A 53,846-nucleotide genomic window follows, 5' to 3' on the forward strand; every position below is an offset into this window, starting at 1 on the left:
CCGCTGGATGACCCGGCGGGGCATGCCGGCCCGGTCGGCGCGGGCCGCGTTGCGCGCGGCGCAGACCTCTTCCGGCATGTCCAGGACGATGGCGACGGGCAGCACGTCGTGCTTCCTGGCCAGCTCGACCAGCTGCCGCCGGCTGTCCTGCTGCACGCTGGTGGCGTCCACGACGGTGCGGCGGCCGGCGGCGAGCCGCTTGCCGGCGATGTAGTGCAGCACGTCGAAGGCGTCCCCGGTGGCGCTCTGGTCGTTCTCGTCGTCGGAGACGAGACCCCGGCAGAAGTCGGAGGAGATCACCTCGGTGGGCTTGAAGTGCCTGCGCGCGAACGTCGACTTGCCGGAGCCGGAGGCGCCGACGAGGACGACGAGGCAGAGGTCGGTGACGGGGAGGACCCGTCCCGTGCGCGTGCCGGTCATGCCGCCTTCGCCTCCTTCACGGTGCTGCTCTCGAACACGGCCATCTGGGTGGGCGGCCCCACCTCCGGGTCCTCGGGTCCCACGGGCCGGAACGCGACCTCGTAGCCGTGCCGTGCGGCGACCGCGCCCGCCCAGGCGCGGAACTCCTCACGGGTCCACTCGAAGCGGTGGTCGCCGTGCCGGACGTGCCCGGCGGGCAGGGTCTCCCAGCGGACGTTGTACTCGACGTTCGGGGTGGTCACGACGACCGTGCGCGGGCGGGCGTGCCCGAACACGGCGTACTCCAGGGCGGGCAGGCGAGGCGGGTCGACGTGCTCGATCACCTCGCTGAGCACGGCGGCGTCGTAGCCCCCCAGCCGCTTGTCGGTGTAGGCGAGCGAGCCCTGGACGAGCCGCACGCGGGCCGCCTGGCGTTCGCCCATGCGGTCCAGCCCGAGCCGGCGGGCCGCGACGGTGAGCGCCCGCATCGAGACGTCGACGCCCACGATCTCCGTGAACCGCGCCTCCTTGAGCAGGGCCTGCACCAACTGCCCCTGTCCGCATCCGAGATCGAGCACTCGGGCGGCGCCGGACGCGCGGAGGACGGCGAGGATCGCCTCCCTGCGCTGCACGGCGAGCGGCGCAGGCTTCTCCTCCGGCTCCCCGGTCTCCTCCTCCACCGCGTTGTCGATCTCCTCGACCCGGCTGTCGTCGGCCTCCGCCAGCCGCACCAGCTCCAGCCGCTCCCGCGCCTCGCGGGTCAGCGACCGGCGCCGGGACAGGTACCGGCTGGTGATGAGCTGCTGCTCCGGGTGGCCGGCCAGCCAGCCCTCGCCGGCCCGCAGCAGCTTGTCGACCTCCTCAGAGGAGACCCAGTAGTGCTTGGCGTCGTCGAGCACCGGCAGCAGGACGTACAGGTGGCGCAGCGCCTCGGCGAGGGTGAGGGTCTCCGACTCCAGCACCAGGCGGACGTACCGGGAGTCCCCCCACTCCGGGAACGCGGTGTCGAGCGGCACGGGGTCGGCGGTCACGGTCCAGCCGAGCGGTGCGAAGAGGCGGCGTACGAGGGCGGCGCCGCCGCGGGCCGGCAGCGCCGGCACCTCGATGCGCAGCGGCAGCGGCGTCGCCGCCCGCAGGGGGCGGGCGGCGCACACCCCCCGCAGGGCGCTGGAGAACACGCTGCTGAGCGCGACCGCGAGCAGTGAGGAGGCGGCGTAGGGGCGGTCGTTGACGTACTGCGCGAGGGCGGCGTCGGGCGCGCCGCCGCGGCCCTTGCCCTTGCCGCGCCGGGCCAGCGCGACGGGGTCGATCTCCAGCAGGAGCGCGGCCGTGCAGCGCCGGGCGTCCGCCTCGGGGTAGAACACGTGGGCCGTGCCGTACGAGGTGGAGAACGCCTGTGCCCGATCCGGGTGCTTGTGCAGCAGGTACCCCAGGTCGGTGGCCGGGTCACCGGCCGTGCCGGTGGTGGAGATCGTCACGAACATGCGGTCGAGTCTCCCGGTCCGCGACCGCGCCGACCACCGGTTTTCCGGGGCCGCGCGCGGGTCCGGCCGGTCCGCGCCGGGCCGGCCGCGGCGCTCGCGGCCGGTGGTCCGCCGGACCGTCCGTCCTTCGGCGGCCCGGACGCGCCGCGCGGAGGCCGCCCCGCGCCGCCTCGCGCCCTCCCGCGCCGTCCCGTGCCGTCTCGTGCCGGGCGGCGTGCCGGTGCGCCGGCCGGGCGCGCGCTGCCGGGGGCGCCGTCCGGGTCGGGACACGGGTGGCGCTCATGCTGCGTACGGCCGGCCGGGCGCGGTCGCTGCGCGGCACGGGCGGGCGGTCGCCGCGAGGCACGGGCAGGCTCCCGCGGGCAGGCGTTCCCGGCGGGCCTTCAGCACGCGGGAGCCCCCCCCCCCCGCTCACGCGGGCCCGGAGACGTCGGTCGGCCCGGGCTCCGTGGACGGCGCGTGCGGCTCCGGCCGGCCCTCGGACACGGTGCCCGACATCACCCCGCAGGCCACCGCGGCCAGGACCAGTCCGACCACGAGCGTGTTGATCCAGAAGTAGGCGGGACTGCTCGGCACGGTGCTGCCGTCGTCGAGGACGCAGTCGAAGCGCAGCGGCACCCAGGAGGCCGTCTGGCCGACGAGCCGGCCTGCCGGGACGTCGTCGCGGCACTCGTAGGCCGGGGTCGAGTCCGCACCGGAGGAGGCCTCGTGCACGGAAAACGCGACCGTTCCGGCGCCCAGCAGGTAGACGATGACCGCGGCCGAACCGGCCATCCAGGCACCCCAGCGCAGCAGGTCCTGCGGCCAGTCCGGGCGCCGGCCGGGCAGGGCCACGGACACGGCCTTGACGACGACCGCGATCACCCAGACGGGGACCGCCAGCAAGACTCCGGGGATGAGCAGAGCGAACAAGGCACCGAGCGGGGATTCGTCGTCCATCCGGCGATCCGACCAGGGCCGCCCCGCCGGGGCAGTGACGGACGCCACAGTTCCGGCCACAGCCCTGTCACATCGCGCTCCCCGCCCGGCGCGCCGGGCGGGGAGCGGGCCGCGCGGGGCGTGTCACGGCAGCTGCGGCTTGACCTGCGTGGCGATCAGCTCCAGGTGGTCGAGGTCGTCCAGGTCGAGGATCTGCAGGTAGATCCGCTGGGAACCGATCTCCGCGTAGCGGCCGATCTTGTCGACGACCTCGGCCGGGGAGCCGGCCAGCCCGTTGGCCTTGAGCTCGTCGACCTCGCGGCCGATCGCGGCGGCGCGGCGGGCGACCTCCTGGTCGTCCCGGCCGACGCAGACCACCAGCGCGTTGGAGTACGTCAGGTCGTCCGCGCGGCGGCCGGCCTCCTCCGCGGCGGCGCGCACCCGGCCGAACTGCCGCTCGCTGTCCTCGATCGAGGCGAACGGGATGTTGAACTCGTCGGCGTACCGGGCGGCCAGCCGCGGGGTGCGGGTGGCGCCGTGACCGCCGATCAGCACCGGAACCTTCTTCTGGGCGGGCTTGGGCAGGGCCGGCGACTCGGTGAGGTCGTAGTACGTGCCGTGGAAGTCGAAGGTCTTGCCGACCTCGGTCGCCCAGAGCCCGGTGACGATCGCGAGCTGCTCCTCCAGCCGCGCGAACTTCTCCTTCGGGAACGGAATGCCGTACGCCTTGTGCTCCTCCTCGAACCAGCCTGCGCCGAGGCCCAGTTCCACCCGGCCGCCGGACATCTGGTCGACCTGGGCGACCTGGATGGCGAGCACGCCGGGCAGGCGGAAGGTGCCGGCCGTCATCAGGGTGCCGAGGCGGATCCGCTGGGTCTCGCGGGCCAGGCCGGCCAGGGTGATCCAGGCGTCCGTGGGGCCGGGCAGGCCGTCCACGTTGCCCATGCGGAGATAGTGGTCCGAGCGGAAGAAGGCGTCGAAGCCGAGGTCCTCGGTGGCCTTCGCCACGGTGAGCAAGGTGTCGTACGTGGCCCCCTGCTGGGGCTCGGTGAAGATTCGAAGGTCCATACACCTATCCTGCACGCCGCGCGCCCCGTCCTCCCCCTCGGTGGGCCGGGCACGGCCGTCCCCGGTCGGGTGAATCGTCCGCCCGGCGCGGGCCTCGGCACCGGCCGGTGAGCGGTGCCGGCGATGGCCGCCGGGCCTGCCGGAGCCGGACTGCGGGGAGCGGGAGGCGCGGGATGCGGGGCCTGCGGGATGCGGGTGCGGGGGCGGGGTGCGGGGCCTGCGTGGTGCGGGCTCGGTCCGGGAGACTGACTTGGCCGGTGGACCGAACCGGTCCGGAGAACCGGCTCAGGCCGCAACGGCGGCTCGGGCCGGGCGGCCGGTGCGGGACGCGCGCCTCCCCCGCACCATGCGGCCGGCCGGGGCCTCACACGGCGCCCGACGGGCTGCTCTCGCTGCCGCTTCCCGGCAGGACCTCCTCGCGGGCCGCCAGCTTGCGCAGCATCTCCCGGACGCGGTCGCGGGACTCGTCGGCCGCGTCGATGGCCTCCATGCACTGCCAGTACGTCGTCTCGTCGGCGGCGCCGCTGGCCATGCCGACGAGGGCCATGCCGACCTCGCCGAGCAGGCCGCCGAGGCGGAGCAGGGTCTCCCGGGCGTCGTCCAGCTCGGTGAGCTGAGCGGCGCGCAGGTCGCCCGGATCGAGTTCGGGCGGATCGAGGACCCCGCAGCCCCGGCCCGCCAGCTCGGTCAGCCCCAGCGCCTCGCCGCGCAGCTCCGGCGGGCCGGAGACCGCGAGGCGGCTCCCGATCGCCTGCGCCAGGGCCTGGGCCTGCCAGACCTCCGCCATCATCTCCGCCGTGTCGGTGCCGCCCGCCAGCGCACGCCTGCTCATGAGGATGAGCCGAACCGCGTCCATGCGGTGCCCCCCGTCCGTCTCCTCCGTGCGCTGCCGCACGTCTGCTTGAACTCCCTTGTTCACTACCCAGCGTGAGGGTGCTTGGTGCGAAAAGCTAGAGGAAGACCGAAATCTGTGGACAACAATTCTGATTCGGCACGCAATTCAACTACGGACAGTGATAACGGATCTCAGCAGTCCGGTTGTTGGCCGTCCGGCTCGGGTACCGGGAACCGGTGTTCGTTGCGCTCGATCTTGGCGGCCAGAGCGGCCAGCGGGTCGATGCCGAGCACCTCGCAGAGCTGCAGCAGATAGGCCAGCACATCGGCGACCTCGTCGGTCACCCGGTGCGCGGCGCCGGGGTCCTCCATCACCCGGGCCGACTCCTCCGGGGTCAGCCACTGGAAGATCTCGAGCAGTTCGGACGCCTCCACCGACAGGGCGGAGACGAGGTTCTTGGGGGTGTGGTACGGCTGCCAGTTCCGCGCGGCGGCGAACTCCGCCAGTCTGCGCTGGAGTCCGGCCAGGTCAGGGTGTTCAGTCACGCGTTCATGTGTACCACCGTGACGTCCGGGGTCCCGGCGGCCCATGAGGCGTCGCTGACCGCGGCCACACAGCGGATGTGGCCGCGCCCGCCCATCCGGGCGGCCAGCCGCAGCAGTTCCCCGCGCTGCGACGGGTCCAGGCCGCGGTCGAAGCCGTCGGCGAGGACCGTGAGGGTGCGCAGGGCGTCCGGCACCTCGCCCGGGGCGTCCATGTCCAGGACGCCGGGGCCGGTCAGCAGCACCAGCGTCAGCGCGAGGTAGCGCAGCTCGCCGTCGCCGAGCCGGGCCACCGCGGTGCGCAGGCCGTCACCGCGGTCGAGCAGCGCCCGTACCGTGCCGCCGGCCAGCGGCTCGGCGACCAGGTCGGCCACCGGGCCCGCGCAGCCCGCGCGCAGCGCCTCCACCAGCAGGCCGTGCCGGCGGCCGCATTCCGTGCGCGTGCGCCACAGCACGGCGGCGAGGTTGTCGCAGCCGGGCAGCAGCCGGCCGGAGCCCAGGGGGGCCGGGACGCGCATGCGGTCGGGGCGCGGGTCGCAGGGGAACACGGACCGCAGGGCGACGACCATCTGCTCGGCCGCGGCCAGCACACGGCGCTGTCCGTCGGTCTTGCCGGCCACGCGCAACGGCAGCAGGGCGGTGCCGAGGAGGTCGTCGGGGAAGGGGGCGCGGGTCACCGGCGCGGAGCCCGCGGTGTGCCAGGCGGCCTGGACGGTACGGCGGCCGGGGTCGCGCAGGGCGGTCTCCAGCAGGACGACGCCCCGGGCGGTCAGCCGCTCCCCCACGATCCGCAGCTCCGGTTCGGCCTGCACCGCGATGTCGAGCCGGACCGGGCCGTCCGCGCCGTCGGCCGTGCAGCCGATGCGGAAGCCCCGCCGTCCCCCCGCGTCCGGCCGTGCGCGTTCCGGCACACGGGCGGACGGATCCGGGAACGCCTCGGCGAGGGTGGCGCCGCCGCCGAGCCGGGCCAGCGCCTCGTACGCGGCGAGCGCGGTCGTCTTCCCCGACCCGCTCGGTCCCGCGAACACCGTCACCGGCCCCAGCGGGAACGCGGCCCGGCGGTGCCCGGCGAACGCCGACAACCGCAGCTCCGTGATCCGGGCGCGGACGTCGAGGGGCGAGCGGGACGGCGCGGGAACGGTCCCGGCGGACACGTCGGCCGCGGGGGGTTCGGCGGACACGGAGGGCACGGCCATATGCGGACCGTAGGCTCCGCCGGCCTGCGGAACCGTTTCGCTGCGGCAGCGTTCCCACGATCGGGGGACCCGCCCCTCGCGGCCGGCCCGCGCCGCCGCCTCGCGCGGGGCGCGGCCCACGGCGGGCGGAAGGGCAGCGCTGTGCCACCGCGGGTGGCGCGCAGCGCGGTCCCACGGCCGCCGGGCGGCCGGCACGGCTGCCCGGCGCCCCCGCGCGGCACGGTCTCCGAGCGGCCGGGACCGGCCGCCGGGCCGGCCGGCGCGCGGCACGCGCCCCGCGGCGGCTGCCACCGGTCACGCGCGAGTTGCCGCCGACCGCTCGGCGCGACAGCGGCCGACGGCCCGGACGGACGAAGAACCGCCGGCCCCCGCGCAGCCCGGAGCCGGCGGGGGCCGGGCCGGTGGCTCAGCCGCCCGAGACGCCGGCGCCTTCCATCAGGCCGCTGACCTCCGTGCCGGGCGGGGTCAGGAGGAACACGTTGCGGTCCACGCGGTGCATCCCGCTGCCGAGCCCGAAGACGACGCCCGTGCTGAAGTCGAGGACGCGCTTGGCGACGTCGCCCTCCGCGCCCGACAGGTCGAGCAGCACCGGCGCGCCGGCCATCAGCGTCTCGGCGACTTCCCTGGCGTCCGCGAACACGTTGACGCGCAGGACCACGAACCGGCGCCGGGTCTCGGTCTCGGCATCGGGCAGCGAGCGGTGGTCCACGGCGGACGGCCAGGCGTCCCGGCCCCGCAGCGGCACGACCTGGGCGAGCCCTTCCCACTGTTCATCGGTGACGTCGTAGCGGCTCACCGGCTCCCCCCGACCTGACTCGCACTCAATCGTTGCACCCGCCAATTCTTACGCCAAGTCACCCGTTCGGCCCAACAGCGACACGGTCCGCGACCGTCCCGACCCGCACCTCCGGCACCTTTCTGCCCCGCATGCCCCGGTATGCCTCACTTTCCGGGGAGTGCGGTTCGCACTCCCCCGGCCGGGGCGCGACCCCGTGCGCGCCGGCGCCGGACCCGGCAGGGGCCGTGCGGAACGGGGGAGGCGCGGCTCGCCCCCGCAAGAGGAGAAACCTCACAGCCCGCGCTCTGCACTCACCTGAGCGCGCTGCCCTAGCATCCGAGCCATGACGGTCCTGCCTGACGACGGGCTCTCACTGGCCGCCGAGTTCCCTGACGCGACACATGAGCAGTGGCAACGCCTGATCGAGGGCGTGCTGCGCAAGTCGGGCAAGGAAGTCTCGGGCGCGGCAGCTGAGGACGCCCTGTCCACGACGCTGGAGGACGGGCTGCGCACGCGGCCCCTGTACACCGCGCGCGACGGTGCGCCCGACCCCGGACTGCCCGGCTTCCCCCCGTTCGTGCGGGGCTCCCGTCCCGAGGGCGGCATCGCGGGCGGCTGGGACGTGCGGCAGCGGCACACCGCGCTCGCCGACGGCGCCGTACTGGCCGACCTGGAGAACGGCGCCACCTCCCTGTGGCTGGTCCTGGGCGAGGGCGGCATCCCCGTCGCCGAGCTGGGCCGGGCCCTGGAGGGCGTCCACCTGGACCTCGCCCCCGTCGTCCTGGACGCCGGACGGGACACCGCGGAGGCCGCCGGGGCGCTGCTGCGGCTGTACGAGGAGAAGGGCGTCGACGCGAAGGCCGCGCGCGGCAACCTGGGCGCCGACCCGCTCGGGTACGAGGCCCGTACCGGCGCCGCACTGGACTTCGCGCCGTACGCATCGCTGGCCGCGCGCTGCGCCGAGACCTACCCGGGCCTGCGCGCGCTGACCGTGGACGCGCTGCCCTACCACGAGGCGGGCGGCTCGGCCGCGCAGGAGCTGGGCGCCTCCCTGGCCACCGGTGTGGCGTATCTGCGGGAGCTTTCCGAGGCGAGGCTGACGGTCGAACAGGCCGCCGGACAGCTGGAGTTCCGGTACGCGGCCACCGCCGACCAGTTCCTGACCATCGCCAAGCTGCGCGCGGCGCGCCGGCTGTGGGCGCGGGTCGCCGAGGTGTGCGGGGCGCCGCGGGCCGGCGCGCAGGCGCAGCACGTCGTGACCTCGCCGGTGATGATGACCCGCCGCGACCCGTGGGTGAACATGCTCCGCACGACGGTCGCGACGCTCGCCGCGGGAGTGGGCGGCGCCGACTCCGTGACCGTCCTGCCGTTCGACCACGCGCTCGGGCTGCCGGACGCGTTCGCCCGCCGGATCGCCCGCAACACCTCCTCCATCCTGATCGAGGAGTCCCACCTGGCGCGGGTCGTCGACCCCGCGGGCGGATCCTGGTACGTGGAGCGGCTGACGGACGAACTCGCCCAGGCGGCTTGGCGGTTCTTCCGCTCGATCGAACGCGACGGCGGCCAGGCGGCCGTGCTGCGCTCCGGACGGATCCGCACCGACCTGGCCACGACCTGGGCGGAGCGCTCCAAGAGGCTCGCCAGGCGGCGCGAACCCATCACCGGCGTCAGCGAGTTCCCGCTGCTGTCGGAGAAGCCGGTGGAGCGTGCGCCCGCGCCCGAGCCGCCCTCGGGCGGGCTGCCGCGCGTGCGCCGCGACGAGGCGTTCGAGGAACTGCGCGCCCGCTCCGACGCCCATCTGGCGGCGACCGGCGCCCGGCCCCGGATCTTCCTGGCCACCCTCGGCTCGCCGGCCGAGCACACCGCCCGCGCGGCCTTCGCGGCCAACCTGTTCCAGGCGGGCGGCATCGAACCGGTCACCGGGGGCCGCTTCGAGGACAGCGGAGCGGCCGAGGCCGTCCTCTGCTCGAGCGACGCCCGCTACGCCGAGCAGGCCGAGGAGACCGCCCGGTCGCTGCGCGCGGCCGGGGCCCGCCACGTGTTCCTGGCGGGCCGGGGCGACTACTCCGGCATCGACTCGTACGTCTTCGCGGGCTGCGACGCGGTGGACGTGCTGTCCGCGACCCTCGACCGCATGGGAGTGTCCTGATGGGAATCCCCGACTTCTCCGGCATCGAGCTGGGGACCCCGGTCGCCGACGGCGGCGACGACGCGTGGCGCGCGGCCGTCGAGCGGGCCACGGGGGGCTCCGCGCCGCTGTGGGAGACCCCGGAGGGCATCGGGGTCAAGCCGCTGTACACCGGGCGCGACCTGGAGGGCCTGGACTTCCTGGGCACCTACCCCGGCATCGCGCCGTACCTGCGCGGCCCGTACCCGACGATGTACGTCAACCAGCCGTGGACGATCCGCCAGTACGCGGGCTTCTCCACCGCCGAGGAGTCCAACGCGTTCTACCGGCGCAACCTGGCGGCCGGCCAGAAGGGCCTGTCGGTGGCGTTCGACCTGCCCACGCACCGCGGGTACGACAGCGACCACCCGCGGGTGACCGGCGACGTCGGCATGGCGGGCGTGGCCATCGACTCGATCTACGACATGCGCCAGCTGTTCGACGGCATCCCGCTGGACAGGATGACGGTGTCGATGACGATGAACGGCGCCGTGCTGCCGGTGCTGGCGCTGTACATCGTGGCGGCGGAGGAACAGGGGGTGCCGCCGGAGAAGCTGGCGGGGACCATCCAGAACGACATCCTCAAGGAGTTCATGGTCCGCAACACCTACATCTATCCGCCGAAGCCGTCGATGCGGATCATCTCGGACATCTTCGCGTACACCTCGCAGCGGATGCCGCGCTACAACTCCATCTCCATCTCCGGCTACCACATCCAGGAGGCCGGCGCCACGGCCGACCTGGAGCTGGCGTACACCCTCGCGGACGGCGTCGAGTACATCCGCGCCGGGCGGGAGGCCGGCCTGGACGTGGACGCGTTCGCGCCCCGGCTGTCGTTCTTCTGGGCGATCGGCATGAACTTCTTCATGGAGGTCGCCAAACTGCGCGCGGCCCGCCTGCTGTGGGCGAAGCTGGTGAGGCAGTTCGACCCGAAGAACCCCAAGTCGCTGTCCCTGCGTACCCATGCGCAGACCTCGGGCTGGTCGCTGACCGCGCAGGACGTCTTCAACAACGTCACGCGCACATGCGTGGAGGCGATGGCGGCGACCCAGGGCCACACCCAGTCGCTGCACACCAACGCCCTGGACGAGGCGCTGGCCCTGCCCACCGACTTCTCGGCGCGGATCGCCCGCAACACCCAGCTGCTCCTCCAGCAGGAGTCCGGCACCACCCGCGTCATCGACCCGTGGGGCGGCAGCGCCTACGTGGAGCGGCTGACCTACGACCTCGCCCGCAAGGCCTGGGCGCACATCCAGGAGGTCGAGCGGGCGGGCGGCATGGCGCAGGCCATCGACGCCGGCATCCCCAAGCTGCGCGTGGAGGAGGCGGCCGCGCGGACGCAGGCCCGCATCGACTCCGGGCGCCAGCCGGTGATCGGCGTCAACAAGTACCGGGTGGACAGCGACGAGCAGATCGAGGTGCTGAAGGTCGACAACTCCTCCGTGCGCGCCCAGCAGATCGAGAAACTGCGCCGGCTGCGCGCGGAGCGGGACGAGCAGGCCTGCCGGGACGCCCTGGACGCGCTGACCCGGGCCGCCGACGGCAAGGAGAACCTGCTGGAACTGGCCGTGCGCGCGGCCCGCGCCAAGGCGACCGTCGGCGAGATCTCCGACGCCCTGGAGAAGGTGTACGGGCGGCACGCGAGCCAGATCCGTACGATCTCCGGCGTGTACCGCGACGAAGCAGGCCGGTCCCCGTCCGTGGACCGCACCCGTGCCCTGGTGGAAACCTTCGAGGAGGCCGAGGGGCGCCGGCCGCGCATCCTGGTCGCCAAGATGGGCCAGGACGGCCACGACCGCGGCCAGAAGGTGATCGCCACCGCCTTCGCCGACCTCGGCTTCGACGTCGACGTCGGCCCGCTGTTCCAGACGCCGGAGGAGGTCGCCCGGCAGGCGGTCGAGGCGGACGTGCACGTGGTCGGGGTCTCCTCGCTGGCCGCCGGTCACCTCACGCTCGTCCCGGCGCTGCGCGAGAAGCTCGCCGAGGAGGGCCGCGAGGACATCATGATCGTGGTCGGCGGGGTGATCCCGCCGCAGGACGTGCCGACCCTGCTGGCGACGGGCGCCACGGCCGTGTTCCCGCCGGGGACGGTGATCCCGGACGCGGCGTACGACCTGGTGAAACGGCTGTCCGCCGGCCTCGGCCACGAGCTGTAGCGCCCGATGGCACCGATCGATCTCGACACGTACGTGAAGGGTGTGCTCGACGGCAAGCGGGCCCTGGTGGCCCGCGCCATCACGCTCGTCGAGTCCACCCGTGCGCAGCACCGGGCGCTGGCGCAGCGGTTGCTGACCGAGCTGCTGCCGCACAGCGGCCGGGCGCGGCGGATCGGCGTGAGCGGGGTGCCCGGCGTCGGCAAGTCGACGTTCATCGACGCCTTCGGCACCCTGCTGACCTCGCTGGGCCACCGGGTCGCCGTCCTCGCCGTGGACCCCTCCTCCACCCGCACCGGGGGCTCCATCCTCGGCGACAAGACCCGGATGGAGCGCCTCGCCACCGACCCGAACGCCTTCGTCCGGCCCTCCCCCAGCGCGGGCACGCTGGGCGGGGTCGCGAAGGCCACCCGGGAGTCGATGGTGGTCATGGAGGCGGCGGGCTACGACGTGATCCTGGTGGAGACCGTCGGGGTGGGCCAGTCCGAGACGGCGGTCGCCGGCATGGTCGACTCCTTCCTGCTGCTGACCCTCGCCCGCACCGGCGACCAGTTGCAGGGCATCAAGAAGGGCGTCCTGGAGCTGGCCGACGTGATCGCCGTCAACAAGGCGGACGGCCCGCACGAGCGGGACGCGCGGGCGGCGGCACGGGAACTGGCGGGCGCGCTGCGCCTGATGCACGGCAGGGACGCGTTCTGGACACCGCCGGTGCTGCACTGCAGCGCCCGGGAGTCGACCGGGCTGGACGCCGTGTGGGAGCGGCTGGAGCAGCACCGGGCGCTGCTGGACTCCACGGGGCGGCTGGCCGCCAAGCGCCGGGACCAGCAGGTCGAGTGGACCTGGGCGATGGTCCGGGAGGAGCTGCTCGGCCGGCTGCGCGCCGACCCGGCGGTGCGCGCGCTGGCCCCGGATCTCGAGGACCAGGTCAGGGAGGGCCGGCTGACGGCCACCCTCGCGGCGGAACGCATCCTGGCGGCGTTCCAGGAGCGCCCCGCTCCCCCGCCGGGCGCCTGAGCGGCGGGTCCCGCGGCCGGCCCGACGGCCGGCGCCACCTCCCGACGCCGGCGCGGGCGCGGGCGCCGGCGCCCGCGCCCGCCTCGACGGTCAGGCCACCGCGCGCTCAGGCCACCGCGCGCTCAGGCCGCCGGCGCCGCGGGCCGGGCCCCGGCCGTCTCGGCGGCGCGGTCCGCTCCCCTGGCCCCGGGCCTGTTCCCTGCGGTCACACGTGTGGCGGCGGGCAGCGAGGCCGGCGGACGCGGGCAGGGCATGCCGTCGGATCCCGCGGCCCGCACCGGGCCGCTGGACGGCCCGCTCCCGGTCAGGTCGTCGCTCACGGCGCGGAACCCAGGGGGCGCGGGACGGCCCGGGCGCGCCCCGGAGCGCACGGCTGCCCCGCCGCGACCGCAGGCGGCGGGGCCGGCGGGCCGATGGCCGATGGGCCGATGGGCCGAAGGCCGATGGGCCGATGGGCCGAAGGCCGATGGGCCGTCCAGCGCACACCACAAGCCCCTGCCGTCTGCGGCCGCGCCCCACGGGTAGGCGACAGGGGTGACCATCCCCTCCACACAGGCGCCGGGCGGCCCGCCGCAGAGCGAGACCGCGCTCAAGAAGGCGCTGACCACACCACTGCTGTACTTCTTCATCCTCGGCGACGTGCTGGGCGCCGGCGTCTACGTCCTCGTCGGCCAGATCGCCGCCCGATCGGGCGGCGCCGTGTGGGTGCCCCTCCTCCTCGCCCTGCTGCTGTCGCTGCTGACCGCCGCCTCGTACGCCGAGCTCGCCACGAAGTACCCGAGGGCGGGCGGCGCCTCCCACTACGCCACCCTCGCCTACGGGCCGTTCACCGGCTTCCTCGCCGGGTTCTGCATGCTCGCCGCGGGCATCGTGTCCGTCGCCGCGCTGGCGCGGGGCTTCGCGGGCGACTACCTGACCGCCTTCGTCAGCCTGCCCGTCGTCCTGGTGGCCGCCCTCTTCCTGTGCGCCCTGGCCCTGCTGAACGCCCGGGGCATCAGCGAGTCCACCCGCGCCAACGTGGCGGCGACCGTCGTCGAGGTGGGCGGCCTCCTCCTCGTCGTCGGCCTCGGGGTCTGGCTGTTCCTGCGCGGGGACGGAGAAGCGGGCAGGCTCGTCCGCCTCGGCGCCCCCGGCGCGGGGGCCGCCGCCGGGGTCCTCGGCGGGACGGTGCTCGCGTACTACTCCTTCGTCGGTTTCGAGACCTCCGTCAACGTCGCCGAGGAGACCCGCGATCCGCGTCGCTCGTACCCGCGCGCCCTGTTCGGCGCTCTGACGACCGCGGGAGCCGTCTACGTCCTCGTGGGCGTCGTCGCCTCCGCCGCCGTCCCCACCGCGACACTGGCCCGCTCCAGCGGGCCGCTGCTCGAAGTGGTGAAGGAGGCGGGCGGGGTGCCGCCGAAGCTGTTCAGCGCCGTCGCCCTCGTCGCCGTCGCCAACGGCGCGCTGCTCACCGGCATCATGAGCTCCCGCCTGGCGTACGGCATGGCACGGGACGGCCTCCTGCCCCGCTTCCTGACCCGTGTGCTGCCCGGGCGCCGCACCCCGTGGGCCTCGATCGCGGCCACGACCACCCTGTCGTTCCTGCTGGCGCTCACCGGGGACGTGGCGAGCCTCGCCTCCACCCTCGTGCTGCTGCTCCTCGTGGTGTTCATGATCGTCAACACCGCCGTCCTCGTCCTGCGGCGCGACCGCGTGGAGCGGCCCCACTTCCGGGCGTACACCGCCGCCCCCGTCCTGGGCGCGCTCTCCTGCGTGGTGCTCGCCACGCAGGTGGAGGCGGAGGTGTGGACCCGCGGGCTGATCGTCATCGCGGTCGGCGCGGCCCTGGGGGCGTTCGCCGCCCTGCGGCGCCGCCGCGCGTCGACGGATTGAGCCGCGGACTGCCGGCTTCATCCGGTGTCCGCTTGTCGATGCACCTGCGGTGGGCTATAGGAAGAGCGACATCCGTCAGGAGGCCGCATCCGTTGAGGGCGGCCACGTCCAGGGAGGAAGGAAACAGGTGATGCTTGCCCGCACCGGCGCACTCGGGGATCTCGACCGGCTCGTGCAGCAGCTCGCACCCACCGCCACCGCGGCCGGCACCCTCGTCCCCGCGGATGCCTGGCGTGACGACGACGCGCTCTACCTGCAGTTCGACCTGCCCGGCATGGACCGCTCGAACATCGAGGTGACCACGGAGCGGGACACGCTGACCCTGACCGCCGTGCGGCCGTCCCCGGTCCCCGCCGGCGCCCAGCCCCTGCTCACCGAGCGCCCCACCGGCCGGTTCACCCGCCGCCTGACCCTGTCCGACGCCCTGGACACCGCGGCGACCGAGGCGGTCTACGACAACGGCGTCCTCACCCTGCGCATCCCGCTGGCCGCCCACGCCAAGCCCCGCAGGATCGCCATAGGGGGCGGCGCGTCCAGGCAGCTCACCGCGTGAGGACCCCTGCCCCGCGGCCCCCGTCCGACCCGACGACGAGGAGAATCCGGACGCCGGGCGCCCTGCTGCGGCCGCTCGTACCGACGGCCGCGGCCGCCACCACCGGCGGCTGCGGGCCGCCCTGCGCCGGCGAGGACTGCAGGACGGCCCGGCTCACGCCGTCGCGTCGATCAGCGGGCGGGGCTCCCCCGCCGGGGCTGCGGATCGGCAGTCGGCTTCTCCTCCCCCGGCGCCGCGGTCCGCGACGTGAGCATCCAGTGGCTGAACGCGGCGTAGTGCCGTGCGAACTCCCGCGGTGTGGGCGCGTGCTCCACCGCCGCCGACAGCTCCGCGACGCGGGCGTACCGCGGAATGCGGTCGGCCTCGTAGGCGGCCAGCGCGGCGGGCACGTCGCCGGCGGGGGTGAGCAGGCGACCGAGCAGCGCGGCGTCCTCGATGCCCAGCGTCGCGCCGGCGGTGATGTGCGGCGACATCGCGTGGGCCGCGTCCCCGGCCAGCGCGACGCGCGCGGAGACCCAGTGCGGCAGCGGCGGCACGAGCATGATCTGGTTGTGCAGGATCCGCTCCTCGGGGGTGGCGGCGATCAGCGCGCTGAGGACACGTCCGTGCTCCCCCTCTTCGAGGAAGGCCGCGCGCTCCAGGGCTTGCTGCTTGCGGGTGCCGGTCAGCGGAGGCGACCTGAACTGGTTCACCAGCCAGTACACCCCGCCGTCCTGGGTGCGGACGTACCCGCCGCGGCAGCCGTGGGTCCCCAGGATCAGCCGGTCCTCGGTCAGGGTGATGCCGGGGTCCGGGAGGACCGCGCGCCAGGCGTGGTGGCCGGGGTGTTCCTCCGCGGGAGTGCCCGGCACCAGTTGACCGCGCACGGCTGAATACGCGCCGTCCGCCCCGACGAGGACGTCGGCGTTCTCCACGCTGCCGTCGGTCAGCCGGACCGTGACGCGGTCCGGGTGCTCCTCGTACGCGGCGAACCCGGTGGCCAGCCGTATGGTGTGCCGTCCGACGGCGTCGGCGAGCAGGTCGTTCAGCTTCGCCCGGTGCACGAGCAGGAACTCGTGGTCCTCCGGGCCGAACTCCGGGGTGTCGAGCAGCCGTCCGGCCGCGTCGTGGAAGTACATCTCACCGGGTTTGCCGATGGCGCGCACCGCGTCCCCGACGCCCAGTTCGTCGAACACCGCCAGCGCGTTGGCCCAGAGCCCCAGTCCGGCCCCGGCGGCGCGGATCTCCGGCGCGCGTTCGCAGATCACCACGTCGATGCCCGCGCGGCGCAGCGCGAGCCCGCTCGTCAGGCCCACGATGCCACCGCCGATCACCACGGCCCGCATCAGAGGTCACCTCCGGCCGGGCTCGCGGCGTGGTGGCGGGGGGCGCGGTGCAGCGCCCGGCAACGCATGTTCACAACGGTTCTCCTGTGTGTCGTCCTGTGTCTCCGACGGTAGGGACGAAAGACGATTCACTCCAGTGCAACGTTGGTACGCAGTCTTTTCGCTGGTGATAATCGGCGGATGGACCACGACCTGAGGCTCATCGAGGCACTGGACGCCCTGCTCAGCGAGTGCAGCGTGACGAAGGCCGCGGCGCGGCTGCACACCTCGGCACCGGCGATGAGCCGTGCCCTGGCCCGCTTGCGGCGCGCCTTCGACGACCCGCTCCTGGTGCGGGCCGGACGTGATCTCGTGCCCACGCCCCGGGCGCTCGAACTGCGCGGCGAAGCACATGCGGTCGTCACCCGGGCACGAGCGCTGTTCGCACCGTCGGACTCGGCCGATCCCCGAACCGCGGTACGCATGTTCGACCTGCAGGTCGGTGACATGCTGTCGACGACGTTCGTCCCCTCCCTCATCGACGATCTGCGCCTCCAGGCGCCCGGCGTCTCACTGCGGCTGCGGCCGGAGAGTGTGGAGGACACCTCGGCCCTGCGGGAGGGACTGGTGGATCTGGAGATCGGCGTCGTCCGCCCCGGCGACCCGGAGATCCGCTCGGAGACGCTCCTCACCGAGACGCTGATCGGCGCGGTGCGGCCGGACCATCCTCTCGCCGGGCCCGGGGCCGTCACGCCGGAGCGGTTCGCCTCGGCCGACCACGTGGTGGTGTCACGGCGCGGGCGGGCGCACGGCCCGATCGACGAGCGGCTCGCCGACCTGGGCCTGCGCCGCCGCGTGCTCGCCGTGGTCCCCAGCTTCGCCGGCGCGCTGCACCTGGCGCGCGAAACCGACGTCGTCTGTGTCGCCCCGGCACGGCTGGGTCGTCCGATGCTGGACACCCTGGGGTTGCGCACGTTCCCGATCCCCCTGGCCCTGCCGCCCGTCGTCATCGCCATGGCGTGGCACCCGCGCAACCACCAAGACCGCACGCATGCGTTGCTGCGCGAGCGCACCCGTCACCTCATGACCGTCGCCGGCGGCGGCACCGAGGGCGGTGCCCGGGCCGGTGCAGGTGCCGGGGCCGGCGGCGGCACTGAGGGCGGGGCCGGGGCCGGGGGCTGATCCACCCGCCGGCCGGCCGGCCAGGCCCGCCGTCGGCTCGACCGACGGTCCCCGGCGCGCACCGCTCCAGCCGGCTCACCTCCCGGTCGCGTCCGGCCTGCGGCGACTGCGCGCGACGGCGAGCGGAGTCGGCAGGCAGCCATCCCGCACGCCCCTGACCCAACCGGGTGCTCTCCGTGCCGGGCGCCGTCCCGCCCGCACCCGCCGGGGCAAGGAGATAGCAGCCGCCGTTGCAGAAGGGACCGACCATGAGACCCGACTCCCATCCGGACCTGTCCGGCAGACACGCCGTTGTCACGGGGGCGGCACGGGGCCTGGGGGCCTCCATCGCCCGCCGCCTGGCCCAGGCCGGCGCGCGTGTGTGCCTCGCCGACGTACGCCGCGAAGACGGCGAGAAAACGTGCGCCGCTCTGGCCATGGACGGCCACGACACACGCTTCGTGCACCTCGACGTCCGCGACGCCGACGCCGTCGCCGCGGCGGTCGAGGACCTCGAACAGGACGGATGGCCGGTGGGCATCCTGGTGAACAACGCGGCCGTCGACGTCACCAAGCCCATCGAGCACCTGACCGCCGTGGAGGTCACCCGTGTGGTGACGACGAACCTCCTGGGCCCGATGTACATGTGCCTGGCCGTCTACCGGCGCATGGTCGCACGCGGTGACGGCCATATCGTCAACATCCTGTCCACCGCCTCCCGCCGGACCTGGACCGAGGCGGGCCCCTACGCCGCGAGCAAGACGGGCCTGCGCGCCTTCACCCACACGCTCTTCCAGGAAGCGCAGCGGGACTGCCCCGGCATCGGCATCACGGGCGTGATGGCCGGCGGAATGGAGACGCCGTTCATCACCGAGCGCTTCCCGGACGCCGACACATCGAAGCTGCAGCACCCCGACATCGTGGCCGACGCAGTGCTGTGCGCGCTGTCCGTTCCGCCCACCAGCGCCATGCCGGAAGTGGTGATCGTGCCCCGCAACGAACCCTCCTGGCCCTGAGGCGACCCGGCGGCAGGTCATTGCGCCAGGACTCGTCACCCGCCCGCACGAGGACCGCCGGCCTGCTCGCCGCCCGATCGCATGGGCCCGTTCGCCGCCCGGCCCCGCGCGGCCGGTCCACCGGGTGTCCTCGTCAGCCGTACGGCCGGCGACGTGCTGCGGCGGGGCGGCGGACTGCCGGCCGTGCGGGTCGTCGAGCCGGCCGAGGTGCTTGCGCCCGCACGGCCGGCCGCGTGACAGGTCAGCGCTGCAGGGTGAGGACGCCCGGCCGCCACGGCAGCTGGTCGTAGGGGCCGCTCGCGGTGGGGGACTTGCCCTGGTAGAGGAACTGCAGGTGGCAGGGGTCGATGGTCATGGTCTGGTCGGGGTTGTCGCGGACCAGGTCACCGTGGCTGATGTCGTTGGTCCACGTGGCACCGCTGTTGGCCTTGCCCGCGAAGGGGTTGCTCTCGGCGGCGGCCTGCGGGGTCCACGAACCGCTCAGGCTGGAGGCCGTGAACGAGCGGAAGTAGCGCCCGTTGGCGCCCATCGCCTCGACGATCATGAGGTACTGGTTCTGGCCCTGGACCTTGTAGACCTGCACCGCCTCGAACAGGTTGTTCGTCGTGTCGCTCATGACGGTCGTGTACGAGGTGCCGAAGTTCCCCGGGAAGTTCCCGATCGGCATGCTCGCCCGGTAGATCTTGCCGTTGTCACCGGCGAAGAACAGGTACATGTTCTGGCCGTCGGCGATCAGGGTCTGGTCGATCGGGCCGGTGCTGGAACCGGAGATGCTCCCGGTGAACAGCGGCTGCGGCGCGGACCAGCCGTTGGGGTTGGTGGGGTCGCTCGACGTGCGGTAGCTGAAGGGCGACGCACCCCACTGGTACGCCAGCACCCAGATGTTCTTGGGCGCGAAGTAGAACAGCGTGGGCGCCACCGCTGCCTGGCTCATCCCGGTCTGGCCGGCCGACGCCATGTCCGACCAGTTCGTGAAGGGGCTGAACATCATCGAGCCGTACGACGACCCCGACACGTTCGACGCGTAGACCAAGTGCTTGCCGTTGTGGGTGACGGTGGTGAAGTCCTTCACCGCGGCCCACCCGTGGGCCGGCTGCGCCAGCACACCGGTCGACGTCCACCGGTACGTCGACGGGAGAGGACACGAGTCGTCCGTCGGCGGTGTCCCGGACAGGCCGGTCCACTTCTGGTTGCTGCCGCCGTTGCACGTCCAGATCTCCACCGCCGTGCCGTTGGCCGTACCGGCGCCGGCGGCCTCCAGGCACAGCCCGGACTCCACGCCGACGACCGTGCCGTCGGAGGCGACCCGCCACTGCTGGTTCGCACCGCCGGTGCAGGTCCAGATCTGCACCCGGGTACCGGCCGTGGTGGCGTGCCCCGGAACGTCCAGGCACTTGGTGCCGTAGACCCTGAGCTCGCCCGCGTCGGTGTACGTCCACTGCTGGTTGGCCCCGCCCCAGCAGTCGTGGAGCTGCAGCAGCGTGCCGTCGGTCTGCCCGGCGCCCAGCACATCGAGACACCGGTTCGAACCCACACCCCGTAAGGCGCCGCTGGAAGCCGCCTGAGCCGGAGTGGCGACGAGCATCGCCGCCAGCGCGGCCAGGACCGCAACCGCGGCGGCGAGCACCGCGGACGGCTGCCCGCGGCTGAACCTTCCTCTGCGCATCGGCACTTCCTCCACTTGAGTGGGCGGTTCCGGTCGGCCTCGTCAGAGGTCGCCCGGACTGTCGGTGCGGTGCGGTGTGCAACGGCCGCGCGAGCCACTGCACGGTCTGAGTGTTCGAAATATCGAACTAAAGTCGAAGAGTCGAGCACCCCGAATGGTAAGGAGCCGCTGAACGGCGTCAATACCCCTCGCACGTGTCGCCACCAAAGTCGAAACATTCGTGGCTCCAGGGCTGTGGAATGTCGGACGCTCCGTCAATCCCTGGTCGAGTCGCACCACCCCCGACGTCGAAGCGGAAAGCCCAGAGCAGGGGCACCGAGGGCGACACCGGGGTTTCCACCCACTCCAACCGTCTTCGAAAGTTTCGGAAAAGAATCAGAAACTACTTCTGCCCGAAGTATTGACGATGCCTCGTCAAACTTCGATCATCCCTGTCTGAGGAACCGACCGCGACTCGGTGAAATACCTGCGCTGCCCCGCTTCACCGTTGTGAGATCCGCACCGAGATCCGCACCGGCGGGTCCTGCCCACGCTCCGGCCCGTCCCGCCCGTCCGTCTGCCGCATGGGGGCGGACGACGCAATCCCCTGCGCTCCAGTCCTTCCATGATTCCTACCTTGGAGGCACAGTCATGGGCTCGTATGCCCTTCCCAGACCCCCCGTCGCCCGCCGCACGGCCCGCCGCCTGCTGGGGGCACTGGCCGTCGGCGTCCTCGGTGTCGTCGCGCCACTGGTCGCGCCGCCGACCGCTCACGCCGCCGAGAGCACGCTCGGCGCCGCAGCGGCGCAGACCGGCCGCTACTACGGCACCGCCATCGCCTCGGGCAAGCTGGGCGACTCGACGTACACGTCGATCGCGGGCCGTGAGTTCAACATGGTGACGGCCGAGAACGAGATGAAGATCGACGCCACCGAACCGCAGCGCGGCCAGTTCAACTTCACCGCCGGTGACCGCGTCTACAACTGGGCGGTGCAGAACGGCAAGCAGGTGCGCGGCCACACCCTGGCCTGGCACTCCCAGCAGCCCGGCTGGATGCAGAGCCTGAGCGGCAGCCAGCTGCGCCAGGCGATGATCGACCACATCAACGGCGTGATGGCCCACTACAAGGGCAAGATCGCTCAGTGGGACGTCGTGAACGAGGCCTTCGCGGACGGCAGTTCCGGAGGCCGGCGGGACTCCAACCTGCAACGCACCGGCAACGACTGGATCGAGGTCGCCTTCCGGACCGCGCGCGCCGCCGACCCGGCGGCCAAGCTCTGTTACAACGACTACAACATCGAGGACTGGACCTGGGCGAAGACCCAGGGCGTGTACGCCATGGTCCGGGACTTCAAGCAGCGCGGCGTGCCGATCGACTGCGTCGGCTTCCAGTCGCACTTCAACAGCGGCAGCCCCTACAACAGCAACTTCCGCACCACCCTGCAGAACTTCGCCGCCCTCGGCGTCGACGTGGCCGTCACCGAACTCGACATCCAGGGCGCCTCGGCCTCGACCTACGCCAACGTGACCAACGACTGCCTCGCCGTCCCGCGCTGCCTCGGCATCACGGTCTGGGGCGTGCGCGACTCCGACTCCTGGCGGTCGCAGGACACGCCGCTTCTGTTCAACGGCGACGGCAGCAAGAAGCCCGCCTACACCGCCGTCCTCAACGCACTCAACGGCGGCTCCTCGACACCCCCCGCGGATTCCGGGCAGATCAAGGGCGTCGGTTCGGGCCGCTGCCTGGACGTGCCCAACGCCAGCACCAGCGACGGCACCCAGCTCCAGCTGTGGGACTGCCACAGCGACGCCAACCAGCAGTGGACGTACACCGACTCCGGCGAGCTCAGGGTCTACGGCACCAAGTGCCTGGACGCCGCCGGCACCGGCAACGGCTCCAAGGTCCAGATCTACAGCTGCTGGGGCGGCGACAACCAGAAATGGCGCCTCAACTCCGACGGATCGATCGTCGGCGTCCAGTCCGGCCTCTGCCTCGACGCCGTCGGAGCCGGCACCGCCAACGGCACGTTGATCCAGCTCTACTCCTGCTCGAACGGCAGCAACCAGCGCTGGACCCGCACCTGAGGGAACCTGCCGCGATCGGAACCGCGATGACGACCCTACGGGTGCGGCTGACCCGCCCCCCGCAGGACGACATCGCCGACGGCCCAGGGCCGCCGCCGTGAAGGCGGCGGCCCTCGGGCGTGCTCGGAGCGTCCGGGTGCGCGGCCGAGCCCGAACCGCTCGACGCCCCTGCGCCCCTGCGCCCCGCACAGGCCACGCCCGGTGTGGACCCGTGCGCGCAGCGGTACGGCTCAGGCGTCGATGATGACGGGGATGATGAGGGGCTTGCGGCGGTGGGTGCGGAACGCCCAGTTCGCCACGGCGCGGGCGATGAGCTGTTCGAGTTGGCGCGCGTCCCCGACGCCTTCCTCGGCCGCGGCGGCCAAGGTCTTCTCGATGACGGGGACGACCGGCTCGAAGGTGGTGTCGTCGTGGACGAAACCGCGGGCCAGGAAGTCGGGGGCCTCGGCGAGCGCACCGGTGTCCGCGTCGACGATCGCCACCACCGTGACCACGCCTTCGGCGGCGAGGGTGAGGCGGTCCTTGAGGGACGCTTCGGTGGCGCCGCCGACTTCCATGCCGTCCACGTAGACGTTGCCGGCGGGGACCTTGCCGGTGATGGACGCGCGCCCGTCGACGAGGTCGACGACGACGCCGTCCTCGGCGATGACGACCCGGTCGGGATCGACACCGGTGCGGATGGCGAGGTCGCCGTTGGCCCGCAGGTGGCGCCATTCGCCGTGCACGGGCATGACGTTGCGCGGCTTCACGATGTTGTAGCAGTAGACGAGTTCGCCGGCGCTGGCGTGCCCGGAGACGTGCACCTTGGCGTTGCCCTTGTGCACCACGTGGGCACCCCAGCGGGTGAGTCCGTTGATCACCCGGTAGATGGCGTTCTCGTTGCCGGGGATGAGGGAGCTGGCGAGCAGGACGGTGTCGCCCTTGCCGATGCGGATCACGTGGTCGCGGTTGGCCATCCGCGACAGCGCGGCCATCGGTTCGCCCTGGGAGCCGGTGCAGACCAGAGTGACCTTGTGGTCGGGGAGCTTCTCCAGCTCCTTGGTGCTCACGACCAGGCCGGACGGGACCTTCAGATAGCCCAGGTCACGGGCGATTCCCATGTTGCGCACCATCGACCGGCCGACGAAGGCGACCTTGCGGCCGTGCTGGTGCGCGGCGTCCAGGACCTGCTGGATGCGATGCACGTGGCTGGCGAAACTGGAGACGATGACCCGGCGCGGCGCGGTGCGCATCACCTGCTCGATCGCCGGATTCAGCTCGCGCTCGGACGTGGTGAAGCCGGGTACCTCGGCGTTGGTGGAGTCGGTGAGGAAGAGGTCCACGCCTTCCTCGCCGAGGCGGGCGAAGGCGCGCAGGTCGGTGATGCGGTCGTCGAGAGGGAACTGGTCCATCTTGAAGTCACCGGTGTGCAGCACCATCCCGGCGCCGGTGCGGATCGCGACCGCGAGGCTGTCGGGGATGGAGTGGTTGACCGCCACGAACTCGCAGTCGAAGGGCCCGAACCGGCGCCGGTCGCCCTCCCGTACCCGCACCGTGCGCGGCCGGATGCCGTGTTCCTTGAGTTTGGCCTCGAGGAACGCCAGCGTCAGCTTGGAGCCGACGAGGGGGATGTCGGACCGCTCGCGCAGCAGGTACGGCACGCCCCCGATGTGGTCCTCGTGGCCGTGGGTGAGGACGACGGCCACGATGTCGTCCAGGCGGTCCCGGATCGAGGTGAAGTCCGGCAGGATGACGTCCACGCCGGGCTGGGTCTCCTCGGGGAAGAGGACACCGCAGTCGACGACGAGCAGTTTGCCGGCGTACTCGAAGACGGTCATGTTGCGGCCGATCTCACCCAGGCCGCCCAGGGCGATGACCCGGAGCCCTCCTTCGGGCAGGGGCGGGGCGGCTTTCAATTCGGGGTGCGGATGACTCATACCTTGACGGTACCCGGAGAGCGGGGCGTGATGATCCATCGCCTGCGCGATCGCGTCTTCCGGGCCGAGCGGGGCACCCACATCTGCCGCCCCGGACACGATCGGCCGACGCCAGCGGCCGGGTCCCCCTGCCACCTGGCTCCTGCGCGGGCACCGGTGCGTTGCCTGCCCGACTCCCCCGCACCGGCGGAGCGGCCGTAGTCACCCTGGCATGGAGCGGCGGCAGCGCAGCCGGCCGGTCCGACATGACCGGCGGAAAGAACGCGACGCCGCGACAAGAAGTGGGAAGCTCGGCTACCGGGCATCGGTGGCGCAAGGGAAAGCGGATATGGCGGCCCGGCTTCCGAAGACGGCGAAACTGATCGCCTATCCGAGGTTGCACGCCCGCGTCCAGGAGAGGCTGTCCGGCCGGATCACCACATCGGGCGGTATGCCGATCGCGGGACCGGCGACGGGTTCGTCGGCGCAGTCGCCACCGGCAGATAGGTGCGAGGTTCTAATCCTGGTCTCAGGTTGATCGGCGACGATGAGCGGCAAAGGCATCGACTGGAAGGGGGGCGGGCCGGCGTGCGGATCATGATCGCGGATGACGAGGCGGCCATCCGTGAGTCGCTGGAGCGGGTGCTCCAGGTCGAGGGTTACGACACCAGCACCGTCGCCAACGGTTTCGCCGTGCTCGACGGGGTGGGCGGGGCCGACGGTGACACGCTGGATCTGCTGATCCTCGACGTGATGATGCCCCGCCTCGGCGGGTTGGAGACCTGCCGGCGGTTGCGGGCCGCGGGTCGGGACCTGCCGGTGCTGATGCTGACCGCCCGTGACCAGGTCTCCGACCGGGTCACGGGGCTGGACGCGGGCGCCGACGACTACCTGCCCAAGCCTTTCGCCACCGAGGAGTTGCTGGCCCGGGTGCGGGCCCTGCTGCGCCGGCGTACGCCGGCCGACGGGGAGTCGCAGGTCCTGTCGTTCGCCGACGTCCGCCTTGATCCCGACAGGTTCGAGGCGTGGCGGGGCGAGCGGCCGCTGCGCCTGACCCGGACCGAGTTCTCCCTCCTGCAGGTCCTCATGCGCAACGCGACCCGGGTCCTGACCCGCGACGCACTGTTCGAGGCGATCTGGGGCTTCGACATGAGCGCCACCGCCAACAACCTCCAGGTGTACGTGAGCTACCTGCGCCGCAAGATGGAGGCCGAGGGTGAGCCGCGACTGATCTACACGCTGCGCGGCCTGGGATACACGTTGCGGGAGACTCCTCCGTGAGCAGGCCCGCCGGCCGGGAAGCGCGCCGGCTGACCCGATGGTGGCGCCGGAGGTCACTGCGGACCAGGCTGACGGTGATCGCGGCGACGGCCATCGCGGTCAGCGTCTTCGTGGCCTTCCAGGTGGCCAGCGAGCTACTGGACTGGGAGCTGCGGGACACCGCCGAGAATCAGCTGCGCGCCGACTCCCGCGTCCTGGCGGCGAACGCGCAGCGCACCGGTCTGGCGCAGGTCCAGCTACCGCCGTATCCCGGATCCGGTCGGCTGGTGCGGGTCATCCTGCCCGATGGCTCGACCCGGACGCCGGCCGGCCAACCCGCGCTGCCCCCCGTCAGCGAGCGGGCCGGGCGCGTGGCGCAGGGCGCGTCGGCCGACCTGATGGAGTCGGACAACAGCGAAGAGGGCTACCTCGTCTACACGCTGCGGGCGGGCGACGGCGCGGTTCAGGTGGCCCGCGTCGCCGACGACAGCCCGGTCAACCGGTTCGGGTTCGGCATGCTGCTGATCGGGCTGTTCTGCGTGGCCGGCGGTGCCCTGGTCGGGCGGACCGTGGCGCGGACCGGGCTGGCACCGATCGACCGGCTGACCGCCGCCGCGGTACGTGTCGCGCGCACCCGGGATCTCGACGCCGACATCCCGGACGAGGGCGGTGGGGAGATCCGGCGGCTGATCCAGTCGATCAACGACATGCTAGCCGCGCTCCGGGACTCCCGGCGGGCCCAGCAGCTGCTCGCCGAGGACGCCGCCCACGAGCTCAGGACCCCGCTCACCAGCCTGCGCCTCAACGTCGAGCTGCTGATCCGGCTCGATCGGCGCGGCACCCTGGACAGCGCACTGCCGGCGGAGAGCCGGACCCGGCTGCTCAATGATCTCGGCGCACAGGTGGCCGAGTTGAGCACCCTTTCCGCCGAGCTGACCGACCTGGCGCGCGGTGACGTCAGCGACGAGAACACCGAGCTGCTCGACCTCGCCGACGTGGTGGTGGCCGCCGCGACCCGGGCGCGTTCCCGCGTGCCCGACATCGAGGTCGCGCTCGAAGTGGCCTCCGTGTGGGTGAGCGGGCGTCCCGCTGCGCTCCAGCGGGCGGTGCTCAACCTGATCGACAACGCCGGCAAGTGGTCCCCCGCGGACCAGCCGGTCCAGGTCCGGCTGCGTGCCGAGGGCGCGTCGGCGGTGATCGAGGTCGACGACGCCGGGCCGGGCATCGACGCCGCCGACGTACCGCGGGTGTTCGACCGGTTCTACCGTGCCGACAGCGCCCGGGCGTTGCCGGGATCCGGCCTGGGGCTGTCGATCGTGCAGCGGGTCGTCGACGCCCACGGCGGCCGGGCCACCGTCGCCCGCTCCGCACGCGGTGGCGCGCTGCTTCGGGTCGACCTTCCGGCCGCGGCCCCGCCCGGCCCGATCGCGCGGCTCACCGCCGGGGAGGACACCGCGGCGCGCTGACCCGCCCGGCGGCGCGGCGCAGCGTCACTGTTCCTTCGAGGTCGCCGGGCCGGCTGCCGGGCGCGAGCTGCGTTTGATCGGCAGCGAAGTACCGCCGAACGCGAGCACGCCGAGGCCCTCGGAGTGCAGTGCATCGATCACACGGCCGAGGACGTCGCCACCGCGGCACGCGAGCCGGCTCCGGACGGCTTCGACGGGATCGTCGACCTGGTCGGAGGCACCTCGCTGACGGTCACCCCGCTGGCCAGGGATTCCCGCCACGTCATTGCAGTGGGTGATACGTCTGTGCCCGATCTCGGTGGGCGTTTCGTCGAGCGTCGCCTCGACCGCGAGAACCTGGAACGGTCAGCCCGGCTGGCCCTCGACGGGCTTCTCGTTACCCGTCATCACCGCGGTCCATCCGCTCTCCGACGCTTCGGCCGCCCTCGCCACCGTGAAGAACGGTCACCTCGGGCAGGGTTGTCATCGAGGTGGCATGAGGAGTGCCCGGCTGTCCGACGCTGTCGACCGTCCCTCGCGGACTGACGGGAACCCGTGGTCAGCGCTTCATCAACTGAGCACGTTCACCTGTACGGGACGGGCACGTTCAGGCGTACGCCGACACCAGCCCCGGCCCGTGGCGCAGGACCGATGGGCGGCGAGCGTCGGGCCCATGAAAAAAGTCCGGGACGGGCCTCGGTGCCCGTCCCGGATCTCGTCCGTGCCGCCGCGCTCACCGTTGCAGCGCGGACTCCTCTTCGTCGGCGAGCGACTGTCGATCGTTCGGCAGCTCCGCCGCTGGACGGGACAGCCGGCTCGGCCACCACATCCGCCGGCCGATCAGCAGGGTGAGGGCGGGCACCAGGACCGACCGCACCAGCAGAGCGTCGAGCAGCACGCCGAAGGCGACCAGGAACCCGACTTCGATCAGCATCACCAGCGGAAGTGTCACGAGGACCGCGAACGTTGCCGCCAGCACCAGGCCTGCCGAGGTGATGACGCCACCGGTGGCGGAGAGGGCTTTGAGCATGCCCTCTCTGGTGCCGAGGCGTACGGTCTCCTCCCGGGCCCGGCTGGCCAGGAAGATGTTGTAGTCGACGCCGAGCGCCACCAGGAACAGGAATGCCAGCAGCGGCACCGAATAGTCGACGCCCTTGAATCCGAGGATCGTGTCGAAGACGAACACGCTGCCGCCGAAGGCCGCGGCGAATGAGACGATCACAGTGGCCATCAGGACCAGCGGGGCCAGGATCGCGCGCAGCAGCAGCCCGAGGACGATCAGGACGACCGCGAGTACCAGCGGGATCACCAGCTTCTCGTCACGCCTGGTGGTCACCTCGGTGTCGAGGTTCTCCGCGCTCGGCCCGCCGACGACCGCCTCCGCCCCGCTCACCGCGTGCACGGCGGTGCGCACCCGCTTGATCGTTTCGTACTCTGCAGCGGTGTCCGGCGCGTCCTCGGGGAACACGGAGATGGTGGCCCAGCCACCGCTGGTCTGCTCCGGGACGGCCAGGGCCACACCGCGAGTGTCCTTGACGAGGTCGAGCACCCGCTCCTGGTGCGCCGGCCGCGTGAAGATCGTCATCGGCTGGCCGCCGAGCTCCGGGAAGTGCTGGCGGAGAACGGTGAAGCCGGTGACCGACTCCGGCGCGGACAGGAACTGGTCCTGCTCCCGCAGAGCGCCGGTGTTGCCCGCCAGCCCGAGGGCGAGCACGCCGAGGATTCCCAGCGAGCCGAGCGTCGCCACCCACCGGCGGCGGCTGATGGCGGTGCCGAGCCGCCCCCACAGCCCCGGCTTCTCCTCCACAGCCGTGCTGAAGCGCGGGACGGCCGGCCAGAAGATCCGCCTGCCGAGCACCACGAGCACCGCCGGGAACAGCGTCAGCATGGCCACCAGCGCGCACAGGATGCCGGCCGCACCGATCGGGCCCAACCCGCTGGTGCTGTTCAGGTCCGCGACGAGCAGGCAGAGCAGGCCGGCGATCACGGTGGCCGCGGACGCGACGACGGCCGGCGCCGCGGAGCGCAGCGCGTGGACCATCGCGACCCGGACGTTCTCGTGGTGGTGCAGTGCCTCCCGATATCGAGCGATGAGCAACAGCGCGTAGTCCGTGCCGACGCCGAACACCAGGATCGTCAGCAGCGCCGAGTTCTGGTCGTTGACCACGATGCCGAAGCCCTTGACGAGCAGGTAGACGGTCCCCATCGAGGTCAGCGCGGCCGCGCCGACGGCCACCAGCGGGATGATCCACAGCACCGGACTGCGGTAGGTGAGGATGAGCAGGAGCGTGACGACGACGATGGTGGTGAGGAGGACCTGCACGTCGATGCCGTCGAAGACGGCGTCCATGTCGCCGTCGATCGCGCCGGGGCCGGTCACGTCGAGTTCCAGACCGGAGGGGCGGTCCTTCACGGCGTCACGCAACGGGCCGACGATGTCCTCCGGTGCGCCGTAGGTCGTGCTCACCTCGAGGGTGAACATCATCGCCTTGCCGTCGGCGGAGAGGCTCGTCGGTGCGCCCTCGCCGTCCTCGCCCACCGCCGCCGTCTCCTTCGGCAGGTACCGCTTGGCAAGGGTGTCGTAGTGGCGCTCGACCGTCGCGCGGTCGGCGTCGGTCAAGCCGCCGGCGCGGTGGTACACGAAGACGAACGTGTTGTCGTCACCGTCGGGGAGACTGTCCTCCAGTATCGCGACCTTGGTGGACTCGGCACCGGCCGGCAGGGTGTCCGCGGCGCTGTCGGTGGTGACCGAACTCAACTTTCCGCTCAGCGGCACCATGCCCGCCGCCAGCACCAACCACAGGCCAATCACTATCCACGGCACCCACCGGCCTGCCAACCGGCCGGTCGGCGCATCGCCGGACGGCGCTTCGTCGACTGCCATCACTAGCCTCCTACATACGGCTTACATCGCTTGTCCGATGGCCTCCTTCCTAGTGAGCGGACCTGAGACGAGCGTTAGAGCCTGTGACGTAGCCGGCGCCCGTCGTGGACGGTGATGTCGGTCATCGACGTCTTGTGGGGTGGGTGTGTCGCGGTGAATCGTCCGCGCCGCTGTCCGTCGGACACCTCGGACACCGAGTGGAAGCCCACCCCGCCGAACCGCCCGTCCCGGCCGGGCTCGGCGAACTGACCGCCCCGCAGCGCGCGCTCGCGGACTTCCTGCACGCGTGGACGACGACCCGCTGACCGTCGCGGCCCGGGCCAGTCCCGCAGCGCCCAGGAAACCGGCCGGGCCCAAGGCCGCTACGGGTGTCGCGACACCACGTTCCGGTCGGCCCCGCCGACGTGGTCGAGCGTCATATGAGCGTCAAGAGTGCGGACGACCGGCCGTCGCGCAGCCGCTCCCGTCCGTCACTCCAGCGCACATCCCGCAGGTGAGGCGGGCCCGGAGGGTTCGACCTCCTGGACACCGCGAAACAGGTCGAGACCCTGCTGAACCGCAGGTCAGCGGCTCTTCTCCGCGGGCTCCAGGATCGCCACGCACTCCACGTGGTGGGTCATCGGAAACAGATCACACGAGAGAGACTCGGAAAAATGCCAGGTCAGAAGGTGTCTCTCGGCCCTTCGAGAGGCTGGCAGATCCTCAGAGCGTCAAACGAGCGTCATGGCCACTGCATGCGCTGGCCTCTCCTTCCCACACCGGGTGATGTTGCAAGGGCGACGCCGGTCTGGCCGAGTGAGGCCTAGACACCTCAAGGACATCGTGATCATGCGCAAGGCCGTCACCGCCCTCGCCGACCGGCTCCCCACATCCCCGCCGGAACTACCCGAGCACTCGGACTACCCGCGCATCCTCGCTGTCTTCAACGAGACGATCGGCCCCCTGCGGGCCAAGGACGTCTGCCAGGCCCTCGACCACGAACTGCTTGCCGAAGAACGTCGAATGCACCCGGGCCACGCTGAAGCACCTGGTCAAACTCGGCATTCTCACCGAAGCCAACACCGGAAACTGCGGCCGGGTAGCCGAGGGTCGCTGCCTCCAGGGCGTGGCCGAGGGCATCGGGCAGGTAGCCGAGTGATGCCTCACCTTCCTTCGGGTCCAGCGAGTTGACGTCGGGGAAGAACTCCCACTTCTCGTTGGTAAAGAAGTCGAGGTAGTTGTCGATCGCGGCGCCGTCCTTGTCCTTGCCGAGATCGGCGGTGGCGCCGCGGTTGACCGTACCGTCCTCGTTGTACGCGGTCGGGGGGTCGGTGAAGAACTTCTTCGCCGCTTCCGGGCTATTGCCCAGCGCCTCCAACATGGCGGTGACCGGATCGTAGCCTGGGCCGTTCACTCCGGACGGGTTGTAGGGGTTCTTGATCCAGCTGTTCACCATCTTGGTCTCGGCGAACAGACCCGGGTTCTTCTGGTGCAGTTGCGCCACGTTTTCCGCGATCGGGTTGAGGAACTTCGCGTCATAGTTCCCGTACCGCATGATCCCGCCGAGCAGTTGGTATCCGAACGGCCCGCCGGAACTGTACTTGGACAACTCGATGTGCTCGGTACCCAACTTGCGGAGTTCCGGGCCCCATTTGTCGGTGAACTGCTTGTCGTGGGAGGCCGTGGCGAGGTTGAGGCCGAGGTTCTTCTGAAGCTCTTGGACGTCCTTGAGGCGCTCCTGGTCGACCTTGCCGTACTCCTGCGTGTCCATGGCCACCTGACCGAAGAAGGCGAGCGACTTCTCGGGGCCGAGCTTTTTATAGAATCCCGTGGCGAACTCCCGCGACGAACTGTTGTCCTTCAGCAGTTCGTTGAGCGGAGTTCCTTGTGTGTGAGGTCCTGGCCCTTGGCTGCCAGAGCGGCGGCGCGGGCGGCCTCCTCCTGGTCCAGGTTCGTGTACGTCGGAGCGCTGAAATTCTTGCGGTCAGTGACGTTGGTCTCGAGGGCATTCTTGAGGGCGAGGTCGGTGTCGTTGCAGTGGTCGACGATGGTGTCGATCCTTTTCTGCCACGACTCGATGTTCCGCTTCTCGTCCTGCAGAAGCTTGCTGTAGTCGGGGTCGTGCCGCGCCGTGCCGCTCTCGGACAACGGGTTCCGCGCCGTAACCTTGCCCTTGCCGTCCACACGGATACCGGCCGCAGGCCCCTCGTGATCCTGGAGGTTGACCAGTTCGTCCTTTGCCTTTTTGATGGCAGAATAACCCTCCTCCAAAATCTCCTTCACCCCCTTGGCCTCGGCTGCGGCATCCTTGAATTCCTTGGCCGCCTTACCAATGAACGCCTTGGTGACCCCTGCGTTGCATCCCTCCCAGGCCGCCCTGTCCGCTTTCGTCTTCATCCCGTCGGCGGCTTCTTCGGTGAGCTTTTCCAGCTTCTTCGCCATCTCCGACCAGTCGTCGACAGCGTCCTTAACTTCGCCACCGGGGCGTCGACTACGTCCTTGTACTTCAACATGCCAAGCGTTCCCTGGAGTCCTATTTCATGTATTCTGAAAGTACGGGAATACGCGTCAGATCTCCCTCAATCTTCGCATCATCCTTGGCGTGCTGGGCCTTGCTGTAATCGAGGTGATGCGAAATCTGCGCACAGGCATCCAGCAGCGTCCTCAGGTGCGTCTTCCTGAAGTCGTGCACCTTCAGCACGGCCGAACCGCTCACGAAGTTCCCGTTGGTCAGCGCCGTCGCCACTAGCTCTTCTCGTCGGCCATCCGGGAGCCGGAGCGTCGGACGAGCGTCAGCGGACCACCTGTCCGGCCGCCGGCGCGTGCGGGTCCCGGACGCACCGGCCTGCGGGAACTGTTTATCACCGGCTCGGCCCATCCGACCGAGACCCGCGCATCCGGTCACGCTGCCGCGATGACGGATGCGATGCTGCGGTGCCGGACGACGCCGTGCGCGGTAGGCGTGGGCGACTGCGTAGGCCGGCGCGTCGGCTCGGGGTTCCAGTCGCGGGACGCGGACATACGATTCCGGCACCGTCATGGGAGCGAGTGCGGTGGACGTTCCGCGGCCGCCCTCCAGGGTGAGCGGGCTGAGCTGCGGGTGGCCGATCGGGGCGGTGAGGACGAGGTCGCCCTCTGTGCCGTTGATCTCCCAGCGGAAGTTGGTTCCCCGGGACACGCCTCCGCGGTAGTGGAAGGCAACCACCGCTCCGCCCGGCAGCCGTCCTGAGGCCACCACCTGGTCCGCGGCGGTCATCGGCACGAGCTGTCCGCTCTCGGTGTCCACGGCCGACGTGCGCCTCGACACCAGGTGGATCTGCAGTTCCTCTGGCTCTCCCAGGATCGACGCGAGTCCGTCGAGAGCGTGGCTGAAGGGAATCGTCAGCAGTGTCGCCCCGTTCGCGGCGTCGAGCACATAGTGATCGCCGGGGCCGACGGTGGCCCCCCAAGCGCCGCCGGAGCCGACCACCGTCGTGGACAGCACCTCCCCCACACAGCCGTCGGCCACGAGATGCCGTGCGTAGGTGAGCGCCGGATGCGACCGCGCCTGGAGTCCGACGACGGTCGACACGGCGCGGCCGCGCGCCAACCGCGCCATGTCCTCGGCTTCCGCGAGCCCCTTGCCCAGCGGCCACTCGCACAGCACGCTCTTGCCGACGGCCAGCGCCGTCCGCACCAGTTCCCGGTGGTACGGCACCTTCACCGCCACCACCAGGTCCACCTCGTCACAGGCCACCAGTTCGGCAGCCGTCCCGAAGGCACGGGACACACCGTGCTTCCGTCCGGAGCGCTCCGCCGATTGTTCCGAACTCGCGCTCAGGGCCCTCAGCTCATAGCCCGGGACGGCGCGCAGGGCGGGCAAGTGGGAGCGCTCGGCCCAGCCACCGTGCGCCCCGAGTCCTATGATCCCTACTCCGATCGGCTTCCCGGCTTGGGCCAGCTCGGCAAGCAGCGACTCGGATGTGTTCATGATTCGTCACCTGTTCTTCGTGTGAACGGCACGGACGTCCCTCGCAATGGCCCATGGAGCAGATATGGAAGCGCCCCTTCACGTGCCCGGCTCATCAGAGGTGGGGCCGCGTGTCGAGCAGGTGCCGGTGCGGGAGATTCACGCCCGGTGGGTACGGGGGTCTGCGGGTGATGCCGTGGACGGACGTGCGGGATACGGTGCTGTCGTGGGTGCCGCGGAACTTCCGGTCCGGCTCACCGGACACGCTGACGGAGACCGTGCCGCCGGAAGGCCCGATGCCTGAAGCCGGCCCGGCCGTCGGCGGTCGATTCCCCGTGCGCGCAGAGGGCTTCGGACCGCGCTCGCTGTCCAGCAGAGCCATGAGGGGTGCGGCGTAACGGGTCCCGGCCACCGCCCCGGCCGGGACGGCCTCGTCCATCCCGTCGAGGTCGGCCTCGGTCAGCGTGACGTCGGCCGCCGCCAGAGCCTCCTCGATGCGGTGCGGTCGGCGGGCACCCAGGACGGCCACGATGGTGCCGCGCTCGCGGCCCCAGGCGACGACCCAGGCGGTGGCGAGCTGCGCGACGCTGATGCCGCGTGCGTCGGCGAGCGGTCGCAGCCGGTCGACCAGGGTGAGGTTCGTGGCGAGGTTGTCGGGGTGGAAGCGGGGCACCCAGTAGGTGCGCGGGTCACCTCCGGCGGGTTGCCGGTGGGTGCCGGTGAGCAGACCGTGCGCGAGGACCCCGCAAGCGGTGACGCCGATCCCCAGCTCGCGGCAGGTGTCCAGGATGGCGTTGGTCTCGGGGTCACGGCTGAACAGGGAGTATTCGATCTGTACGTCGCAGATCGGATGCACGGCGTCGGCACGGCGGATGGTCTGCGGCCCTACCTCGGAGAGTCCGATGTGGCGTACGAATCCGGCCTGGACCAGTTCGGAGATCGCGCCGATCGTGTCCTCGATCGGGGCGTCGGGGGCGAGCCGGGAAGGGCGGTAGATGTCGATGTGGTCGGTGTCGAGGCGACGCAGCGAGTAGGCGAGCGCGTTCTTCACGTGCGGGACGGCCCTCGATGCCGACGAAGTTCCTGTCGGGATCGCGCAGGCCGCCGAACTTGACACTCAGGAGCGCCCTCTCGCGGTCCCTGTCGCGGAGGGCGCGGCGGATGAGGTCCTCGTTGTGCCCCATGCCGTAAAAGTCGGCGGTGTCGAGAAGGGTGACGCCGGCCACGAGGGCCGCGTGGATCGTGGCGATGGCATCGGCCTCGTCAGCGGGCGCGGTGTGGTCGGACATACCGGCGCAGCCCAACGCGACAGGGGCGATTTGTAAGCCGCCGCTTCCAAGGGTTCGGGTGCGCATGCATCCTTCTGCGGGGTGGAGTGGTGAGCGCGACCGTCAGGGGCCGACGAAGCGGCAGACGCCTTCTAGTGTTGACATATCAACACAGGATGCCGGGACTTCCGAGCGGGACGAGGCACCGACCGAGGCCGCACTGGATCCCGTCGCCCTCTGGTCCGCCTTCAAGCGCGCCCACGAGATCGTCCGAGCCCGTGTGATCGCGGACGCCGCCGAGGCGGCGGGCCTGTCCGAGCCGGACCTGACGATCCTCGCCACCCTGAACAAAGCGGGGGGCTCCTTGCGCCAGAGCGAGCTCGCCGCGTCGCTCGGCTGGGACCGTACCCGCGTCTCCCACCAGCTCACCCGCATGGGCAAGCGCCGGCTCGTCGCCCGCGGACGCGCCGGCGGTGTCACCGTCACCCTCACCGACACCGGACAGCAGGCCGTCACCGCCGTGCATTCCGGCCTGGACGCCGCGGTGCGCCGCCATTTCACCGACAAGCTCTCCGCGCAGGAGATCGAAACACTCGACTCCGTGCTTCGCCGACTGTAACCGGCGGAGCACGGAGCCGACAAGCCGCACGGGGCCGCTGCCGACGGACACGGCCGCGTCCCTGGTACCTCCGAGATGCCGTCGCGGCCCTCGAGGAGCAATCTCCGGAATTCCCCGGGCGAGTCCGCCTCGCCGGCGAACCGGCGTCCCCTGCCGATGACCGCCACGGGTTCTCCGTTCCCGGACATGCGCTCGTGTTCCTCACCCGGACGGGGGCAGGGCGAAGCCGGTCTCCGCAGGCAGCCGGCACGGCGGAGCCGGGGAAGCGGGCCGACAGCGGGTCAGGTACCGAAGCCCGTCGTCACCGGCCCTCGAAGACCAGGGGAAGGGCCAGCGGCCCTCTGATCATCGCGCCGCGCTGCCATTCGATGGAGTCCGCCGGCACGGCGGGCGAGAAGTCCGGGAAGCGGGCCAGTACGGCGCGCAGCGCCGCGACCGTCTCCATCTTCGCCAGCTGCGCGCCCAGGCAGAAGTGGATCCCCCGCCCGAAGGAGAGGTGCCGGGCCGCTTCCGCCCTGCGCACGTCCAGGCGCCCCGGGTCGGGGAAGGTGTCCGGGTCCATGTTCGCCGCCGCCACCCCCACCATCACGCCCTCGCCCTCGCGGATGTCCGTACCGGCGAGCTCCAGGTGGTGGGCGGCGTACCGCCAGGGCGCGAGCTTGACCGGGGAGGTGTACCGCAGCAACTCCTCCGCGGCGTTGGGGAGCAGCTCGGGGTGGCCGGCCAGGTCTCGGCGCAGCTCCGGGTTCCGGGCCAGTTCGAGCAGCGACATGCTCAGCAGGTGGGCGGTCGACTCGTGCCCCGCGAGGATCAGCATGAAGAGCGTGCCGATGATCTCCTCCAGGCTCAGGCCGTCCTCCTCGCCCTGGGCCGCGACCATGGCGCTGGCCAGGTCGTCGCCGGGCTCGCGTCGTTTGAGGGCGACCAAGTCCTCCAGGTGTTCCATGGCCTCCTGGGCGCACTGGACGTACGCGTCGACGTCGGCGGCGTGGCCGGCGTTGAGCACCCGGGCCCAGCGCTGCACCCGCAGTCGGCTCTCCTCGCTGTCCGGCACACCGAGCAGGTCGCAGACGATGCGCAAGGGGTACGGGGAGCAGAACGCGCTCACGATGTCCACGGGCTCGCGCGAGGGCAGCGCGTCCACCATCGCGACCGCACGCCTCTCCACGTCCGCCAGCCTGCGGCCGATGCGGGCGGCGCTGAAGGGACGCGCCACCAGCCTTCGTACCCGGGTGTGCTCGGGCGGGTCCATCTCCAGGATGTTGCGGAACAACACCGTACGAAGCCGGTCGGGCAGTCGGGAGAGGATGCCGCGGGAGCGCTTGCCGAACCGGAGCGGGTCCTTGATCAGCGCAGGGTTCGCCAGTGCCGCCACGGCGTTCCCGTACCGCGTCACGAGCCATGCCTGCGATCCGCTCGGCAGCGTGATCCGGTGGATGGGGCCGTCGGCGTGCAGTTGCCGGTAGGTGGACCTGGGATCGCTCTCCCATTCCCGGGAGAACAGCGCGGAAACCTGTGCTGCCGTCACGTGCCTCATTCCTTCCGATTCACCGGAGTTCTTCGACTCCGAGAAGTTCCGGAGCCTCGCGCAGCACAGAAGCGATCGGGCCTCCCTCCTCGTTCCGGCCTTTGTCGATAAAAGCGAGATTGTGGTAGAAGTGAATTCCCTTGATCGATCGATCGGTCGGCTTGGGAACCCGCGTCTCGCTCTTGAGGAATTCTTCGTGATTGAGCCCGTCCACCATTTCCTTGAGGAATCCCACGGTGAACTGGGGAGCGTTCAAATCGTCTTCCGACCCCTCGAAGAGCTGCGGCCAGTACGATCCGTGAAGATCTTCGACGACATAGATGCCGTCGTCGGCGAGACAAGGGAAGAGCGTTTTGAAGGAGGTGATGACATGCGGGCTCATATGGCTGCCGTCGTCGATGACGATGTCGAAGGGGCCGTATTTCTCGGCCATCGAGCGGAGCGCTTCGGGGTCCGACTGGTCCGCCTGGATCGTGGTGATGCGGGGCCGGTCGAGCGCTCGCTTGTCGGCGATGTCCACGCCGTACACGAGCCCACGCGGAAAGAATTCCTTCCACATGCTCAGCGAGCCACCGCCCGCTTCGGTGTCGCCGTATCCGCCGACGCCGATCTCGCATATTTTCAGGCGACGGTCACGCAGGGGGCCGAAGTGGCGCTGGTAGTGCTGCGTGTACTGGTGCAGGAAACTCCATTTGTCCGTACCGTGCCGGACCGCGAGTTCCGTCAGACCGGCCGGCTCGTCGCGGTCGAGCACCTGCACGACGCGCTGCACCACCGCATGGAAAAGGCGGGGGACGGCCGGGCCGTTCACCAGTCGGGGAACCATCGTGCGCGGACTCGGCCAGCGGATCTCCCGGCTGGCCGAGGACACGCGCTCACGCGGCCCGTACAGGGCGAGCGCCGTCTCGCACATGTCCTGGACGATCACCGTCGGGGGAAGGCCGGCAGGACGGGCGGCCCTACCGATCTCCACGCCCCTGGGGCCCACGGAGACGAGTACGGACGTCTCCTGGCCACCGTGCGTCAGCGTGATGACGAGGGAACCTTCCCCGGCGCCCGCGGCCGCGGCGAGCTCGTCGAGGTGCGCGCGGAACAGCACCTCGTTGATCAGGGTCGCGGCCGCGGTGCGCAGGCCGGCCGCTTCCACCGTCGCGGCCACGTCGGCCCGGCCGCGATCCGCCGCTTCGATGAGGGCGTCTGTCATGTCGGTCATGCCGGCCTCCGCATCCCGGTGGTGAGCGACCCGGTCGTGAGCGTCCCGGCCCCCGGTGTCCCGGTCGGCAGCAACCCCTGCGCCCATGCCTCGGCGAGGGTGGGGGCGAAGCGGTCCTGATCGGACAGGACAGGTGCCAGGGGCCAGTCGATGCCCAGCCACGGATCGAGCGGATTGATGGCGCGCGCCCGCCCCGGGTCGTACTCGGTGGAGGACAGGTAGACGACGACGGCGTTGTCGCTGAGCGCCATGAACGCGTGGCCGAGGTCCTCGGACAGATGTACGGTCGCCGGGCTCTCGCTGTCCAGCCGCACCGCGTGCCACTGCCCGTACGTGGGAGAGCCGGTCCGGATGTCGACGGCCACGTCGAGCACCGCCCCGTGCACACACGCGACGCTCTTGGCCTGACCCGGGGCGGCGAAATGGATGCCCCGGACACTGCCGCGCCTGGACACCGTGCAATTCGCCTGGGCGACGGAAGGGGCATGCCCGGTCAACTCCCACACACGCGAGGCGCGGAACCATTCGTGGAGGCTGCCCCGGTGGTCCGGGTGGACGGAAGACCTCTCGATCCAGTGGCCCTCAATTCCTGATAGATTCACGCGTTCTTCCTTTCTGCGCATGGGCCTCCTGAAGGAGGGGGAAAGCGGCGTGCAATGCGCTCCGCCAGTGCCGCAGCGGAGCGATCCCTGCCTGGTCCCAGCGGCCGTGGCCCAGCGCGCTGTAGCCGGGGCGTGCGGCCGGGAGCCCGAATTCGCCGCTGGTGACGGGCAGCACCCGCGAGGGGTCCGCGCCCAGTAGCCGGAAGACCTCCTGGGCGAGACCGTGCCACGAGACCTCCCCGCCGCTGGTGCCGTGGTAGACGCCCGGCGGGGCGGTGCCGGCCTCGGCGGCCCCGGCGAGGCGGGTGAGGAGTCCGGCCAGGTCGTCGGCCCAGGTGGGCTGGCCCGTCTGGTCGTTGACGACCCGCACGCTCTCGCGCGTGCGCTCCAAGCCGATCATCGTGTCCACGAAGTTGCGGCCGCCGACGCCGTACAGCCAGGCCGAGCGCACCACGTACCCGGTGTCGGGAAGCGTGTCCAGCACCGCCCTCTCCGCGGCGGCCTTGGTGCGCCCGTACGTGTTGATCGGATCCGTCGGAGCGTCCTCGGGGTACGGGGTGCGGGAGAGACCGGAGAAGACGTAGTCGCTGGACAGATGCAGAAGGATCGCCCCGTTCCGGCGGCACGCCCGAGCGAGGTTGCGCGTGCCCGTCGCATTGACGCGCCACGCCGGGCCGGGGTCTTCCTCCGCGGCGTCGGTGGCCATCCAGGCCGCGCAGTTGATGACCACCCGGGGCCGGTGGTGCGCGATCGCCCCGTCCACCGCGTCCGCGTCGCTGATGTCCAGGTCCCGGCGGTCGAGTGCGACCACGTACTCGTTCCCGCAGTGGCGGACGATGTGCCGGCCCAGCATCCCGCCCGCCCCGGTCACCAGCCGGCTCACCGGGCGGCTGCTTCCGTGAGCGGCTTCCACCAGTGTGGGTGCTCGCGGTACCAGCGCACCGTCTCCTCCAGTGCGGTGGTGAGGTCCCTGGCCGTCCGGTAGCCCAGCTCGGCCCGGATCTTGCCGTAGTCGACGGCGTACCGCTGGTCGTGCCCCCTGCGGTCCGGCACCCGGTCGACCATCTCCCAGCCGTAGCCGCAGGACTCCAGAAGCCGCCCGGTGAGCTCCTTGTTGGTCAGGGCGGTACCGCCCCCGATGTTGTAGATCTCGCCGGGAGCACCTTGGGTACGCACCAGTTCGATGCCGCGGACGTGGTCATCGACGTGCAGCCAGTCCCGCACGTGGCTGCCGTCCCCGAAGAGCGGTACCGTGCGGCCGCTCAGCAGGCGTGTGACGAAACGGGGAATGAGCTTCTCGGGGTACTGGTGGGTGCCGTAGTTGTTGCTGCAGCGGGTGATGCGTACATCCAGCCCGTAGGTGCGGTGGTACGCGAGCGCCATCAGGTCGGACGCGGCCTTGGACGCGGCGTACGGGGACGAGGGCCGCAGCGGGGCGGTCTCGCTCGCGGTGCCCGACGGGAGGGAGCCGTACACCTCGTCGGTGGAGATGTGCACGAAGCGTTCCACCCCGTGGCGCCGCGCCGCGTCGAGCAGTGTCTGGGTGCCGACGACGTTGGTCTCGGTGAAGTCCCTGCCGTCGGCGATCGACCGGTCCACGTGCGACTCGGCCGCGAAGTGGACGATCTGGTCGCTCCCGGCCACCAGCCGGTCCACGGCGGCGACATCGCGTATGTCTCCGTGGACGAACCGGAACCCCTGGTGGGCGCCCGCCGGCTGGAGGTTGTCCCGGTTGCCCGCGTAGGTCAGCGCGTCCAGCACGGTGACGCGCGCAGCCGGGTCCCGCAGCAACGCGCGCGTGTAGTGGGAGCCGATGAAGCCGGCGCCCCCGGTCACCAGGATCCTGGGCGGCGTCATGACGGTATCTGCACTCTGCTGTTGTCGCCCAGGACGAGCCGGTGCGCCGCGGGCGTGCGCCGGGACATCCCGACCTCCACGTCCCGGCCGATCAGTGACTCCTCGATCCGCCGCACGCCCGTCACCAGGCAGCCCCGGAGCACGATGGAGCAACTGATCTCGCTGTCCTCGATGCGGCAGTCCTCGGAGACGGAGGTGTACGGGCCGATGCAGGAGCCGATGACCTCGGTTCCCGGTCCGATGACGGCGGGGCCGACGACCCGGCTGGCGATGACCTTGGCCCCGGCCTCGATCCGGACGCGGCCGATGACCGTGCTGGCCTCGTCCACGTATCCCTCCTGGACGGCGTCGACGGTCTCCAGGACGGAGCGGTTGGCCTCCAGCATGTCCGGCACGTTCCCGGTGTCCTTCCAGTAGCCGGAGATGACGGACGAGTGGACCCTCCCGCCGTGGTCGATGAGCCACTGGATGGCGTCGGTGATCTCCAGTTCTCCGCGCGCGGACGGCCGGATCGATTCCACGGCCTCGTGGATGAGCGGTGTGAAAAGGTAGATTCCTGCCAGCGCCAGCTCGCTCTTCGGATGCCGCGGTTTCTCCTCCAGCCCGATGACGCGGCCGGTCCCGTCCAGTTCGGCCACGCCGAAGGCGGTCGGATCGGCCACCCGGCTCAGCAGGATCTGCGCATCGCGGTTTCCGCACGTACGGAAGTCGTCGACGACCTCGGTGATGCCGCCGAGCAGGAAATTGTCGCCCAGGTACATCACGAAGTCGTCGTCGGCGAGGAAGTCCCTGGCCACGGCAACCGCGTGGGCCAGCCCCAGCGGACGGTCCTGCTGGATGTACGTGAAGTGCAGACCGAAGACGGATCCGTCGCCGATGGCGGCGCTGATGGCGGCGGCCGTGTCCCCGACGATCACACCGACATCGGTGATGCCGGCCGCGGCGATGGCTTCCAGCCCGTAGAACAGCACCGGTTTGCCGGCGACGGGGACGAGTTGTTTGGCGGACGTGTGCGTGATGGGGCGCATGCGGGTGCCGGATCCGCCTGCGAGGACAAGGGCCTTCACTGTGCCTCCTCAACCTGATGAGCCTCGATGAGGGCGTGGGCGGCCGCGGGGTCCGCGAGGGGTACCACGATGGTGGTGACCGGCCGCAGGACGCCCATGCGGGCGGGCACCTCGACCGGTTCACCGAGATGGAGTTCGAGGGCGCCCGACGCCCGGCCCGGTACGCGGAATCCGTCATCGGCCGGCCGGTGGTCGGACTGCTCCGCCGCCCAGACCCGGCTGACGGCCGTGAGGGGGACCCGCGTGCTGTGGTGCAGGCCCCACCGCAGGACGACATCGTCCCGGCCCAGGGTGTGCGGTCGCACCCTGCCCGCCACGGCGAAGGCAGCCGCCGCGGCGGCCGCGTACAGCAGGGCGGCGGTCCCGGCGATGGTGAGCGCGCTCACCCCTGCCAGGGTGAGCAGCGATACCCCGCCCGCCGCGAGCAGGACCGCCAGGGCACCGGACTGCCAGGCGAAGCCAACCCAGCCCAGGGGAGTGTCGCCGGGCCCGGCCTGGGTGCGGAAGGTGACGGCCCGGGCGAGAATTCCCCATACGGAGACCTCGTGGCGCACCATCTCCGCGATCGGCGGCGGCATCAGGGAGTAGAACGCCTCGCCGAAGGCGGCCCGCCGCCCGAGTCCGGTCCGCCGGAGCTTGCGGTACTGGCTGATGAACGCTACGCCGAAGACCAGGCCCAGCACGGACAGGGTGCCTTCGGTGACCACGAGGATGCCGGCGGCGATGCGCCAGTCCAGCAGCCCGGTCGTCACCAGCACGATCTCGATCAGCAGCACGAGGAGTCCGGCCCACCGCAGGCGGCGCAGCCACGTCGGCACCTGGCCGGGGGCCTTGGCCGGCGGCCGGGCGGGCTCCTGCTCCTTTGCTTGCTCGTTGCCCTCCAGTGCATTGCGGACCGAGGTCATGGCGGCGGCGGGGTCGGTCACGTGGATGCGGATCTCCCGCACCTCTCCGACGGTCTTGCCCGCTTCGAGCCGGGCGGGCTCGTGCAGTTTTAGCACCAGGTTGGTGGTGGACATGACCGGGACCGATAACACGCCCTGATTGATCGCGGCCGTCCGCTGCTGGTCGGAGACGGTGCGCCGCACGGCCACCTCCTCGATCAGGCTCAGCGGCACGTGCGCGTGGAAGGAGGCCCCGTAGGAAACCGTGAGCACCCCGCCCCCCACCCGGTGCGGGTAGGCCCTCAGCGCGACGGCGAAGCCCGTCATCAGGTAGGCGGCGGCGAGCCCGGCGACCAGCGCCACCACGCGGGCCCACAGGGCGGACAGCATCAGGTCGACCAGGACGAGTTCCACGGCGGACAGGAAGAGGATCACGCCCACGCCGACGGCGCTGTCATCTTGGCTGGGAATCGCCGTCCCACCCTCGCCCCTGCCCAGTGCCTTCCACGGCGCCCGTGCGGCCGCGCCGATGCTCGCCCCTCCCCCGGTGATCAGCTTCGTGTCGCTCATGGTGTTTCCTCCATCCGAGGCTCCGCCGCCACCCGGCATGCCGCAGTGATCTCCAGCAGGTCCCGCAGAGCTTCCGCGGGGCCCTCTGCCACGAGCACACAGGGGTTGAGCACCACCTCGTCGATGCCAACGGCCCAGTACCTGCCGACATTTGAAGCTATTTCGTCAGCAGTACCCACAAGTACCACACCGTGATCGACGAGCTTTTGGGCGATGTCCTGATCGTTTCCGGTCAGCGGCAGCCCCGCCGCAGCCAGTGCCCGCTGGTAATGAGGGCTGCTCAGATGGTTGCCGGTGGCCAGCCGGACGGCACGCGCCACGTCCCGGCCGGGGCGCCGTAGGACGACGTGGACGACACTGACCACACGGGGGCCCGGTTCCCCTCCGTCGAGCACCTGCAGCAGGGTGTCCCGTACGTACGACAGCGGGGTCATCCAGGTGAGCGCCACGTCCGCGTGCTCCGCGGCCAGCCGGGCCATCCCGGGCCGGAGCACGCCAAGACCCGTCTCCACCGCGGGGACGCTGGCCAGCGAGGGGTCGAGCCGGGTGGCGGCGGCGCCCGCTTCCCGCTCCTCCCCGGGCGCGCCCTTGAGCAGCCGGGAGACTGTGGTGAGGTACTCCCGCGCGGCCTTCAACGGGCTGTCGTAGGGCACGCCGTTCATCGCCCGCTGGAACGCCGGCGTGCCGGTGCCGAAGACCGCGGTGAGCGGTCTGCCCGACAGCGCCGCCAGCGACCGGGCCGCGACCGCCGCCTGGTAGGGGTGGGCCAGCGGCATGAGGGACAGGCCCACGCCGAGGGCCGGGCTGATGCCCTGCCCGAGCAGGTAGGCGAGCGTCTGGTGGGTGTCCAAGGTGAGGGACTGGCCCACCCAGAGCCGATCCGCGTGCTGGGCGGCGAGCCGGGCGAAGGGCGCGAGCTGCCGGGGGTCGCGCGGCTGGAGCGGGTAGTAGACGCCCACCCGCCCCCCGCGCGGCCGGTCGGCCGGGTCAGCCATGGGTCAGGGCCCCCGACTTCTTGCGCTCCTCCTCCGCCGCCTGGAGACGGAGCACGCGCATCCGGACGGCGTCGCCGCACAGGGCAAGGGTCTCGTCGCCCAGGTCGTCCTGCGGGGCCTGTTCGAGGACGAAGTGCCCGTGTGTATCCTCCCCCTGCACCAGCAGCGCCGAGTCCTGGCCGCGGCTGGGGCGCACCGAGGGCGCCAGGTAGTCGATGGCGAAGGCCACCCGGGTCTCGTCGGTCCTGTTCCGGCCGGATCCGTGCACCACCAGCATGTGGTGCAGCGAGCACTGTCCCGGCCTCAGCACGACGTCGTGCCGTTCGAACTCCGACTCGTCGAAGGCGGCTTCGTCGCCGCGCATCATGCCCTTGAGCCCGGGCGCCCTGCGGTGCGTGCGTATGCCGTCGCGGTGCGTTCCCGCGGCGAAGCGCAGGGTGCCGTTCTCCACCGACGTGGGTGTCAGGGCGAGCCAGACCCGGAAGGCCGCCAGCCGGCCGTCGGAGTCCAGGTCGTAGGTGAGCGCGTCCTGGTGCCAGGCGAGGTCGGTCGCGCCGCCGGGTTCCTTGAGGAAGATCTGGGTCCCCCACACCAGGATGTCGGGGCCGAGCATGCTCTCGGCGATCTCCAGCAGCGCCGGGTGCCGCACCAGGCGGTGCGCCCACCGCGCCAGCAGATGGACCTTCGGCCCGAAGGCGAGTGCGGCCCGCGCGCCGCCCAGGCGCCGGCAATCGGCCAAGTGCTGGAGCACGGTGTCCCGCAGCCCGGCGGCCTCACTCTCCGTGAGGGCTTCCACGGGAAAGGAGAAGCCGTTCTTCTCGAACCCCTCGATCTGTCGCTGTGCCAGCGTCGGCATCGCTTCTACCTTTCACCCATGGTGCGCAGCAGTTGTTCGGCGGCGCGGGCGGGGGCCGGCGCCGCGTCGTTCTCGTCCCGCAGGACAGCCGCCGACTTCGCGTACCGGGGGTCGCCGAGAACGTCCTCGACGGCCCGGACGAGCTCTCCGCCGCCCGCCAGGGCCGCGGGCACGGGGACCAGTCGCCCCGCCCCCAGCTCTTCGAGCCGCCGTGCGTTGTCCGTCTGGTCCAGGACCGAGGGGCAGACCACCTGCGGGACTCCGTGCGCCAGCGCAGCCATCGTGGTGCCCGATCCACCGTGGTGGACGATCAGGTCGCAGTGCTGCGCGGCCAGTCCGACGGGCAACCACCGCACCGCTCTCGCCCGCCGGGCGAGCTCCTGTGGCACCGTCCCCGGGCGGGCCGCCACCACCACCTCGACGTCCGGCCGCGCCGTCGCGTCGAGCGTCCGCTCCAGCAACTGGTGGGCCTCGGGCCCCTGCGACACGATGGTGCCCAGCGTGATCAGCACCCGCCGGGGCCGGCCCCGGTCCGTCAGCCAGGCCGGCACCGCCGAAGGCCCGTTGTACGGGACGTAGCGCGTGCGTATCCCGGACGGCGCCCCGGCGCTCTGGAACCCCGGCGGACACGGGTCGATCACCACGTCCGGCACCGATCCCATCCCCGGCCACGCCTCGTGCCGCGCGCCGAAGACATGCCGTGCGGCGCTCGTCCGGGGTTTTGTCGGCAGGAATCCGCCGATCCAGTGCTCCGCGTGGGCCAGCCCGTGTTCGGCCGCGGCGCACCGCCCGGTGAAGTCCATCGGGTCGGAGATCACCAGGTGCGGCCGCCACCCGTCGACGATTCTTTCGACGTCCCCCGCCATGGCGTTCGCGATGCGCGCGAGTCGCCGGTACGTGCCGGTCGTGTGGTCGTCGTCGATGTCGTCGCGCGCGTCGAGGGCCTCTTCCTCCGACACCGGAGCGGTGGCGACGGCGGCCAGCCCGGACTGCAGCACCGTGTTCACGAAGAACGCCGGCACCACGACTCGTACGTCGTGCCCGGCACTGCGCAGGGCCCACAGCATCGGCACCATGGGGAAGAAGTGGCCGACGGCCGGGCTCGGGGTGGCCATGATCCGCAAGGGCTTCACGGGCGCTCCTCCAGGATGTCGTCCCCGCCGGCGACCTCGAGGAGTCGCCGCTCGAAGATGTCCAGCGACTCCAGTCCCGCGCGCCGGCGGCGGTCGTCGAGCGTTTCCGGGTCCTCCACCGGCAGCCGCCGGTACTGCCCCCGCTCGTTACGGGTGTACTGGGTGCCGTAGCGCAGGGGTACTTTGGCGTGCAGGTGGATGCGGTCGGTCAGGTAAGCGACGTGCGCGGGATCCGCGTCACCGGCGTCCACGGCTTCGACGAGACAGCCGAGGGCGAAGCGCTGGAGCTTCCGGTCGCGCGTGGCGTGCTGGACGATGACCATCGCGTCGGCGGATCCCTGCTCGCCGACGAGGGCGTGGCCCGGCCAGCCATGGGCTTGCAGGACGTCCCACAGGAAGCGCTCGTTGTCGGCCGCGACCCGCATCCAGCGGTCGACGTCCTGTGCCGTCTTGCCGGGGACCTTGGCCAGCTCCTGGTCGCGCACGGCGCATTCCCGCAACCGTGCGGCGAGGGCGGGGTCGGCTGTCACCGGAGTGCCTCGGCGACGATGAATTCCCGCATGGTGGCGGGCGACGCGGTGTCGCGGGCTTCCGGGTCCCGGTGGGCCGCGGTCACGGTCAGACCGTGTCGGCCCAGTTTCGCCGTGACGCTCTCGGTGCTGTCGATCCAGAACCTGAATCCGGTCAGATGGCGCGTGGTACGCCCTTCGCCGTCGGTCAACTCGGCACTCATATTGGTGAACTGGGTCCGGTCGGCGGGCCGGCGCAACATCCCGACCAGCACGAAGCCGGAGCGCTCACGCATCCTGATCGGCACCGTGAACACCTTCTCGGACTCCTGCTCGTCCGGCTGGGCCGGGGCGTGGTCGAACAACAGGCGCCCGCCCGGGGCGAGATGGCGGGTCACCGCGCGCAGCAGAGCCGTGCGTGCTTCGCCGTCGAACAGCGTCACGCTCAGCCCGCCGATCACCACGGCGTCGAAGACCTGGTCGAGGTCGAGGGTCGTCACGTCCGCGTACACGAAGGTCATCCGGTCGGTGACGCCGAACTCCGCGGCCCGCTTCTGGGCCGCGGCCAGCTGTATGGGCGAGATGTCCACGGCGGTGACCTCGTGTCCCGCGCGGGCGAGCTCGACCGCCGACCGGCCACCGCCGCAGCACAGGTCGAGCACCCTGCCCGGACCGGAGGGCACCGCCTGCTCAGCGAACCACGCGTTGTCCTGTTCGGCCTGGTTGACGATCTTCGTATAGAAGACGCCCAGAATTCCGTCGAAGGGGTCGACGAGCCTCGTGTTCGGCAGATCGAGTGCGCCGATCCCCGCGAACGGACCGAAGAGGTCCTTGGAAATATCCGCCATGTCTTTTTCACTCCTCCGTGAAGGCATAGATGACCCCGCCGGTCCGGTGCGGATCGAGGCTGCTGAGAACGAAGGGGCCGACGTCGGCTCCCCGGAACCGTGCGTCGACAGGCATCTCCAGCCGACCGGCCGCCAAGTCGTCGACGGCCGCTTGGAGATCGTCGCGAGTGCCCAGGCGCTGCCCGGCGAGCCACGCGTTTTTCGCCACGAGGCTTCCCGCGGCCGCGGCCCAGTCCGCGGCCACGTCCTCTCCCGAGGGGTCGTGTCCCGCGACGTACCGGCCGGAGAACCCCAGGAACTTCACGGCGGTCCGGAAGTGGCTGCGCCACAGCGGATCGATGATCACGTCGAAGCCCCGAAGGCGCCGTGCCAGCTCCACGCACTCCGCCAGGTCTTCCGGCTCGGCGGAGCAGAACGACCGGGTGACGCCCAGCTTCTCCAGCACGGTGGCCGCCGCGCCGCTCCGCGACAGGGCGTACACCTGGGCGCCGGCGAGCCGGGCCGCCTGGATAGCGGCCAGGGACGTCGCCGAACCGGCCGCCGTGACCAGCACCGAGTCGCCCGGCGCGACGGCGGCACGCCGCACCATGGCGTACGCGGTGGCGCCCGCGGTCGGCAGGCACGCCGCCTCGGCGTCACCGAGGCCGGACGGCAGACGCAGCAGCCGGGCGTAGTGGACGCGCTGCACCTGTCGTGACGCCCGGCCGGGATTCTCCAGGGCCGACACGGGGTCGGGCCGTACGGGTGGCCACTGCAACACGGGTACGACCCGGTCCCCCGGCGCCAGGGTGGTGACGGCGGACCCCACGGCGAGGACGTCGGCGACGAAGTCGGACCCGAACTCCACCCACCGTGACGCGGCGGGGCCGGACTCCGGCGACCCGGGAAGGCTCTCGCCGAGCGAGAACGCACGCACACGGACGAGCACGTACGCGCGATTGTGGTCGGCGGCCCGGTCGAAGGCCGTGTCGGGCCGCTCCACCAGGCCGAACCGCACGCGCTCGCCGCGCACCTCGATGTCGGCCACCTGCTCGCAGCCCGCGGGCGGCGTACTGGTCCCGCCACCTGCGACCAGGACGTTCACTGTCGCTCCTCCGAGTACCAGCGCAGCACCGCGGCGCCCGCCGTCATGCCGGCGCCTACCGCCACCAGCGCCACGAGATCCCCCCGGCGGAAGGGCCGTTCACGGTCGGCCATGGCGAGCGCGACGGGGATCGACGCGGACGCCGTGTTGCCGGTGACCGCCCCGTAGGCCGGTGCCCTGCTCTCGTCCAGCCCGACGTGGTCCGCGAGCCGCCGCACCAGGCGCGGGTTGGCCTGGTGCACGATGACGCGGTCCAGTTGGTCGAGCCGTACCCCGGCCCGGTCCAGCGCGCCCTGCAGGATCTTGGGACCCATGTCCATGACGACGCCGGAGACGCTCCGCCCGTCCATGGCGAACCAGCCCTCGCGGGGGACGGTCGCGTACATGGCCTGGGAGCCTTCCGCCCACAGGTCGACCGCGAGAATCCCGTATCCGTCCGGGACGGGGCCGAGTTGGACCGCCCCGGCGCCGTCGCCGAACAGGGGCGCGGTACGCCGATCGGTGGGGTCGACGACATGGGTGAAGGTGTCCGCGCCGATCACCAGCGGGGTACGGACGTGGCCCGCGAGCGTCATCCCGTAGGCGCAGGAGAGGGCGTAGACGAAACCCGAGCAGGCCGCGTTCACGTCGAAGGCCGGTACGCCCGCCAGTCCGAGGCGGTCCTGGACGAAGCAGGCGGTGGAGGGTACGGGGCGCTCGGCGGTCACCGTGGCCACGACGATGAGGTCGGGGGTGACCGCTTCGCCCGCCAGCGCGTTCTCGGCGGCTCCGACGGCGAGGTCCGTCGCCGTCTGCGGCCGGGGCGCGTGGTGCCGCGCCCTGATGCCGATCCGGTCCTCCATCCATTGCGGATCCGCCCCGCTGGTCGCCGCGATGCTCTCGTTGCCCACGGGGGTGCCGGGCAGGTGCAGACCCAGCGACACGACGCCCGTCGCGGTCATTTCCACCACCCCAGCTGCTGGCTCATAGCGGTGTTGTCGGCCTCGGACCACTCCTGGAGGATCATTCCGTCCTTGAGGTGGGCGATGCTCAGTCCCCGATGACTGATCAGCCGTATGTCCGGGACGTGCCGCTCGATCGCCTGGAGCGCCGGGGTCAGGAGTTTGGCGTCGGAGATGCGGCCGGTCAACTCCCACCGGTACGCCACCATGTCCTGGCCGGAGATCAGGTGGCTGACGTTCATCCGGGGCTCGTCGAACAGGCCCCGGAACGCGGCGACCGTCTCGGTGAACGCCTCCCGGCCGCGCAGCCTGACCTCGGCCCGCTCGTCCAGCATCGTGTACTCCGGGTGGATGAAGCGGGACACCGCCTCGAAGTGGCCCAGCGTCCAGATCTCGTGCAGCATGCCGGTGACGATGCCGCCCGCCGCGCCGGTGGAGACGGCGGCGCTCATGACTCCGCCAGCAGCTGCTGTTCCACGGCGGCCGCGCCGGCCCATTCCGCGCGGAGCAGACCCACCATCACCGCGTCTACCCTCTCGCCCGCAGGCGTCACCATGTGGGAGCGGGCCAGGCCCTCCCTGGTGAAGCCCATCCGGTCGCACACGGCCAGGGCGGCGGGGTTGATGACCGCGACCTGTCCGGAGAGGCGCTGCACCGACTCGTCGGCGAAGAGCGCGTCCAGGGCGACCGCCATGCAGGCGGTGCCGATGCCTCGGCGGCCGAGCGTCTCAACGCCCGGGGCGGTGACCGTGTCGCCGCTCCAGGTGCCGCCGAAGCCGGTCGGCGCATAGAACTGCGCGGACAGTACGCCGAACCCCGGCAGCTCGATGAACCAGCCCTTCATCACCCCCTGCTCCATCAGGGTCAGCAGCTGCTCCCGGACCTGCTCATAGCCTTGCGGGAAGGCGGTCTCGCCCATCGCGGCGAGCCGCTCGTCGGAGAAGATCTCATCGACCAGGGGCTGGTCAGCCAGCGTCGTGGGGCGTGCCTTCAGCTCGCTCGGCAGCAGACGGGACGGGGTGCCGGACATCGATCACACTCTCCTCAGTGGCAGTTGCGGACGTTGCTGAGCGGAGGCGTGCCATCAACTCCGCAACGACGGTTTCCGGGGGCGCGCATGCCCCCGGCGACAGCTTCCCGGTGGACACCGCGTGCCCGATGACCGGCCCGACGACCCCATGCCCGTCCTGCCGGAGGATCCGCAGGGCGCGGCGGAGCGGCCCGCCCTGAGCCGCGCCGGCCGCGACGGACGGCGCAAAGACCACCGGGGCCGTGGTGGAGAGGACGATGGCGGCCGGCAGGCTGTCGGCCAGGCCGAAGGCGCACCGGGACAAGAAGTCCAATGTGGCGGGCCAGACGATGACTCCCTGGGCCCAGTCGGCCCACTTCACGTGCTCCGGGCCGCTCTCGGTGGGCCAGACGGGCGGCACGACCGGCCGTCCCGTCAGGGTGGCCAGGGCCCGCGGGGAGACGAAGTCGCGTCCGGCCGCGGTCAGGCACACGGCGACGTCGAAGCCGTAGCCGAACTTCAACAGACCGATGAGAGACGGATGTTGCGACACACCGATTGCTCCGGTGCCGATCAGCAGAATGCGTTCGACTCCCGGCGGTCTGGACCGGCGCCCGGACGGGGGAAGGGCAGGCCCGGCAGTCATACCGCCTCCGGAACCCGCAGCTGCCGCCGCGTCCGCGCCCAGGACCGGGCCAGCCGCGTGAGCACCGCTCCCAGGCCCGGGGTGCCGTCGGCGTGCCACGCCTCGACCAGGGTCCGAGCCCAGTAGTAGCCGATGCTCATGGCCACTGCGCCGGTGTCCGCCTCGGGGGTGAGCGCGACACCGACACCGGGGTACAGCGCGACACTGAATCCGGGTACGGACTCGACCGGGTCCGCGCAGTTCGCCGCGGCCGCCCAGGCGACCCGCGCCAGGTCGTCCGCCGCGCAGTACAGGACGACGCAGTCCGTCCGGTCGAGCATCGCGGCCGATCCGCCGATCTTGGCCGCGAACTCGATGCCGGCGCCGTGCAGGGTGCGGACGACGCCGGACCACGCGTCGAGCGCGTCGTGGGGCCGGGCATGCAGATAGACCCGCGCGTCCATGCCGTCGCCGGACCGGGGCGGTGTCCAGTACACCCAGCGCGCACCCACCTGGGTGGAGAGCCCACTGGCGGTGACCGTCACGTCACCCGCGGCGGAGATGCGTACGTGACGCTCGTCGAGCGCCACGTCGACGCCGTCGGGGCAGGTCACGACGGTCCGCCCGGCGTCGCGCGAGACGAGGGTGAAGCCGGTGCGGTCATGGGTCAGGTCGCTGAGCCGCCGCTCCGCCTCGGCGACCATGGCGGCGTAGGCCACCCGGTCCGAGGCGAGCGCGTCGCCGTGTCGGCCCGGTGCCGCGTGGACCGTCCGGTAGATCCGGTCGGCGAGGCTTTCGCGCAGGGGTTCGGACATTTCCCGGTGCGCGTCCTCGTCCAGCAACCGACCGACGGTACGGCGGATGCCGGCGAGCCTGTCGGCGTCGTGCGGGTGCGTCGGTTCAGGCGTGCCCATCGGTCCAGGCGTCCGCGTCGGTTCAGGCGTGTGCATCAATGGCCCTCCAGCGTGCGGGGTCGAGCAGCAGTCCGCGGCCGATGGCGGCGAGAACCGTGACGACCCGGTCCAAGCGGGTATGCGAGGCACGCATCAACGCGCGGGACAGCAGGCTGCCGCCCACGGCGCCACCGAGCAGCGCCGGGTCGAGCCGCCGATCGCTGTGGGACCGGTAGGCCGCCAGGGCGACCCGTATGCGCCCCGTCGCCCGGCCCAGCGACGCCCGGAGTTCCGCCTGGGCCTCGGCTCCCGCGGGGGCGTCCATCGGATTGAGCTCATCGAACATCAGCGAGCCGCACAGGGAGCCCAGGTCCGCCTCGGGGCGGCCGAGCCCCGAGCACTCCCAGTCGATGAACATCGGCGTGTCGCCCGCTACGACGATGTTGTTCGTTCTGGCGTCACCGTGACACCAGACGTCTCCCGCCGTCAGGTCGGTCTGGACGGTACGACCCCGGTTCCTCAGCACCTCTTCGCGGTGGAGCATTCCGGTCAACTGGCGCTGCGCGCCGGTCAGTCCGGCCCAGACCCGCAGAGGAAGGGGCTCCCAGGGCAGGGACTCCAGGGCAACGGGGCTGTCGCCCGGCGGCTCCGCGGCGTGCAGTACCGCCAAAGCGCGCCCGACGTGGCGCAGGTGATGGTCTGTCACACTGCCGGCCCGGACGCGTGCGTCGAAACGGGGACCCGGGACCTCGGTCAGGACGGGACGCCCGATTCCGGCGGCTGCGACCTTCGGGGAGAGCGAGACCCCTGGAGACACCTCGACGCCAGCGGCCCAGCGCACGACCTCTTCCTCGGACAGGGGAACCGAGGATTCAGTGACCTTCATGACGCGTGGCCTCCATAGATACCGCTAGCATGCGTGCGTAGTGCCGGACAGCTGCGTTCCGGCGTTCATTCCGGGCAGTTGTTCGCTGTGCAAGGGGCGGCCCCCCTCCAGGCAATGGGCAGGGGCCGCCGCCTCGTACTGGTGGAACGGTGCTGTCGGCAAGCGGCAGCGTTAGTTTCTGTCGCCTGCCGACCACCTACCACTGACTCGGAATCAGCAGTGGATCATGACGGTGTAGATGACCGAGCCGACGGCGGTCGGCATGAGCGACGGGTCCGTCTCCAGCTCGGTCAGGGCCGCGACGTCGTCGCCATCCAGCAGCTCGGCCAGAACATCCTCGACCACGATCTCGGTGGCGCTCATAGGAGAACTCCTTTTGGGATTTCGCGCGTTTGAGACAGAATGCGCGGAGTGCGATGAGAACTCTTGCAGAAACAAACCCGGTGTCGTTTCGAACGGTCCGTGCTTGCCTCGACCATCTTTGGCCGTACGCCTCTCGGGAATCAAGTGTGATTCTGTTTCCAGCACGTTCCGTGACCCGGTCCGGATCTGTGTCCGGATGCCCGTTCCAGATCTCCCGACCTGCGAGAACCCACCCTCGGAAAGCCGGTTCCCCTGCCTTTCACGACGCCTGCCGCCGGGAAAACGGTCTGGCTCCACTAGCACTTTTCTCACCCTCTGTACTAGCTCCATTCGTCATTCCCGGGGCCGGCGATCCGCGGGCCACGCCGACAACTCCCGGGAGAACGCAGCGATGCCCGTCGGGTGCCGGCGACCAACTGGTCGCCGGGCCCCCCCCGGCCAAGAGCGGGTCACGGAGCGAACACCCACCCCCGTGGCGCCCGACACAAAACGCG

The 53,846-nt window shown here is 71.5% G+C and carries 43 protein-coding genes and 5 pseudogenes (1 of these 48 only partly in view); 11 read left to right on the top strand and 37 right to left on the bottom strand.

From position 1 onward, the window contains the following. The 8 genes from ABZ261_RS01505 to ABZ261_RS01540 form a co-directional block, all read right to left on the bottom strand. Positions 1-420: the 5' end (the start) of a polynucleotide kinase-phosphatase gene (locus ABZ261_RS01505; RefSeq protein WP_356854535.1), read on the bottom strand. It extends 2,121 nt beyond the left edge of the window; the window shows 420 of its 2,541 coding nt (coding positions 1-420); it begins with the start codon at positions 418-420; the stop codon falls past the left edge of the window. Further along, positions 417-1,883, bottom strand: coding sequence for a 3' terminal RNA ribose 2'-O-methyltransferase Hen1 (locus tag ABZ261_RS01510; protein WP_356854536.1), 1,467 nt, complete (start codon positions 1,881-1,883; stop codon positions 417-419). Before ABZ261_RS01510 ends, ABZ261_RS01505 begins: the two co-directional genes overlap by 4 nt. A gap of 411 nt (positions 1,884-2,294) precedes the next feature. Beyond that, entirely contained in the window at positions 2,295-2,822 is a 528-nt protein-coding gene (locus tag ABZ261_RS01515) for a hypothetical protein (protein ID WP_356854537.1), read from the bottom strand. 123 nt (positions 2,823-2,945) lie between these two features. After that, positions 2,946-3,869, bottom strand: a complete 924-nt coding sequence (locus tag ABZ261_RS01520) for an LLM class F420-dependent oxidoreductase (RefSeq protein ID WP_356854538.1) — start codon at positions 3,867-3,869, stop codon at positions 2,946-2,948. Between the two features lie 364 nt (positions 3,870-4,233). Beyond that, positions 4,234-4,725 carry a DUF6099 family protein gene (locus ABZ261_RS01525; protein WP_356854587.1) on the bottom strand — a complete coding sequence of 164 codons (492 nt, stop codon included), beginning with the start codon at positions 4,723-4,725 and terminating at the stop codon, positions 4,234-4,236. 170 nt (positions 4,726-4,895) lie between these two features. Continuing rightward, the gene (locus ABZ261_RS01530; RefSeq protein ID WP_356854539.1) at positions 4,896-5,294 is read right to left on the bottom strand and encodes a nucleotide pyrophosphohydrolase; all 399 of its coding nucleotides are present in this window, start codon (positions 5,292-5,294) and stop codon (positions 4,896-4,898) included. Further along, complete coding sequence (locus ABZ261_RS01535) at positions 5,246-6,442, bottom strand: ATP-binding protein (protein WP_356854540.1); 1,197 nt, start codon at positions 6,440-6,442, stop codon at positions 5,246-5,248. The genes ABZ261_RS01530 and ABZ261_RS01535 overlap by 49 nt, the downstream gene beginning before the upstream one ends. A gap of 406 nt (positions 6,443-6,848) precedes the next feature. Beyond that, the gene (locus ABZ261_RS01540; protein WP_356854541.1) at positions 6,849-7,238 is read right to left on the bottom strand and encodes a cell division protein SepF; all 390 of its coding nucleotides are present in this window, start codon (positions 7,236-7,238) and stop codon (positions 6,849-6,851) included. A gap of 325 nt (positions 7,239-7,563) precedes the next feature. Between ABZ261_RS01540 and ABZ261_RS01545 the strand changes: the two genes are divergently transcribed. From ABZ261_RS01545 to ABZ261_RS01565, 5 genes are all read left to right on the top strand, one after another. Further along, entirely contained in the window at positions 7,564-9,369 is a 1,806-nt protein-coding gene (locus tag ABZ261_RS01545; RefSeq protein ID WP_356854542.1) for a methylmalonyl-CoA mutase family protein, read from the top strand. Continuing rightward, a complete protein-coding gene (scpA, locus tag ABZ261_RS01550; RefSeq protein ID WP_356854543.1) occupies positions 9,369-11,543 on the top strand; it encodes a methylmalonyl-CoA mutase in 2,175 nt (724 codons plus the stop codon). The genes ABZ261_RS01545 and scpA overlap by 1 nt, the downstream gene beginning before the upstream one ends. Positions 11,544-11,549: 6 nt before the next feature. After that, complete coding sequence (gene meaB / locus ABZ261_RS01555; protein ID WP_356854544.1) at positions 11,550-12,554, top strand: methylmalonyl Co-A mutase-associated GTPase MeaB; 1,005 nt, start codon at positions 11,550-11,552, stop codon at positions 12,552-12,554. Positions 12,555-13,166: 612 nt separating this feature from the next. Beyond that, a complete protein-coding gene (locus tag ABZ261_RS01560; protein WP_356854588.1) occupies positions 13,167-14,426 on the top strand; it encodes an APC family permease in 1,260 nt (419 codons plus the stop codon). Positions 14,427-14,556: 130 nt separating this feature from the next. After that, the gene (locus ABZ261_RS01565) at positions 14,557-14,979 is read left to right on the top strand and encodes an Hsp20/alpha crystallin family protein (RefSeq protein ID WP_356854545.1); all 423 of its coding nucleotides are present in this window, start codon (positions 14,557-14,559) and stop codon (positions 14,977-14,979) included. 170 nt (positions 14,980-15,149) lie between these two features. Here ABZ261_RS01565 and ABZ261_RS01570 read toward each other — a convergent pair whose 3' ends face one another. Continuing rightward, positions 15,150-16,304, bottom strand: coding sequence for an FAD-dependent monooxygenase (locus tag ABZ261_RS01570; RefSeq protein WP_356854546.1), 1,155 nt, complete (start codon positions 16,302-16,304; stop codon positions 15,150-15,152). 180 nt (positions 16,305-16,484) lie between these two features. On the opposite strand from ABZ261_RS01570, the gene ABZ261_RS01575 reads away from it, so the two are divergent. After that, entirely contained in the window at positions 16,485-17,465 is a 981-nt protein-coding gene (locus tag ABZ261_RS01575; RefSeq protein WP_356854547.1) for a LysR family transcriptional regulator, read from the top strand. 248 nt (positions 17,466-17,713) lie between these two features. Continuing rightward, a complete protein-coding gene (locus ABZ261_RS01580) occupies positions 17,714-18,460 on the top strand; it encodes an SDR family oxidoreductase (RefSeq protein ID WP_356854548.1) in 747 nt (248 codons plus the stop codon). 241 nt (positions 18,461-18,701) lie between these two features. On the opposite strand, the gene ABZ261_RS01585 is transcribed toward ABZ261_RS01580, so the two are convergent. Next, positions 18,702-20,126 (bottom strand): non-reducing end alpha-L-arabinofuranosidase family hydrolase, encoded by a 1,425-nt coding sequence (locus tag ABZ261_RS01585; protein WP_356854549.1) that lies wholly within the window; start codon positions 20,124-20,126, stop codon positions 18,702-18,704. A 630-nt stretch (positions 20,127-20,756) separates the two neighbouring features. On the opposite strand from ABZ261_RS01585, the gene ABZ261_RS01590 reads away from it, so the two are divergent. Then, positions 20,757-22,190 carry an endo-1,4-beta-xylanase gene (locus ABZ261_RS01590; protein WP_356854550.1) on the top strand — a complete coding sequence of 478 codons (1,434 nt, stop codon included), beginning with the start codon at positions 20,757-20,759 and terminating at the stop codon, positions 22,188-22,190. Between the two features lie 230 nt (positions 22,191-22,420). Here ABZ261_RS01590 and ABZ261_RS01595 read toward each other — a convergent pair whose 3' ends face one another. Further along, positions 22,421-24,106, bottom strand: a complete 1,686-nt coding sequence (locus tag ABZ261_RS01595; RefSeq protein WP_356854551.1) for a ribonuclease J — start codon at positions 24,104-24,106, stop codon at positions 22,421-22,423. Positions 24,107-24,673: 567 nt separating this feature from the next. Between ABZ261_RS01595 and ABZ261_RS01600 the strand changes: the two genes are divergently transcribed. Then, a complete protein-coding gene (locus tag ABZ261_RS01600; RefSeq protein WP_356854552.1) occupies positions 24,674-25,366 on the top strand; it encodes a response regulator transcription factor in 693 nt (230 codons plus the stop codon). Next, positions 25,363-26,811, top strand: coding sequence for a HAMP domain-containing sensor histidine kinase (locus ABZ261_RS01605; RefSeq protein ID WP_356854553.1), 1,449 nt, complete (start codon positions 25,363-25,365; stop codon positions 26,809-26,811). The genes ABZ261_RS01600 and ABZ261_RS01605 overlap by 4 nt, the downstream gene beginning before the upstream one ends. A gap of 712 nt (positions 26,812-27,523) precedes the next feature. On the opposite strand, the gene ABZ261_RS01610 is transcribed toward ABZ261_RS01605, so the two are convergent. From ABZ261_RS01610 to ABZ261_RS01630, 5 genes and pseudogenes are all read right to left on the bottom strand, one after another. Then, the gene (locus ABZ261_RS01610; protein WP_356854554.1) at positions 27,524-29,674 is read right to left on the bottom strand and encodes an MMPL family transporter; all 2,151 of its coding nucleotides are present in this window, start codon (positions 29,672-29,674) and stop codon (positions 27,524-27,526) included. Between the two features lie 1,072 nt (positions 29,675-30,746). Beyond that, a pseudogene (locus ABZ261_RS01615) lies at positions 30,747-32,166 on the bottom strand (hypothetical protein); the annotation flags it as partial. Positions 32,167-32,186: 20 nt separating this feature from the next. Continuing rightward, positions 32,187-32,390 (bottom strand): annotated as a pseudogene (locus ABZ261_RS01620) (hypothetical protein); the annotation flags it as partial. An 831-nt stretch (positions 32,391-33,221) separates the two neighbouring features. Then, positions 33,222-33,623, bottom strand: a pseudogene (locus ABZ261_RS01625) (Gfo/Idh/MocA family oxidoreductase); the annotation flags it as partial. 340 nt (positions 33,624-33,963) lie between these two features. Further along, positions 33,964-34,957 (bottom strand): annotated as a pseudogene (locus tag ABZ261_RS01630) (aldo/keto reductase); the annotation flags it as partial. Between ABZ261_RS01630 and ABZ261_RS01635 the strand changes: the two are divergent. Beyond that, positions 34,956-35,489: a MarR family winged helix-turn-helix transcriptional regulator gene (locus ABZ261_RS01635; RefSeq protein WP_356854589.1), complete on the top strand. Its 534-nt coding sequence runs from the start codon at positions 34,956-34,958 to the stop codon at positions 35,487-35,489. The pseudogene ABZ261_RS01630 and the gene ABZ261_RS01635 sit on opposite strands and share 2 nt — an antisense overlap. Positions 35,490-35,551: 62 nt before the next feature. Here ABZ261_RS01635 and ABZ261_RS01640 read toward each other — a convergent pair. From ABZ261_RS01640 to ABZ261_RS01740, 21 genes and pseudogenes are all read right to left on the bottom strand, one after another. Beyond that, positions 35,552-35,677 (bottom strand): annotated as a pseudogene (locus ABZ261_RS01640) (beta-ketoacyl synthase N-terminal-like domain-containing protein); the annotation flags it as partial. 113 nt (positions 35,678-35,790) lie between these two features. After that, entirely contained in the window at positions 35,791-37,017 is a 1,227-nt protein-coding gene (locus ABZ261_RS01645) for a cytochrome P450 (protein ID WP_356854555.1), read from the bottom strand. 19 nt (positions 37,018-37,036) lie between these two features. Then, positions 37,037-38,230, bottom strand: coding sequence for a hypothetical protein (locus ABZ261_RS01650; RefSeq protein WP_356854556.1), 1,194 nt, complete (start codon positions 38,228-38,230; stop codon positions 37,037-37,039). Continuing rightward, on the bottom strand, positions 38,227-38,853 hold the full coding sequence (gene rfbC / locus ABZ261_RS01655; RefSeq protein WP_356854557.1) for a dTDP-4-dehydrorhamnose 3,5-epimerase: 627 nt from the start codon (positions 38,851-38,853) through the stop codon (positions 38,227-38,229). Before rfbC ends, ABZ261_RS01650 begins: the two co-directional genes overlap by 4 nt. Next, positions 38,813-39,715 (bottom strand): dTDP-4-dehydrorhamnose reductase, encoded by a 903-nt coding sequence (gene rfbD / locus ABZ261_RS01660; protein WP_356854558.1) that lies wholly within the window; start codon positions 39,713-39,715, stop codon positions 38,813-38,815. Before rfbD ends, rfbC begins: the two co-directional genes overlap by 41 nt. Then, positions 39,712-40,689, bottom strand: a complete 978-nt coding sequence (gene rfbB, locus ABZ261_RS01665; protein ID WP_356854559.1) for a dTDP-glucose 4,6-dehydratase — start codon at positions 40,687-40,689, stop codon at positions 39,712-39,714. Before rfbB ends, rfbD begins: the two co-directional genes overlap by 4 nt. Next, positions 40,686-41,756: a glucose-1-phosphate thymidylyltransferase gene (locus ABZ261_RS01670; protein WP_356854560.1), complete on the bottom strand. Its 1,071-nt coding sequence runs from the start codon at positions 41,754-41,756 to the stop codon at positions 40,686-40,688. Before ABZ261_RS01670 ends, rfbB begins: the two co-directional genes overlap by 4 nt. Further along, positions 41,753-43,210 carry a hypothetical protein gene (locus ABZ261_RS01675; protein ID WP_356854561.1) on the bottom strand — a complete coding sequence of 486 codons (1,458 nt, stop codon included), beginning with the start codon at positions 43,208-43,210 and terminating at the stop codon, positions 41,753-41,755. The genes ABZ261_RS01670 and ABZ261_RS01675 overlap by 4 nt, the downstream gene beginning before the upstream one ends. Next, entirely contained in the window at positions 43,207-44,205 is a 999-nt protein-coding gene (locus ABZ261_RS01680) for an LLM class flavin-dependent oxidoreductase (protein WP_356854562.1), read from the bottom strand. The genes ABZ261_RS01675 and ABZ261_RS01680 overlap by 4 nt, the downstream gene beginning before the upstream one ends. Then, the gene (locus ABZ261_RS01685; RefSeq protein WP_356854563.1) at positions 44,198-45,061 is read right to left on the bottom strand and encodes a phytanoyl-CoA dioxygenase family protein; all 864 of its coding nucleotides are present in this window, start codon (positions 45,059-45,061) and stop codon (positions 44,198-44,200) included. The genes ABZ261_RS01680 and ABZ261_RS01685 overlap by 8 nt, the downstream gene beginning before the upstream one ends. Before the next feature lie 5 nt (positions 45,062-45,066). Continuing rightward, a complete protein-coding gene (locus tag ABZ261_RS01690) occupies positions 45,067-46,194 on the bottom strand; it encodes a glycosyltransferase (RefSeq protein ID WP_356854564.1) in 1,128 nt (375 codons plus the stop codon). After that, a complete protein-coding gene (locus ABZ261_RS01695; RefSeq protein ID WP_356854565.1) occupies positions 46,191-46,724 on the bottom strand; it encodes a DUF6624 domain-containing protein in 534 nt (177 codons plus the stop codon). The genes ABZ261_RS01690 and ABZ261_RS01695 overlap by 4 nt, the downstream gene beginning before the upstream one ends. After that, positions 46,721-47,578, bottom strand: coding sequence for a class I SAM-dependent methyltransferase (locus tag ABZ261_RS01700; RefSeq protein ID WP_356854566.1), 858 nt, complete (start codon positions 47,576-47,578; stop codon positions 46,721-46,723). The genes ABZ261_RS01695 and ABZ261_RS01700 overlap by 4 nt, the downstream gene beginning before the upstream one ends. Beyond that, a complete protein-coding gene (locus ABZ261_RS01705) occupies positions 47,559-48,635 on the bottom strand; it encodes a medium chain dehydrogenase/reductase family protein (RefSeq protein WP_356854567.1) in 1,077 nt (358 codons plus the stop codon). The genes ABZ261_RS01700 and ABZ261_RS01705 overlap by 20 nt, the downstream gene beginning before the upstream one ends. Further along, positions 48,632-49,576: a ketoacyl-ACP synthase III gene (locus ABZ261_RS01710; protein ID WP_356854568.1), complete on the bottom strand. Its 945-nt coding sequence runs from the start codon at positions 49,574-49,576 to the stop codon at positions 48,632-48,634. The genes ABZ261_RS01705 and ABZ261_RS01710 overlap by 4 nt, the downstream gene beginning before the upstream one ends. Then, a complete protein-coding gene (locus ABZ261_RS01715) occupies positions 49,573-50,028 on the bottom strand; it encodes an ester cyclase (protein WP_161296755.1) in 456 nt (151 codons plus the stop codon). The genes ABZ261_RS01710 and ABZ261_RS01715 overlap by 4 nt, the downstream gene beginning before the upstream one ends. Then, positions 50,025-50,606, bottom strand: a complete 582-nt coding sequence (locus tag ABZ261_RS01720) for a GNAT family protein (RefSeq protein WP_161296757.1) — start codon at positions 50,604-50,606, stop codon at positions 50,025-50,027. The genes ABZ261_RS01715 and ABZ261_RS01720 overlap by 4 nt, the downstream gene beginning before the upstream one ends. Then, on the bottom strand, positions 50,542-51,231 hold the full coding sequence (locus ABZ261_RS01725; RefSeq protein ID WP_356854569.1) for a flavoprotein: 690 nt from the start codon (positions 51,229-51,231) through the stop codon (positions 50,542-50,544). Before ABZ261_RS01725 ends, ABZ261_RS01720 begins: the two co-directional genes overlap by 65 nt. Then, entirely contained in the window at positions 51,228-52,124 is an 897-nt protein-coding gene (locus tag ABZ261_RS01730; protein WP_356854570.1) for a T3SS effector HopA1 family protein, read from the bottom strand. Before ABZ261_RS01730 ends, ABZ261_RS01725 begins: the two co-directional genes overlap by 4 nt. A gap of 22 nt (positions 52,125-52,146) precedes the next feature. Continuing rightward, positions 52,147-52,989, bottom strand: coding sequence for a phosphotransferase (locus ABZ261_RS01735; protein ID WP_356854571.1), 843 nt, complete (start codon positions 52,987-52,989; stop codon positions 52,147-52,149). Positions 52,990-53,202: 213 nt separating this feature from the next. Continuing rightward, a complete protein-coding gene (locus ABZ261_RS01740; RefSeq protein ID WP_161255683.1) occupies positions 53,203-53,352 on the bottom strand; it encodes a hypothetical protein in 150 nt (49 codons plus the stop codon). Positions 53,353-53,846: the final 494 nt, after the last annotated feature.

Source organism: Streptomyces sp. NPDC006193 (assembly GCF_040613915.1).
GTDB lineage: Bacteria > Actinomycetota > Actinomycetes > Streptomycetales > Streptomycetaceae > Streptomyces.

What these genes read in the sequence shown, in the direction of transcription:
- ABZ261_RS01510 (WP_356854536.1), bottom strand. Translation starts at nt 1,883, where the DNA reads ATGTTCGTGACGATCTCCACCACCGGCACGGCCGGTGACCCGGCCACC.
- ABZ261_RS01515 (WP_356854537.1), bottom strand. Translation starts at nt 2,822, where the DNA reads ATGGACGACGAATCCCCGCTCGGTGCCTTGTTCGCTCTGCTCATCCCC.
- ABZ261_RS01520 (WP_356854538.1), bottom strand. Translation starts at nt 3,869, where the DNA reads ATGGACCTTCGAATCTTCACCGAGCCCCAGCAGGGGGCCACGTACGAC.
- ABZ261_RS01525 (WP_356854587.1), bottom strand. Translation starts at nt 4,725, where the DNA reads ATGGACGCGGTTCGGCTCATCCTCATGAGCAGGCGTGCGCTGGCGGGC.
- ABZ261_RS01530 (WP_356854539.1), bottom strand. Translation starts at nt 5,294, where the DNA reads ATGGGCCGCCGGGACCCCGGACGTCACGGTGGTACACATGAACGCGTG.
- ABZ261_RS01535 (WP_356854540.1), bottom strand. Translation starts at nt 6,442, where the DNA reads ATGGCCGTGCCCTCCGTGTCCGCCGAACCCCCCGCGGCCGACGTGTCC.
- ABZ261_RS01545 (WP_356854542.1), top strand. Translation starts at nt 7,564, where the DNA reads ATGACGGTCCTGCCTGACGACGGGCTCTCACTGGCCGCCGAGTTCCCT.
- scpA (WP_356854543.1), top strand. Translation starts at nt 9,369, where the DNA reads ATGGGAATCCCCGACTTCTCCGGCATCGAGCTGGGGACCCCGGTCGCC.
- meaB (WP_356854544.1), top strand. Translation starts at nt 11,550, where the DNA reads ATGGCACCGATCGATCTCGACACGTACGTGAAGGGTGTGCTCGACGGC.
- ABZ261_RS01565 (WP_356854545.1), top strand. Translation starts at nt 14,557, where the DNA reads ATGCTTGCCCGCACCGGCGCACTCGGGGATCTCGACCGGCTCGTGCAG.
- ABZ261_RS01570 (WP_356854546.1), bottom strand. Translation starts at nt 16,304, where the DNA reads ATGCGGGCCGTGGTGATCGGCGGTGGCATCGTGGGCCTGACGAGCGGG.
- ABZ261_RS01575 (WP_356854547.1), top strand. Translation starts at nt 16,485, where the DNA reads ATGGACCACGACCTGAGGCTCATCGAGGCACTGGACGCCCTGCTCAGC.
- ABZ261_RS01580 (WP_356854548.1), top strand. Translation starts at nt 17,714, where the DNA reads ATGAGACCCGACTCCCATCCGGACCTGTCCGGCAGACACGCCGTTGTC.
- ABZ261_RS01585 (WP_356854549.1), bottom strand. Translation starts at nt 20,126, where the DNA reads ATGCGCAGAGGAAGGTTCAGCCGCGGGCAGCCGTCCGCGGTGCTCGCC.
- ABZ261_RS01590 (WP_356854550.1), top strand. Translation starts at nt 20,757, where the DNA reads ATGGGCTCGTATGCCCTTCCCAGACCCCCCGTCGCCCGCCGCACGGCC.
- ABZ261_RS01595 (WP_356854551.1), bottom strand. Translation starts at nt 24,106, where the DNA reads ATGAGTCATCCGCACCCCGAATTGAAAGCCGCCCCGCCCCTGCCCGAA.
- ABZ261_RS01610 (WP_356854554.1), bottom strand. Translation starts at nt 29,674, where the DNA reads ATGGCAGTCGACGAAGCGCCGTCCGGCGATGCGCCGACCGGCCGGTTG.
- ABZ261_RS01635 (WP_356854589.1), top strand. Translation starts at nt 34,956, where the DNA reads ATGCATCCTTCTGCGGGGTGGAGTGGTGAGCGCGACCGTCAGGGGCCG.
- ABZ261_RS01650 (WP_356854556.1), bottom strand. Translation starts at nt 38,230, where the DNA reads ATGACCGACATGACAGACGCCCTCATCGAAGCGGCGGATCGCGGCCGG.
- rfbC (WP_356854557.1), bottom strand. Translation starts at nt 38,853, where the DNA reads ATGCGCAGAAAGGAAGAACGCGTGAATCTATCAGGAATTGAGGGCCAC.
- rfbB (WP_356854559.1), bottom strand. Translation starts at nt 40,689, where the DNA reads ATGACGCCGCCCAGGATCCTGGTGACCGGGGGCGCCGGCTTCATCGGC.
- ABZ261_RS01675 (WP_356854561.1), bottom strand. Translation starts at nt 43,210, where the DNA reads ATGAGCGACACGAAGCTGATCACCGGGGGAGGGGCGAGCATCGGCGCG.
- ABZ261_RS01680 (WP_356854562.1), bottom strand. Translation starts at nt 44,205, where the DNA reads ATGGCTGACCCGGCCGACCGGCCGCGCGGGGGGCGGGTGGGCGTCTAC.
- ABZ261_RS01685 (WP_356854563.1), bottom strand. Translation starts at nt 45,061, where the DNA reads ATGCCGACGCTGGCACAGCGACAGATCGAGGGGTTCGAGAAGAACGGC.
- ABZ261_RS01700 (WP_356854566.1), bottom strand. Translation starts at nt 47,578, where the DNA reads ATGCCTTCACGGAGGAGTGAAAAAGACATGGCGGATATTTCCAAGGAC.
- ABZ261_RS01710 (WP_356854568.1), bottom strand. Translation starts at nt 49,576, where the DNA reads ATGACCGCGACGGGCGTCGTGTCGCTGGGTCTGCACCTGCCCGGCACC.
- ABZ261_RS01715 (WP_161296755.1), bottom strand. Translation starts at nt 50,028, where the DNA reads ATGAGCGCCGCCGTCTCCACCGGCGCGGCGGGCGGCATCGTCACCGGC.
- ABZ261_RS01720 (WP_161296757.1), bottom strand. Translation starts at nt 50,606, where the DNA reads ATGTCCGGCACCCCGTCCCGTCTGCTGCCGAGCGAGCTGAAGGCACGC.
- ABZ261_RS01725 (WP_356854569.1), bottom strand. Translation starts at nt 51,231, where the DNA reads ATGACTGCCGGGCCTGCCCTTCCCCCGTCCGGGCGCCGGTCCAGACCG.
- ABZ261_RS01730 (WP_356854570.1), bottom strand. Translation starts at nt 52,124, where the DNA reads ATGGGCACGCCTGAACCGACGCACCCGCACGACGCCGACAGGCTCGCC.
- ABZ261_RS01735 (WP_356854571.1), bottom strand. Translation starts at nt 52,989, where the DNA reads ATGAAGGTCACTGAATCCTCGGTTCCCCTGTCCGAGGAAGAGGTCGTG.
- ABZ261_RS01740 (WP_161255683.1), bottom strand. Translation starts at nt 53,352, where the DNA reads ATGAGCGCCACCGAGATCGTGGTCGAGGATGTTCTGGCCGAGCTGCTG.